Source organism: Kitasatospora sp. NPDC087271 (assembly GCF_044744605.1).
GTDB lineage: Bacteria > Actinomycetota > Actinomycetes > Streptomycetales > Streptomycetaceae > Kitasatospora.
This window is the reverse complement of sequence record NZ_JBIUYQ010000007.1, coordinates 113,270-169,329: the sequence shown is the minus strand read 5'-3', so window position 1 is coordinate 169,329 and position 56,060 is coordinate 113,270. Positions and strand designations below refer to the sequence as shown.

47 protein-coding genes, 7 tRNA genes and 1 pseudogene (2 of these 55 running past the window's edge) are annotated in these 56,060 nt (G+C 73.4%); 17 read left to right on the top strand and 38 right to left on the bottom strand.

Going from position 1 to position 56,060, the window contains the following annotated elements:
* Positions 1 to 965, top strand: the 3' end of a protein-coding gene (locus tag ACIO9K_RS14650) for an elongation factor G-like protein EF-G2 (RefSeq protein WP_400329828.1). Its footprint begins 1,084 nt before the window's first position; 965 of the gene's 2,049 nt are visible here — the last part of the coding sequence; its start codon lies off the left edge, out of view; the stop codon is at positions 963 to 965.
* Here the strand turns inward: ACIO9K_RS14650 and ACIO9K_RS14645 are convergent.
* Positions 953 to 1,378 carry a thiol-disulfide oxidoreductase DCC family protein gene (locus ACIO9K_RS14645; protein ID WP_400329825.1) on the bottom strand — a complete coding sequence of 142 codons (426 nt, stop codon included), beginning with the start codon at positions 1,376 to 1,378 and terminating at the stop codon, positions 953 to 955. The two genes, ACIO9K_RS14650 and ACIO9K_RS14645, sit on opposite strands and share 13 nt — an antisense overlap.
* Before the next feature lie 206 nt (positions 1,379 to 1,584).
* Between ACIO9K_RS14645 and ACIO9K_RS14640 the strand changes: the two genes are divergently transcribed.
* A complete protein-coding gene (locus tag ACIO9K_RS14640; protein ID WP_363583054.1) occupies positions 1,585 to 3,225 on the top strand; it encodes a hypothetical protein in 1,641 nt (546 codons plus the stop codon).
* A 69-nt stretch (positions 3,226 to 3,294) separates the two neighbouring features.
* Here the strand turns inward: ACIO9K_RS14640 and ACIO9K_RS14635 are convergent, their stop codons facing one another.
* From ACIO9K_RS14635 to ACIO9K_RS14620, 4 genes are all read right to left on the bottom strand, one after another.
* Entirely contained in the window at positions 3,295 to 3,855 is a 561-nt protein-coding gene (locus ACIO9K_RS14635; RefSeq protein ID WP_363583052.1) for an HIT domain-containing protein, read from the bottom strand.
* Between the two features lie 78 nt (positions 3,856 to 3,933).
* Complete coding sequence (gene thrS / locus ACIO9K_RS14630) at positions 3,934 to 5,913, bottom strand: threonine--tRNA ligase (RefSeq protein ID WP_400329821.1); 1,980 nt, start codon at positions 5,911 to 5,913, stop codon at positions 3,934 to 3,936.
* An 87-nt stretch (positions 5,914 to 6,000) separates the two neighbouring features.
* The gene (locus ACIO9K_RS14625; RefSeq protein WP_363618230.1) at positions 6,001 to 7,200 is read right to left on the bottom strand and encodes a hypothetical protein; all 1,200 of its coding nucleotides are present in this window, start codon (positions 7,198 to 7,200) and stop codon (positions 6,001 to 6,003) included.
* A 44-nt stretch (positions 7,201 to 7,244) separates the two neighbouring features.
* Positions 7,245 to 7,799: a DUF4365 domain-containing protein gene (locus ACIO9K_RS14620; protein WP_363583046.1), complete on the bottom strand. Its 555-nt coding sequence runs from the start codon at positions 7,797 to 7,799 to the stop codon at positions 7,245 to 7,247.
* A 151-nt stretch (positions 7,800 to 7,950) separates the two neighbouring features.
* Here ACIO9K_RS14620 and ACIO9K_RS14615 point away from each other — a divergent pair, with 151 nt between their 5' ends.
* Complete coding sequence (locus tag ACIO9K_RS14615; protein WP_363618228.1) at positions 7,951 to 8,718, top strand: 3'-5' exonuclease; 768 nt, start codon at positions 7,951 to 7,953, stop codon at positions 8,716 to 8,718.
* Between the two features lie 77 nt (positions 8,719 to 8,795).
* Here ACIO9K_RS14615 and ACIO9K_RS14610 read toward each other — a convergent pair.
* From ACIO9K_RS14610 to ACIO9K_RS14600, 3 genes are all read right to left on the bottom strand, one after another.
* A tRNA-Val gene (locus tag ACIO9K_RS14610) sits at positions 8,796 to 8,867 on the bottom strand.
* Positions 8,868 to 9,077: 210 nt separating this feature from the next.
* Positions 9,078 to 9,149 (bottom strand) — tRNA-Val (locus tag ACIO9K_RS14605).
* 77 nt (positions 9,150 to 9,226) lie between these two features.
* Complete coding sequence (locus ACIO9K_RS14600; protein WP_363618226.1) at positions 9,227 to 9,664, bottom strand: TIGR02611 family protein; 438 nt, start codon at positions 9,662 to 9,664, stop codon at positions 9,227 to 9,229.
* Positions 9,665 to 9,859: 195 nt separating this feature from the next.
* On the opposite strand from ACIO9K_RS14600, the gene ACIO9K_RS14595 reads away from it, so the two are divergent.
* The gene (locus ACIO9K_RS14595) at positions 9,860 to 10,273 is read left to right on the top strand and encodes an SsgA family sporulation/cell division regulator (protein WP_030056266.1); all 414 of its coding nucleotides are present in this window, start codon (positions 9,860 to 9,862) and stop codon (positions 10,271 to 10,273) included.
* A gap of 403 nt (positions 10,274 to 10,676) precedes the next feature.
* A complete protein-coding gene (locus tag ACIO9K_RS14590; protein WP_063346822.1) occupies positions 10,677 to 11,246 on the top strand; it encodes a CGNR zinc finger domain-containing protein in 570 nt (189 codons plus the stop codon).
* A 43-nt stretch (positions 11,247 to 11,289) separates the two neighbouring features.
* Here the strand turns inward: ACIO9K_RS14590 and ACIO9K_RS14585 are convergent, their stop codons facing one another.
* Complete coding sequence (locus ACIO9K_RS14585; protein WP_363618224.1) at positions 11,290 to 11,754, bottom strand: hypothetical protein; 465 nt, start codon at positions 11,752 to 11,754, stop codon at positions 11,290 to 11,292.
* Positions 11,755 to 11,864: 110 nt separating this feature from the next.
* Here ACIO9K_RS14585 and ACIO9K_RS14580 point away from each other — a divergent pair, with 110 nt between their 5' ends.
* Positions 11,865 to 12,365, top strand: a complete 501-nt coding sequence (locus tag ACIO9K_RS14580) for a DsbA family protein (protein WP_363583038.1) — start codon at positions 11,865 to 11,867, stop codon at positions 12,363 to 12,365.
* Between the two features lie 12 nt (positions 12,366 to 12,377).
* Here ACIO9K_RS14580 and ACIO9K_RS14575 read toward each other — a convergent pair whose 3' ends face one another.
* Genes ACIO9K_RS14575 through ACIO9K_RS14565 form a run of 3 tightly spaced genes read right to left on the bottom strand, consistent with a single transcriptional unit; the run spans position 12,378 to position 15,206 of the window.
* Positions 12,378 to 13,220 carry a GNAT family N-acetyltransferase gene (locus tag ACIO9K_RS14575; protein WP_400329813.1) on the bottom strand — a complete coding sequence of 281 codons (843 nt, stop codon included), beginning with the start codon at positions 13,218 to 13,220 and terminating at the stop codon, positions 12,378 to 12,380.
* Between the two features lie 55 nt (positions 13,221 to 13,275).
* Positions 13,276 to 14,106 (bottom strand): aminotransferase class IV, encoded by an 831-nt coding sequence (locus ACIO9K_RS14570; protein ID WP_363618220.1) that lies wholly within the window; start codon positions 14,104 to 14,106, stop codon positions 13,276 to 13,278.
* A 38-nt stretch (positions 14,107 to 14,144) separates the two neighbouring features.
* A complete protein-coding gene (locus ACIO9K_RS14565; RefSeq protein WP_363618218.1) occupies positions 14,145 to 15,206 on the bottom strand; it encodes a chorismate-binding protein in 1,062 nt (353 codons plus the stop codon).
* Positions 15,207 to 15,527: 321 nt separating this feature from the next.
* On the opposite strand from ACIO9K_RS14565, the gene ACIO9K_RS14560 reads away from it, so the two are divergent.
* The 5 genes from ACIO9K_RS14560 to ACIO9K_RS14540 all read left to right on the top strand — a co-directional run bounded on the left by ACIO9K_RS14560 (position 15,528) and on the right by ACIO9K_RS14540 (position 16,047).
* A tRNA-Gly gene (locus ACIO9K_RS14560) sits at positions 15,528 to 15,600 on the top strand.
* Between the two features lie 40 nt (positions 15,601 to 15,640).
* Positions 15,641 to 15,711, top strand: a tRNA-Cys gene (locus ACIO9K_RS14555).
* 38 nt (positions 15,712 to 15,749) lie between these two features.
* Positions 15,750 to 15,821: transfer RNA gene (locus ACIO9K_RS14550), tRNA-Val, on the top strand.
* Between the two features lie 41 nt (positions 15,822 to 15,862).
* Positions 15,863 to 15,934: transfer RNA gene (locus ACIO9K_RS14545), tRNA-Val, on the top strand.
* Positions 15,935 to 15,975: 41 nt separating this feature from the next.
* Positions 15,976 to 16,047, top strand: a tRNA-Val gene (locus ACIO9K_RS14540).
* A 297-nt stretch (positions 16,048 to 16,344) separates the two neighbouring features.
* Here the strand turns inward: ACIO9K_RS14540 and ACIO9K_RS14535 are convergent.
* Positions 16,345 to 16,542 carry a hypothetical protein gene (locus ACIO9K_RS14535; RefSeq protein ID WP_363589710.1) on the bottom strand — a complete coding sequence of 66 codons (198 nt, stop codon included), beginning with the start codon at positions 16,540 to 16,542 and terminating at the stop codon, positions 16,345 to 16,347.
* 408 nt (positions 16,543 to 16,950) lie between these two features.
* Between ACIO9K_RS14535 and ACIO9K_RS14530 the strand changes: the two are divergent.
* Positions 16,951 to 18,252 (top strand): annotated as a pseudogene (locus tag ACIO9K_RS14530) (serine/threonine-protein kinase); the annotation flags it as partial.
* Positions 18,253 to 19,035: 783 nt separating this feature from the next.
* On the opposite strand, the gene ACIO9K_RS14525 reads toward ACIO9K_RS14530, so the two are convergent.
* Complete coding sequence (locus ACIO9K_RS14525; RefSeq protein ID WP_400329808.1) at positions 19,036 to 19,848, bottom strand: TrmH family RNA methyltransferase; 813 nt, start codon at positions 19,846 to 19,848, stop codon at positions 19,036 to 19,038.
* A 100-nt stretch (positions 19,849 to 19,948) separates the two neighbouring features.
* Between ACIO9K_RS14525 and ACIO9K_RS14520 the strand changes: the two genes are divergently transcribed.
* Positions 19,949 to 22,690 carry a SpoIIE family protein phosphatase gene (locus ACIO9K_RS14520; protein WP_400329805.1) on the top strand — a complete coding sequence of 914 codons (2,742 nt, stop codon included), beginning with the start codon at positions 19,949 to 19,951 and terminating at the stop codon, positions 22,688 to 22,690.
* An 84-nt stretch (positions 22,691 to 22,774) separates the two neighbouring features.
* On the opposite strand, the gene cobA is transcribed toward ACIO9K_RS14520, so the two are convergent.
* The 17 genes from cobA to ACIO9K_RS14435 form a co-directional block, all read right to left on the bottom strand.
* Positions 22,775 to 24,052 carry a uroporphyrinogen-III C-methyltransferase gene (gene cobA / locus ACIO9K_RS14515; protein ID WP_400329803.1) on the bottom strand — a complete coding sequence of 426 codons (1,278 nt, stop codon included), beginning with the start codon at positions 24,050 to 24,052 and terminating at the stop codon, positions 22,775 to 22,777.
* Between the two features lie 109 nt (positions 24,053 to 24,161).
* On the bottom strand, positions 24,162 to 27,998 hold the full coding sequence (gene cobT / locus ACIO9K_RS14510; RefSeq protein ID WP_400329800.1) for a nicotinate-nucleotide--dimethylbenzimidazole phosphoribosyltransferase: 3,837 nt from the start codon (positions 27,996 to 27,998) through the stop codon (positions 24,162 to 24,164).
* A gap of 536 nt (positions 27,999 to 28,534) precedes the next feature.
* The gene (gene cbiE / locus ACIO9K_RS14505; protein WP_363618206.1) at positions 28,535 to 29,800 is read right to left on the bottom strand and encodes a precorrin-6y C5,15-methyltransferase (decarboxylating) subunit CbiE; all 1,266 of its coding nucleotides are present in this window, start codon (positions 29,798 to 29,800) and stop codon (positions 28,535 to 28,537) included.
* A 253-nt stretch (positions 29,801 to 30,053) separates the two neighbouring features.
* Complete coding sequence (locus ACIO9K_RS14500; RefSeq protein WP_363583782.1) at positions 30,054 to 30,695, bottom strand: GNAT family N-acetyltransferase; 642 nt, start codon at positions 30,693 to 30,695, stop codon at positions 30,054 to 30,056.
* A 198-nt stretch (positions 30,696 to 30,893) separates the two neighbouring features.
* Complete coding sequence (locus tag ACIO9K_RS14495; protein ID WP_400329796.1) at positions 30,894 to 31,718, bottom strand: MetQ/NlpA family ABC transporter substrate-binding protein; 825 nt, start codon at positions 31,716 to 31,718, stop codon at positions 30,894 to 30,896.
* 58 nt (positions 31,719 to 31,776) lie between these two features.
* Positions 31,777 to 32,514 (bottom strand): methionine ABC transporter permease, encoded by a 738-nt coding sequence (locus tag ACIO9K_RS14490; protein ID WP_363372851.1) that lies wholly within the window; start codon positions 32,512 to 32,514, stop codon positions 31,777 to 31,779.
* Positions 32,511 to 33,536 carry a methionine ABC transporter ATP-binding protein gene (locus ACIO9K_RS14485; protein ID WP_400329793.1) on the bottom strand — a complete coding sequence of 342 codons (1,026 nt, stop codon included), beginning with the start codon at positions 33,534 to 33,536 and terminating at the stop codon, positions 32,511 to 32,513. The genes ACIO9K_RS14490 and ACIO9K_RS14485 overlap by 4 nt, the downstream gene beginning before the upstream one ends.
* A 578-nt stretch (positions 33,537 to 34,114) precedes the next feature.
* Positions 34,115 to 34,618, bottom strand: coding sequence for a GNAT family N-acetyltransferase (locus tag ACIO9K_RS14480; protein ID WP_363618202.1), 504 nt, complete (start codon positions 34,616 to 34,618; stop codon positions 34,115 to 34,117).
* Between the two features lie 488 nt (positions 34,619 to 35,106).
* A complete protein-coding gene (locus ACIO9K_RS14475) occupies positions 35,107 to 35,364 on the bottom strand; it encodes a hypothetical protein (protein ID WP_159398377.1) in 258 nt (85 codons plus the stop codon).
* Positions 35,365 to 35,471: 107 nt separating this feature from the next.
* Positions 35,472 to 36,908 carry an argininosuccinate lyase gene (gene argH, locus ACIO9K_RS14470; protein WP_363618200.1) on the bottom strand — a complete coding sequence of 479 codons (1,437 nt, stop codon included), beginning with the start codon at positions 36,906 to 36,908 and terminating at the stop codon, positions 35,472 to 35,474.
* A 43-nt stretch (positions 36,909 to 36,951) separates the two neighbouring features.
* Positions 36,952 to 38,145: an argininosuccinate synthase gene (locus ACIO9K_RS14465; protein ID WP_363583794.1), complete on the bottom strand. Its 1,194-nt coding sequence runs from the start codon at positions 38,143 to 38,145 to the stop codon at positions 36,952 to 36,954.
* Between the two features lie 181 nt (positions 38,146 to 38,326).
* The gene (locus ACIO9K_RS14460; protein WP_063346843.1) at positions 38,327 to 38,875 is read right to left on the bottom strand and encodes an arginine repressor; all 549 of its coding nucleotides are present in this window, start codon (positions 38,873 to 38,875) and stop codon (positions 38,327 to 38,329) included.
* A 23-nt stretch (positions 38,876 to 38,898) separates the two neighbouring features.
* Complete coding sequence (locus ACIO9K_RS14455) at positions 38,899 to 40,104, bottom strand: acetylornithine transaminase (RefSeq protein ID WP_400329787.1); 1,206 nt, start codon at positions 40,102 to 40,104, stop codon at positions 38,899 to 38,901.
* Entirely contained in the window at positions 40,101 to 40,976 is an 876-nt protein-coding gene (gene argB, locus ACIO9K_RS14450; protein ID WP_350878043.1) for an acetylglutamate kinase, read from the bottom strand. The genes ACIO9K_RS14455 and argB overlap by 4 nt, the downstream gene beginning before the upstream one ends.
* 144 nt (positions 40,977 to 41,120) lie before the next feature.
* The gene (argJ, locus tag ACIO9K_RS14445; protein ID WP_363618494.1) at positions 41,121 to 42,275 is read right to left on the bottom strand and encodes a bifunctional glutamate N-acetyltransferase/amino-acid acetyltransferase ArgJ; all 1,155 of its coding nucleotides are present in this window, start codon (positions 42,273 to 42,275) and stop codon (positions 41,121 to 41,123) included.
* 14 nt (positions 42,276 to 42,289) lie between these two features.
* Positions 42,290 to 43,318, bottom strand: coding sequence for an N-acetyl-gamma-glutamyl-phosphate reductase (gene argC / locus ACIO9K_RS14440; protein WP_400329784.1), 1,029 nt, complete (start codon positions 43,316 to 43,318; stop codon positions 42,290 to 42,292).
* Positions 43,319 to 43,481: 163 nt separating this feature from the next.
* A complete protein-coding gene (locus ACIO9K_RS14435; protein ID WP_363618192.1) occupies positions 43,482 to 44,684 on the bottom strand; it encodes a methyltransferase in 1,203 nt (400 codons plus the stop codon).
* 82 nt (positions 44,685 to 44,766) lie between these two features.
* Between ACIO9K_RS14435 and ACIO9K_RS14430 the strand changes: the two genes are divergently transcribed.
* Positions 44,767 to 45,192 (top strand): VOC family protein, encoded by a 426-nt coding sequence (locus tag ACIO9K_RS14430; RefSeq protein ID WP_063346847.1) that lies wholly within the window; start codon positions 44,767 to 44,769, stop codon positions 45,190 to 45,192.
* Between the two features lie 63 nt (positions 45,193 to 45,255).
* Complete coding sequence (locus ACIO9K_RS14425; protein ID WP_363583802.1) at positions 45,256 to 45,630, top strand: S4 domain-containing protein; 375 nt, start codon at positions 45,256 to 45,258, stop codon at positions 45,628 to 45,630.
* Positions 45,631 to 45,662: 32 nt separating this feature from the next.
* Here ACIO9K_RS14425 and ACIO9K_RS14420 read toward each other — a convergent pair whose 3' ends face one another.
* Both ACIO9K_RS14420 and ACIO9K_RS14415 read right to left on the bottom strand, forming a co-directional pair.
* Complete coding sequence (locus ACIO9K_RS14420) at positions 45,663 to 46,169, bottom strand: FBP domain-containing protein (RefSeq protein ID WP_400329780.1); 507 nt, start codon at positions 46,167 to 46,169, stop codon at positions 45,663 to 45,665.
* A gap of 210 nt (positions 46,170 to 46,379) precedes the next feature.
* Entirely contained in the window at positions 46,380 to 47,264 is an 885-nt protein-coding gene (locus tag ACIO9K_RS14415) for an SAM-dependent methyltransferase (protein WP_400329777.1), read from the bottom strand.
* Positions 47,265 to 47,540: 276 nt separating this feature from the next.
* Between ACIO9K_RS14415 and ACIO9K_RS14410 the strand changes: the two genes are divergently transcribed.
* Complete coding sequence (locus ACIO9K_RS14410; protein WP_363583808.1) at positions 47,541 to 48,500, top strand: polysaccharide deacetylase family protein; 960 nt, start codon at positions 47,541 to 47,543, stop codon at positions 48,498 to 48,500.
* 67 nt (positions 48,501 to 48,567) lie between these two features.
* Here ACIO9K_RS14410 and ACIO9K_RS14405 read toward each other — a convergent pair whose 3' ends face one another.
* Positions 48,568 to 49,386, bottom strand: a complete 819-nt coding sequence (locus ACIO9K_RS14405) for an SDR family oxidoreductase (protein ID WP_350877926.1) — start codon at positions 49,384 to 49,386, stop codon at positions 48,568 to 48,570.
* 283 nt (positions 49,387 to 49,669) lie between these two features.
* On the opposite strand from ACIO9K_RS14405, the gene ACIO9K_RS14400 reads away from it, so the two are divergent.
* Positions 49,670 to 50,539 (top strand): 3-hydroxybutyryl-CoA dehydrogenase, encoded by an 870-nt coding sequence (locus ACIO9K_RS14400; RefSeq protein ID WP_363583810.1) that lies wholly within the window; start codon positions 49,670 to 49,672, stop codon positions 50,537 to 50,539.
* 69 nt (positions 50,540 to 50,608) lie between these two features.
* Here the strand turns inward: ACIO9K_RS14400 and ACIO9K_RS14395 are convergent, their stop codons facing one another.
* The 4 genes from ACIO9K_RS14395 to ACIO9K_RS14380 all read right to left on the bottom strand — a co-directional run.
* Positions 50,609 to 51,451 carry a chitosanase gene (locus ACIO9K_RS14395; RefSeq protein ID WP_363583812.1) on the bottom strand — a complete coding sequence of 281 codons (843 nt, stop codon included), beginning with the start codon at positions 51,449 to 51,451 and terminating at the stop codon, positions 50,609 to 50,611.
* A 207-nt stretch (positions 51,452 to 51,658) separates the two neighbouring features.
* Positions 51,659 to 54,160: a phenylalanine--tRNA ligase subunit beta gene (gene pheT / locus ACIO9K_RS14390; protein WP_363583814.1), complete on the bottom strand. Its 2,502-nt coding sequence runs from the start codon at positions 54,158 to 54,160 to the stop codon at positions 51,659 to 51,661.
* Complete coding sequence (pheS, locus tag ACIO9K_RS14385; RefSeq protein ID WP_363372880.1) at positions 54,160 to 55,281, bottom strand: phenylalanine--tRNA ligase subunit alpha; 1,122 nt, start codon at positions 55,279 to 55,281, stop codon at positions 54,160 to 54,162. Before pheS ends, pheT begins: the two co-directional genes overlap by 1 nt.
* A gap of 335 nt (positions 55,282 to 55,616) precedes the next feature.
* Positions 55,617 to 56,060, bottom strand: partial view of an ATP-binding protein gene (locus tag ACIO9K_RS14380; protein ID WP_363618183.1) — the 3' end only. Its footprint extends 660 nt past the window's final position; only the last 444 of its 1,104 coding nucleotides appear in the window; its start codon lies beyond the right edge, outside the window; the stop codon is at positions 55,617 to 55,619.

The window sequence follows — 56,060 nt, the reverse complement described above, 5'->3', positions numbered from 1 at the left end:
CCGTCGCCGGCGACCTCGTCTGCATCGCCAAGCTCACCACCGCCCGCGCCGGCGACACCGTCCACGACCCCGGCCACCCCGTCGACCTCGACGGCTGGACCCTCCCCGAGCCCCTGCTCCCGATCGCCGTCGAAGCCCACAGCAAGGCCGACGACGACAAGCTCTCCCAGGCCCTCACCCGCCTCACCGCCGAGGACCCGGCCCTACGCCTCGAACAGAACCCCGACACCCACCAGCTCGTCCTCTGGTGCACCGGCGAGGCCCACGCCGAGGTCGTCCTCGACCGCCTGCGCACCCGGCACGGCGTCCACGTCGACACCGTCGAACCCCAGGTCGCCCTCCGCGAGACCTTCGGCACCGCCGCCGCCGGCCACGGCCGGCTCGTCAAGCAGTCCGGCGGCCACGGCCAGTACGCCATCTGCGACCTGGAGGTCGAACCCCTCCCGGCCGGCTCCGGCTTCGAGTTCCAGGAGCACGTCGTCGGCGGCGCCGTCCCCAAGCACTTCATCCCCTCCGTCGAGAAGGGCCTGCGCGCCCAGCTCGCCAAGGGCGTCGCCACCGGCCACCCGCTCGTCGACGTCCGGGTCACCCTCACCGACGGCAAGGCCCACTCCGTGGACTCCTCCGACGCGTCCTTCCAGGCCGCCGCCGCCCTCGCCCTGCGCGACGCCGCCGAGCACGCCGTCATCCGGCTGCTCGAACCCGTCGCCGCCGTCACCGTCCTGCTGCCCGACGACTACCTCGGCGCCGTCCTCGGCGACCTCTCCGCCCGCCGCGGCCGCGTCCTCGGCACCGAGACCGGCGGCCCCGGCCTGACCCTGCTGCGCGCCGAGGTCCCCGAACTCGAACTCGTCCGCTACCCGGTCGACCTGCGCTCACTCACCCACGGCACCGCCGAGTTCTCCCGCGCCTACCTGCGCCACGAACCCATGCCGACCGCCCTGGCCACCCGCTACACCGACTGAGCGCCCTGCCGCCGCGGCAGCGCGCACGCCGCCGTACCCCCCGGCATCCGGTGCCGGTTGCGCGCCACCCAGCGGTACGCCAGGCCCGCCACCGGCCGCACCGGCGCCGACGCCAGCACCGCCCCCAGGTACGCCCACGCGCCGCCCGAACGCATCAGCAGCCGCGCCACCGCCTGCGCACCCCCGTACACCCGGCCCGCCGGCGTCACCCACAGCACCTCGCGCTCCGCCCGCTCCGCGGTCACCTCGCCCAGCCCGCCCGCGCGCGCGTCCAGCGCCGCCAGGTCCTCGAACTGGAACGGCACCGCGTCCCAGCCCCCCGAGGCCAGCGTCTGCCGCAGATAGCGCTCCGCCCACCGCACGCAGGACGAACAGAACGAACAGTCCCCGTCGAACACCAACACCGGATCCATCGCCCGGGCTCCCTTCCTGGCCGTCACGGCCATCCTGCACCACCCCGACGACCGCCGCCGACCGGGTATCGACCAGCCCGAAGCTGGGCATCATGCCTCTCAAGCCCAGGCGCGGCCCGATCGTGACGGCACTTCAGACGATCATGCGCGCGGCGACACCGCGGCACGATAACCTGCCGCTGACAAGGGGAGGAGGGGACGCCACCGTGACCACACTCGACATGACTCCGGGTGCGCAGATACCCCGCACCGACGCCGGGCCGCAAACCGGAGTCACCCCGGCGCTCTCCTCGGTCGCGTACCGCGACGGCAAGATCGAGGACTTCGTCGGCAAGGTCACCGCCGCGACCCACAAGAAGCCCCGCTTCAAGCTCTTCGAGGCGAACCTCGGCGAGGCGTTCAGCGCCGCCGTCATCTCCCGCACCGTCGGTGCCGGGCGCAAGCCGATCGTGCCCTCGTTCGGCACCGACACCCGCCAGATCGTCGAACACTGCCTGGCCGCACAGGAGTTGCGGGCCGCGCGGGACCGCAAGCTCACCGTGGTCACCGTGCTCTTCGGCCTGCTCGCCCTGCCCGGCACCCTGATCTGGATCGGTGCGTTCTACCTGCGCATCTACCTCATGAAGGGCAAGGCCCTCCAGGACGAGCTCTACGGCGCCCTCGCGCTCCTGGCCGCAGCCGTGGTCTCCGTCCTGTTCCTCGTCAAGCCCCCCGCCCACGGCCCGCTCGGCGTCTACCTGCGCGTCGCCATGATCCCGCCCATCATCGGCGGGATCCTCGCCCGGCGCATCGTGCTGCGCTCCACCAAGGAGCTCCGCGAGCGCTGGCTCGCCCTCGCCGAGGGCAGCTCCGTCGCCGCCACCGTCTCCAAGGCCGTCCCCCGCGACGACCTCGACAAGAAGGCCGTCGACCTGCGCGACAAGCTCGCCCGCATGGAGGCCGAGCAGGAGACCAACGTCCAGCACTACGCCGGTCCCAAGGGCATCCTCGGCGTCGGCAAGCGCTGGGGCGAATGGCGCCTGGTCGACGTGATGCGCCCCGCCGCGGGCCACTCCGACTTCCGCGCCTTCCACCCCTGGGACCTCGTCCGGAAGATCTCCTCGCACCTCAAGGGGCTCGCCGTCAGCGAGGTCGCCAACAGCGGGATGACCAACATCACCGTCAAGCAGTGGGCGGTCCTCGAAATCGGCGAGAACGCCGACGAGATCTCCCGCCCCGGCAACGCCGACATGGACGGCGACCGGATGCGCGACTTCGCCCTCCAGACCATCGCCGACAAGCAGACCTTCGCCGGCGGCGGCCCCCGGCACTACCTCGCCACCCAGTTCATCACCTTCGACGGCAAGCTGATCATCACCTTCACCGTCACCGTCACCCTGCTCGCCAACACCCTCACCGTCACCGTCGCCGGCTACGCGCTCGGCCCGGTCAACGGCGTCTTCTCCGACAAGCCCTCGGCCAAGGAGAAGACCGTCCAGAAGACCGGCAAGTTCTGGGAGGAGCGCACCGTCAAGCTCCCCCTGATCGACAACGACGAGGTGGTCCGCCAGGCCCTGCGCGCGCCGCTCACCCGCGCCCCCGGGCTGCTCTCCTGGCTCGGCGGCGGCCTGGGCCTGCCCGAGCCGTTCGGCTTCCGGCACGCCTGGGCGAGCCCGCCGTGGGGCAGCCGGTTCATGACCGACAACGCGCTCAACGCCTCCGTCCCGGTCCTCGGCGCCGTGCACGCCGCCACCCTGGAGTTCCTGGAGGAGCACGACCTGGACACCGACCGCTTCAAGAACCGCGCCTCGATCATCAAGTCCGAGGCCCAGGGCACCCGCCCGTACAAGGTCGACCAGTTCGAGTGACCACGGCCCGCGCACGCCGGAGGGGCCCGCCACCGACTCAGCGGTGACGGGCCCCTCCGGCGTTCCCGATCAGTCCTGCGGCCAGGCCTCGGCCAGCATCTTCCGGGTGTCCGCCAGCAGTTGCGGCAGCACCTTGGTGTGGCCGACCACCGGCATGAAGTTGGTGTCCCCGCCCCAGCGCGGCACCACGTGCTGGTGCAGGTGCGCCGCGATCCCGGCACCGGCCGCCGCGCCCTGGTTCATCCCGATGTTGAACCCGTGCGCCCCCGAGGCCGCCCGCAGCGCGGTCATCGCCCGCTTGGTGAAGTCGGCCAGCTCGGCCGTCTCCGCCTCGTCCAGGTCGGTGTAGTCCGCGACGTGCCGGTACGGGACCACCATCAAGTGGCCGCCGTTGTACGGGTACAGGTTCAGCACCGCGAACACGGCGCCGCCCCGGGCGATGACCAGCCCGTCCTCGTCGCTCAGCGCGGGGATCGAGCAGAACGGACAACCGTCGTCCGGAGCCGGACCGGTGGGCTTGTTCTCACCCTGGATGTAGGCCATCCGATGGGGGGTCCACAGGCGGCGGAAGCCGTCCGGCTCCCCGACGCCCCGCTGCAGTTCCGGCTCAGTCGTCATGCTGATCAGCATATTCGCCCAACGCTGCTTGCAAAGCCGCGCGGGGCGGACTCATCGAGAGCCCGCCCCGCGCGTGGTGGTCCGAAGGCGTCACACCTGGACGCGGTTCCTCACCGCGTCCACGATCTCGGCGACGGCGTCCGCCACCGGCACGCCGTTCTTCTGCTCGCCGTTGCGGTACCGGAAGGACACCGCGCCCGCCTCGACGTCGTCGTTGCCGGCGATCAGCATGTACGGAACCTTGCTCTTCTGAGCGTTCCTGATCTTCTTCTGCATGCGGTCGTCCGAGGTGTCCACCTCGACCCGGATCCCGTGCTTCTTCAGCCCGGCCGCGACCTCCAGCAGGTACGGCACGTGCTCGTCGGTGATCGGGATGCCCGTCACGGTGACCGGGGCCAACCACGGCGGCATGGCGCCGGCGTAGTGCTCCAGCAGCACCGCGAAGAACCGCTCGATGCTGCCGAACAGCGCGCGGTGGATCATGACCGGCCGCTGGCGCGAGCCGTCCGCCGCCGTGTACTCGAGATCGAAACGCTCGGGGAGGTTGAAGTCGAGCTGGATCGTCGACATCTGCCAGGTCCGGCCGATCGCGTCGCGCGCCTGGACCGAGATCTTCGGGCCGTAGAAGGCCGCGCCGCCCGGGTCCGGCACCAGCGGCAGCCCCTGCTTCTCGGCCACGCTGGCGAGGACGGCGGTGGCCTCCTCCCAGGTCTCGTCCGAGCCGACGTACTTGACCGGGTCCTTGGTCGACAGCTCCAGGTAGAAGTCGGTCAGACCGTAGTCGCGGAGCAGGTTGAGCACGAAGGTCAGCGTCGAGTCGAGCTCCTCCGCCATCTGCTCGCGGGTGCAGTAGATGTGCGCGTCGTCCTGCGTGAAGCCGCGGGCGCGGGTCAGGCCGTGCACCACACCGGACTTCTCGTACCGGTACACCGTCCCGAACTCGAAGAGGCGCAGCGGCAGTTCACGGTACGAGCGGCCGCGCGCGTCGAAGATCAGGTTGTGCATCGGGCAGTTCATCGGCTTGAGGTAGTAGTCCACGCCCTCGTCGAGCTGCATGGGCGGGTACATACCGTCCGCGTACCAGTCGAGGTGGCCGCTCTTCTCGAAGAGCTTCCCCTTGGTGGCGTGCGGGGTGTAGACGAACTCGTAGCCCTCCTCCTCGTGCCGCTTGCGCGAGTAGTCCTCCATCGCCCGGCGGATGATGCCGCCCCTGGGGTGGAAGACGGCGAGGCCGGAGCCGATCTCCTCGGGGATGGAGAAGAGGTCGAGCTCGTTGCCGAGCTTGCGGTGGTCGCGCTTCTCGGCCTCGACCAGGAAGTCGAGGTGGGCCTTGAGCTCGTCCTTGGTGGGCCAGGCGGTCCCGTAGATGCGCTGCAGCATCGGGTTCTTCTCGCTGCCGCGCCAGTAGGCGGCCGCGTTGCGCATCAGCTTGAACGCCGGGATGTACCGGGTGCTGGGCAGGTGCGGGCCGCGGCAGAGGTCGCCCCAGCACTGCTCGCCGGTCTTGGCGTCCAGGTTGTCGTAGATGGTGAGCTCGCCGGCGCCGACCTCGACGTCGGCGCCCTCGCCGGCGGTGGCGGCGGAGCCCTTGAGGCCGATCAGCTCCAGCTTGTACGGCTCGGCGGCCAGCTCCTCGCGGGCGGACTCGTCGGTGACCACGCGGCGGGAGAACTTCTGCCCGCGCTTGATGATCTCCTGCATCCGCTTCTCGATGGCCTTGAGGTCATCGGGGTGGAAGGGCTTCTCGACGTCGAAGTCGTAGTAGAAGCCGTCCTTGACCGGCGGGCCGATGCCGAGCTTGGCCTCGGGGTAGAGCTGCTGCACGGCCTGCGCCATGACGTGCGCGGTGGAGTGGCGCAGGATGTCCAGGCCGTCCTTGCTGCCGATCGCGACCGGCTCGACCTCGTCGCCGTCCTGGACGGCGTACGCGAGGTCCTTGAGCTGGCCGCCGACGCGGGCGGCGATGATCGAGCGGTCGTCGGCGAAGAGCTCGGCGGCCGTAGTGCCCGTGGTCACCACGCGCTCTTCCCGATCGGGTTCGCGGTTGATGATTACCCGGACGTCCGTCACCGGTCTCTCCTGACGTGCTGGATTCAGAGGACGCAACACTGCGCTGCGCGTGACGATGGTACCGAGCGCGTCGACCCGGCCGCGCACCTACGCCCCCTCTCCCCCTTCCCCGAGGCCTCCGTCGAGCTCTTCGCCGAGTTCCTCGCCGAGTCCCTCCCCGAGGGACTTCAGCAGCCGCTCGCGGTCGGCGTCCTCCCAGCCGCACAGTTCCAGCCCCTGCGGCCGGGTGAGCCGGCGGAAGCCGCCGCGGCTCTCCAGCCGGCCGGCGACCCGGACCGGCAGGCCCGCGAGGTGGGCCTCGGCGGCGAGCCGGTAGTCGGGGTCGGGCAGGCGGAGCTTGAGTTCGCGGACTTCGGCGCCGCCGAGGACGCGCAGCCGCACCGCGCCCGGTCCGGCCGGGTCGGCGCGCTTGAGCCGGACGACCACGCCGACGACGGTGACGGCGACGGCGGGCTCGATCCGTTCGAGCAGTTCGGCGGCCTCGGTCAGGGCGGGCAGGTCGCCGGGCGAGAAGTCGAGGACGACCCGGCGGTCCCCGAAGCCGCCCGGGGTCCCCGCGGCGGCGGACCAGGCGACGGTCAACCGGGCCGCCGTCGCGCCGCGGACCAGGTCCTCCACTGACTGGACGAGTTCCCGGCTGACTCCGGCCTGGACGGCGTTCTCGAAGGCCTCGGGCCCCCCGCTGACCCGGCGGTAGTCGACGGCGTCGCGCAGTGCCTCCAGGGCGCGGACCAGGGTGGTGACGGCGGCCCGGCCCTCGGGCGCGGGGGTGTAGGCGGTGAGGGCGGCGCCCTGCTCGACGACCAGGACGCGGTCCAGGAAGTCCCCGGCATGCGCGTCCAGCCGGGCACCGAAGTAGGCGGCCGTGGCCCGGCCGGCCTTGGCCCCGGCGGCGAGCATCGCGCGGGCCGCCCGCTGGAGCCGCTCGGCGTCGTCCCAGGTGGCGGCCTCGGCGGGGCCGGCCGGCTCCCGGTGCCAACGCAGTTCGTCGCCGGGGACGGCCAGTGCGAGCAGGATGGCTCGGGCGGACGGGGTGGAGGAGCGGGACAGCGCGGTGACGGCGTCGGCGAGGAGGTCGACGGCGTCGTCGAAGCCGCCACCGGCGGGGACGAGGACGCTGGTGCCGGACTCGTCGTCGGGCGGCGTCCAGCGGCCGTAGCGGGCGGCGGGGCCGCCTCGCCGGACCCAGCCGTGCCGGGCGAGCAGGGTGGCGAGCACCGCCGGGTCGACGGCGGCGGGGTCGGGCAGGGCCTGGACCGGCTCGCCGGGTGCGTGCGGCGGTGTCATGGGTGCTGCTCCTCGCTGCCGGGGGCCGGGACCGGGGCGGGCGGTCACGGGCTGCCACCCGCGCCGACCCGGGCCATGATGTCGCAGAGCGCGCGGTCGTCGAAGACCTTGCCGGTGGGGACCCGCACGTTGGTGCGCCGCTGTCCGGTGACCGGGTGGCCGGCCAGGTTGACCCAGTAACAGCAGTGCCGCAGTTCCAGCGCGTCCGGGCGGGCGTGCAGCCAGCGGTCGACCCGCCGCGGCAGCAGCATCACGACCAGGATGCGCGGCACGGCGACCCTCGCCCGGGCGAGCTTGCGCAGGTGGTCGTTGTCGAGGGTGAAGCTGAAGAACGGCCCGGTCGGATCGGCCGCGATCTGCTGGGTGGCCTTCAGCTGGATCTTGATGGTGACCTCGTCGTCCACCTCGTGCGCCCGGGAGCCGTGGCTGACCTGCCAGTCGATCCCGTTGTCCGGGAACGGCTGGGAGAGCGAGCAGCCGGCCGCGGCGGCGACCGCGTGCAGGTAGCCGACCTGCAGCGTCTCCATGCAGGCGGTGACCGCCAGGTTCCCCCGTAGAACGGCCGCCGCCTCCTCGGGCTGCGGCTGCGTCAGTGCCATCGCCCCGTGGCCTCCCCCTGCTCCGGGCCCGTCCGGATCGGAACGGCGGGCCCACGGGCAGGATCCCCGGTCGGGCTTGCGCCAAACGGTTGAACGGGTGTCAGAACCGGGTATCAACCGGGCGCGCGGAACGCTCGCCTGAGGGGCAGTCATGCAGCAGCACTGGTACACCGGCCCACTCGCCTCCTTCGACACCGAGACCACCGGCGTGGACGTCGAGACCGATCGGATCGTCTCGGCCGCCCTGGTCGTCCAACTCGCCCCGGGTCGGCCGGTGCAGACCACCACCTGGCTCGCCGATCCGGGCGTCCCGATCCCGGACGGCGCCCGGGCGGTGCACGGCATCACCGACGAGCACGCCCGGACGCACGGCCGCCCGGTCGGCGCGGTGGTGGCGGAGGTCACCCGCGCGCTGGCGGACCAGGCGCGGGCCGGGCGCCCGGTGGTGGTGATGAACGCGCCGTACGACCTGACGCTGCTGGACCGGGAACTGCGCCGCCATCACGGGCTGACGCTGACCGGCGGGGTGGGTACGGCCGGGCTGGTGGTGCTGGATCCGCGGGTGCTGGACAAGCACGTGGACCGCTACCGCAAGGGCCGTCGGACGCTGACCGACCTGTGCGCACACTACGGCGTGGAGCTGGCCGGGGCGCACGACGCGGCGGCGGACGCGACGGCGGCGCTGGCGCTGACCCGGCGGATAGGCGCCCGCTACCCGGCGGCGCTGGGCGAACTGACGGCGGCGGAGCTGCACCTGCGGCAGGCGGTCTGGCACGCGGCGCAGGCGCGGGGGCTGCAGAACTGGTTCGACCGGTCGGGGACGCCGGAGCGGGTGGACCCCTCCTGGCCGCTGCGGCCGGCCCGGTGCGGCTGCGGCCGCCGGCTGGAGCCCGAACACGGCTGCGAGGCGGCGGCGTAGCGCGGCCGGCGGGCGCCGGCCCCGAACGCGCCGCAGGCCCTGACCGGTTTCCTGGTCAGGGCCTGCGTGCTGTCCGGTGGGCGATACTGGGATCGAACCAGTGACCCCTTCGGTGTGAACGAAGTGCTCTCCCGCTGAGCTAATCGCCCGGGCAACGAGAAGAACTGTAGCACCATTTGGCGGTCGTCGTACAACTCGTCCCTTCCGGGTACTGCTGGCGCATCCGCAGAACTCGCGCTCCACGCGGAAGATGACTGAGCCTCAGCCGCATTCCGGATGGTTCTTCGGATGGATTCCGGAAATACACGTGAGGCCCAGCCGATAATCGGCTGGGCCTCACGTATCACAATGCATTCCGGTGGGCGATACTGGGATCGAACCAGTGACCCCTTCGGTGTGAACGAAGTGCTCTCCCGCTGAGCTAATCGCCCGGGTGCAGGGAAAACATTACCGCATCCCGGAGGGTGGTCCGAACACCCTGGTCACGGCAGCCCCGGCCCCGGGCCGCTCAGCTCTCGCCCGCCGTCCAGGGGACGTCCAGGCCGTAGCGGGCGAAGTACCAGCCGCCGATCCCGACGACCGCGGCGAGGCCGATGGCGGTGACGGTGAGGTTGCGGCGGCGCACCCGCGGGTCCAGGGCGCGGTGGGCGGCCTCGGCGACCTTGCGGCGGCTCCACCGCAGCACCAGCCGGGCCCAGTCGAACTCGGTGGCCCAGACCCCCATGCCCAGGAAGATCACCACCCAGCCGGGGCCGGGCAGCGGCAGCATGATCACGCCGAGGACGACCACGGCGAGGCCGGCCAGGAAGATCGCCACCTGCCAGGTGAGGTGCAGCGGCCGCGAGCGGCGGACGAACGCCGGGGCGCGGGAGCCGGCCGCGTCATCCGCCGTGACCGGTTCACCCGATCCCGTGTTCTTGGCCGTCTTGTCGTTTCGCACAGTCATGCCAGGAAACTAACCAAGAAGCGGCCCGGTAATGCCCGACCGGGCCACTCCGGGATGATTCCGCAATGCGCCGTAAGGGGTACGACTCGCGCCCGAATCGGGACAGAGGGGTTTACATCGGGCTTGGGGGTGGGATGGTCCGTTCGCCGACGTGCGATTCCCCGAGCGCACACTGAGCGAAAGGCCATGGCGCTTATGAACACCACGGTCAGCTGCGAGCTGCACCTGCGCCTCATCGTGTCCAGCGAGTCCTCACTGCCCGTCCCCGCGGGCCTGCGCTACGACACCGCCGACCCCTACGCCGTGCACGCCACGTTCCACACGGGCGCCGACGAGACCGTGGAGTGGGTGTTCGCCCGAGATCTCCTCGCGGAGGGGCTGCACCGACCGACCGGTACCGGCGACGTCCGGGTCTGGCCGTCCCGCAGCCACGGGCAAGGGGTGGTCTGCATCGCGCTGAGCTCTCCGGAAGGAGAAGCCCTGCTCGAAGCCCCGGCCCGGGCGCTTGAGTCATTTCTCAAGCGGACGGACGCCGCGGTGCCCCCCGGCACCGAACACCGCCACTTCGACCTCGACCGGGAGCTGTCCCACATCCTCGCCGAAAGCTGATCCCGCCCGGAGGCGGTCACGCCCCGCCATCGGCGGGGTGGTACCTCCTGCCGTCACCGCTGCCGTCCTACTCGGGGGCACGGCAGCAACTCAGCCGCGCGCGACGCGGCCTCGGGGCCGGTGGACGGCCCGATCCCACCGGATCGGGTCCGCGACACCGCAGGCGCCCGGCAGCGAGGCCGGCCATCCATACGGGTGGCCGGCCTCGCTGCCGGGCGCCGTCGGCATTTCGGGGGGTCCTTCGCGGGACCGGCCGCCCGGACGCCGTCCGCTTCACGGCACTCTGACGGAATCCGTACACGCCTTCGAAAGAACCCGCCGCCCTTCCGCCGCACGGCCCGGTATGGTCTGGGGTAACCGTGGACGCGGGGTTCCGGAGTCCCCTGCGCGAGGAGTCCCCAACGTGCTGATCACCCATGACACCGAGTGCGCGCTGAGCATCCTCGTCGAGCTGCTCAACACCGCGCCCGAGGTGTGCGGCACCGAGCGGCTGCCGGACGTGGCCGCACTGGACGCCTTCGTGGTCGGCCAGGAGATCAGCGAGATCGACTCGCTCACCGAGAACGACCTGCGCAAGGTGCACGAGCTGCGCACCCGGCTGCGGGAGGTGTTCGGGACGGAGTCCACCGCCGAGGCCGCCGAACTGGTCAACCGGATCGTCGCGGCCGCCGGTACGACGCCGCGGCTGACCAACCACGACCACCACGACTGGCACATCCACTACTTCGCGCCGCACGCCGCGCTCGGCGACCACCTCGCCGCCGAGCTGGGCATGGCGCTGGCCTTCATCCTGATGGCGGGCGAGCGGGAGCGGTTGCGCCGGTGCGAGGCGCCGGACTGTGCCCGGGTCTTCGTGGACCTCTCCCGCAACCGCTCCCGGCGCTACTGCGACAGCCGCACCTGCGGCAACCGGCTGCACGTCGCCGCCTACCGGGCACGGCAGCGCTCGGCGGAGGCCGTGCCCTCCGCCTGACGCCGACCCCCGCGGGGGTTCGGATGCCGCGTTCGGATGCCGCTCAGATGCCGCGCTTGCGGAGGATCTCCTCGATGTCGGAGAAGTCGCCGAGGCCGTCGTCCCGCTTGCCCGCCGCGGGCTTGCCCGTCGCCGGCTTCTTCGGCGGGGTGGCCGCCACCGCCGGGCGCTCGGGCGCGGCACCGGCGGCCGCCGGGCGGTCCGGGGCGGCGTCCACGGCGCCCCGGCGGCCCACCCAGCGGGTCGTCACCAGCAGGAGCGCGGAGAGGCCGAGCAGCACGATGCCGGTCCAGACCCGGGGGTCGAACACCAGCCTCGTCGCCCAGTCGGCGAACTCGCTGCCGATCGTCCGGGCCACCGGGAACAGGCCGGTCAGGTAGAGCCCGGCGGGCACCAGGGCCACCGCGAACCAGCGGGTCGCGGACAGGAACCGCCGCCGGTAGGCCCGCAGGCCGGCCACGGCCACCCCGCCCGCCGTGAGCGCGAAGCTGATCGCCGCCGTCAGCACGGCAGTACTCCTTCGCTTCCGGTCGTCCTGGTCATCACTGCCTCCCTGTCGGCCTTCGCAGGGGCGCACCGTCGGCCGGAGCGGGCGCCCACTAGTGAAACACTGGGGGAATGATCGATGGTTCCCTCCCCCGGCTCGAGTTCTGGTGCGACCTCCAGTGTCCGGACTGCCGCACCGCGCTGGACGACGTACGGGCGCTGCGCGCGCGGTACGGCGACGCGCTGCCCGTCGAGGTCCGCCACTTCCCGCTGGAGAAGCACAAGCACGCCTACGCGGCCGCGGAGGCCGCCGAGGAGGCGTTCGCGCAGGGGCTGGGCTGGCCGTTCGTGGAGGCGCTGCTGGCCCGGGTCGAGGAGTTGGACGCCCGCGGGCAGCAGGTGCTGCTGGAGGTGGCCCGGGCGGTCGGGGTGGACGTCGAGGAGGTCGACACCGCGCTGATCGACGGCCGGCACATGCTCACCGTGGACGCCGACCAGGCCGAGGGCCGGGCGATCGGGGTCACCGGCACGCCGACGTACGTGATCGGCGGGCAGCGGCTGGACGGCGGGCAGAGCCAGGACGGCCTGCGGGACCGCATCGTGGCCGCCATCGAGGCGGCGGCGGCTTCCTGACGCCATGTCGGGTCACAGCGGCTTTCCGTAGATGCGGTTGGTGACCCGGTAGCCGAGCGAGGCGTAGAGGCGGATCGCGACCTCGTTCCCGGCGAACACGTTGAGGCCGAGGTCGCGCACGCCGGCGGCCAGGCACTCGCGCTCGGCGAGCAGCATCAGCGTGCGGCCGTGTCCCCGGCCCCGGTGGGCCGGGGACACCTCGACGGTCATCACCCAGGCGAGCGGCCCGCCGTTCGGCAGGTCACGCCGGTGGAAGTCCACCCAGAGCGAGCCGAGCGGCTCGGCTTCACCGTCCGCGCGCAGGCGGCGCAGGGCGACGCCGGGGCTGTCGGCGCCCTGCGGGAGCAGGCGCCGGTGGTCCAGGTGGGACCTGGCGCGGGCCTGCTCCTCGCTGAGTCCGGACTCCACGAGCGAGCGGAGGTAACCCCGCGCGGCCCGGTCGAGCCAGTCCTGGAACTCCGGGGGCTCGATCCGGTCGGCGGTGATGCCGGCGGGCAGGGCGGGGGCGGTGGTCAGCCGCTTGGCCAGGTTCCGCATCCGCTCGGTGTAGCCGAGGGTGGTGGCGAGCCCCCGGGCGATCCGCGCCGTCTCGGGGATGTTGGCGTCCACCCTGGTGCAGTCCCAGTTGCGCAGCACCTCCTCCGCGGCCAGCGCGCCGAACGTGCCGCGGCCCCGACCGCGGCCTTCTCTGACCTCCAACTCCGATATCTCGCCCCAGAGTTGACTGCCGTGCGGGATGGCGGTGGTGCGCAGCGCGCCGACCTGGCGGCCGTTGGCGCAGATCTGCCAGCGCCTGGTGCGGCCGCCGGCGTCGGTGGGTGTCTCCGGGCCCTCGGGGCGCAGCGTCGTGGTCATGTGGTGGTCCCTTCCCCGCGCCCGGGCCCCTATGCCCTGGTTGCCGCTTCGGGGATCACGGGTCGAGGTCGTCGCCGCTGCGTTCGGCGAAGACGGCCATGGCCTTGGCGGTGACGGCGCCGATGCCGGGCAGCTCGCGGTCGTCCACCCGGGTCACGGCCTGGACGTCACGGGTGGTGGAGGTCAGGAAGACCTCGTCGGCGTCCCGGAGGGCGCTGAGCGGCAGGTCGGCCTCCTCGGCGCCGCACCAGTCGATGACCAGCTGACGGGTGATGCCGGCCAGGCAGCCGGAGCCGAGGGTGGGGGTGAGCAGGCGGCCGCCGAGGACGACGAAGACGTTGGAGCCGGTGCCCTCGCAGAGCAGGCCGGCGGTGTTGGCGAGCAGGGCCTCCGAGGCGCCGGCGCGGTGGGCGGCGGCCAGGGCGACGACGTTCTCGGCGTACGAGGTGGTCTTGAGGCCCGCGACGGCGCTGTGCTCGTTGCGGCGCCACGGGACGACGGCGGCGGCGGTCTCGTCGGGGCGGCGGTTGATCGCGCCGAGGGCGACGACGAGGGTGGGGCCTGCGGTGCCGCGCTCGGAGCCGAGCGGTGAGGTGCCGCCGGTGTAGGTCACCCGCAGGCGGCCGAGCGGGGCCGGGTTGGCGGCGAGGACCTGGGCGCAGGCCTCGCGGACCAGGTCGTGGTCCGGGTCGGGCAGGCCGAGGCCGCGGGCGGAGCGGGTGAGCCGGTCGAGGTGCCGGGTGACCGCGAAGGCCCGGCCGTCGGTGGCCTTCATGGTCTCGAACACCCCGTCGCCGGTGGTGAGTCCGTGGTCGAGGACCGAGACGGCGGCGTCGGCGGAGTCGACGAGCGCCCCGTTGACCCAGCTCGTGGTCGGGTTCTGCATCGAGGGCTGCTCCTAGGACGAGGTGGGGGCGGGGCGGTTCATGCGCCCGTCGGGTCGGTGTCGCTGCCCGACGCTATCGCGACCAGGCGGGCGGCCTTCAGTTCGGTTTCCGCCCACTCGCGGTCGGGGTCGGAGCCCCAGGTGATGCCGGCGCCGGTGCCGAAGCGCAGCACGGGCGCCTCGGGGTCGGTCCGGTCAAGCCAGAAGGTGCGGATGCCGACGGCGAGTTCGCCCTCGCCGCGGTCGGCGTCGACCCAGCCGACGGCGCCGCAGTACGGGCCGCGCGGGGCCGTCTCCAGGGCGTCGATGATCCGCAGGGCGCTGGACTTGGGGGCGCCGGTGACGGAGCCGGGCGGGAAGGTGGCGGCGAGCAGCTCGGGCCAGCCGGCGCCCTCGCGCAGGGTGCCCTCGACGGTGGACACCAGGTGGACCAGGCCGGGGTGCTTCTCGACGGCGCACAGGTCGGGGACGGTGACGCTGCCGGTCGCGCAGACCTGCCCGAGGTCGTTGCGGACCAGGTCCACGATCATCACGTTCTCGGCGTGGTCCTTGTCGAGGAGGTCGTCCTCGGTGCGGCCGGTGCCCTTGATCGGGCCGGAGGAGACGGTGCGGCCGGCGCGGCGCAGGTACAGCTCGGGCGAGGCGGTGGCGATCTCGACGCCGTGCCCGGGCAGGCGGATGGTGCCGGCGTAGGGGGCGGGGTTGCCGTGGGCGAGGAGGCCGGTGAGGGCGTCGACGTCGCTGCGGGCCGGGTCGGGCAGCGGTGCGGACAGCACGCGGCAGAGGTTCGCCTGGTAGACCTCGCCGGCGGCTATGTGTTCACGGATGCGTCGTACGCCCGCGGTGTAGGCGGAGCGGTCCAGGGAGCTGTGCCAGTCGCCGGCCCCCGGTCCGCGCCAGCCGGCGCCCGAGGGCGGCGCGGGGGCGGGGCGGACGTCGTCGAAGCGGGCGCAGGTCAGCCGGCCCTCGAAGTCGTAGGCGACGGCCCAGTAGCCGGTGGAGTCCAGGGCGGCCGGGTCCGAGGTGACGTCGCGCAGCCCGGTGGCCAGGCGGCCGCCGAAGCGGGCGAGCGGGGTGCTGGGTTCGGTGGGGCCGGACACGGTTCTCCTGCGCGGTGGTGCTGGGCGGCGGTGCCTGAAGTGTAGGTCGGGGGTGCGGGCCCGGCGCGGGGGTGTGACGCGGGGGCGTGAGCACTGCTCGGCATCGCGCGGGTGTGCGCCGGGTGGCCTGCGGATGATCGTCCGGAAGCGCCGCAGGTGGCGGCCGGTGGCCGGGCCGAGGGGTCGGCGGGGAGGCGCTCGGCGGGCATCCCATCGGCACGCTGCGGGAACGGATTTTTAGCTGGCCCGGGAATCCGCTAGAGTTCAACACGTCGCCAGGGAGCGCAGCCGAAGAAAAGCGGTGAAGGTCCCGGGAGACAGGCGGACGTGGCTCAGTTGGTAGAGCATCACCTTGCCAAGGTGAGGGTCGCGAGTTCGAATCTCGTCGTCCGCTCGATGGAGAACAGTGTAAGATCGTTCTTCGTGTGTTGCCTGGTGGAGTGGCCGAGAGGCGAGGCAACGGCCTGCAAAGCCGTGTACACGGGTTCAAATCCCGTCTCCACCTCCGAGAGGTTCGACCGGTTCCGACCGGAAGACCTCCCCGCGCGATTAGCTCAGCGGGAGAGCACTACCTTGACACGGTAGGGGTCACTGGTTCAATCCCAGTATCGCGCACGTCGGATCCTTCGGGGTCTGCTGCAGGACCGCCACATCAGGCGCGATTAGCTCAGCGGGAGAGCACTACCTTGACACGGTAGGGGTCACTGGTTCAATCCCAGTATCGCGCACGTCGGGCCCTTCGGGGTCTGCTGCAGGACCGCCACATCAGGCGCGATTAGCTCAGCGGGAGAGCACTACCTTGACACGGTAGGGGTCACTGGTTCAATCCCAGTATCGCGCACAGTAACGGCCGGGGCCGCGATCCGCCAGGATCGCGGCCCCGGCCGTTTGGCGTTGACGACGGCTTCGGGACGGACGACGGCCGCGGGAAAGACGGCTGCGGGAAAAGAGAAGAGCCGCGTACGGTCGCCCTCACCGACGTCCGTACGCGGCGTCTCCGCCTGCCGGGGCGCTCTGCGCGCCACTCACGCCCGTCCGCGTGTCATCGCGGCCGCGCGGCCTCCCCGGCGGCACTGCTCCCCGTCCCCAGGGGATCAGTGCCCGTTCTGTGGCCGACCCCGTCGGGGCCGGCGTGATCTCAGCGGCCGATCAGATCGGCGACGGCCTGGGCCTGGTTCGCCATCTGATCCCAACCGCCGAAGAGCAGCACCAGCAGCACCGCGCACGGCAGGGCCATGGCCAGCGCCACGGCCGGGTGCCTGGTGGGCTGCTCGGCCGACCGGGACTGGACGACGGCCGACCGACGGCGGGGGTCTCCCGTGAGCTGCGGTGCCATGCCCTTACTCCTGTGGTCCGGTCGAGTTGGCGCGGTGAACGGCTTACCTCGGGGGACGAGCTCCCCGTCCACCGCTGAACACAACGCTATTGCTCAGGGGGCCGTCCGGGCGTCATGCCGTCGTACTGTTCCTCGGGCATCCCGGAGGATGACGCTCAGACTTCAGGCGTACTACCGCAGGGGGAGGGAGCCTCGGCCGCACCCCCGGGGGAACCCTGAGGGGCAACCCCGAGAAACGCTTCGGCACCCCTATGACCTGCGGGTCAGCGCACGATCCGACAATCACACGGCTGCTTGAGGTGTTGCGTATCAGCACACCGCAGGGGGCAGTCCGTAAGCTGTGCCAGACAGGAACTGACGATGCCCCAACCGACGGGGCCTCACCCACAGGCTGACGGGGAACGAAACATGGCGATGATGCGGCTGAGGCGTGAGGACCCCCGCATCGTCGGGCCGTACCGCCTGCACCGGCGACTGGGCGCCGGCGGCATGGGCGTGGTCTACCTCGGCTCCGACCGCCGCGGACAGCGCGTCGCCCTCAAGCTGATCCGCGCCGAACTCGCCGAGGACCAGGAGTTCCGCACCCGCTTCGCCCGCGAGATCGCCGCCGCCTCCCGCATCCGGGGCGGCTGCACCGCCCGCGTCGTCGGCTCCGACATCGAGGCCGACCGCCCCTGGCTCGCCACCGCGTACGTGCCCGGGCCCTCCCTCTACAAGCAGGTCGGCGACGAAGGGCCGCTGAGCTGGCCCGAGGCCGCCCGGATCGGCGCCGCACTCGCCGACGGGCTGGTCAAGGTGCACGAGGCCGGGGTCGTCCACCGCGACCTCAAGCCCTCCAACATCCTGCTCTCGCCGCGGGGCCCGCGCATCATCGACTTCGGCATCGCCTGGTCGCGCGGCGCCAGCACCCTCACCCACGTCGGCACCGCCGTCGGCTCCCCCGGCTTCCTCGCACCCGAACAGGTCCGCGGCGCCGCCGTCACCCCAGCCACCGACGTGTTCGCGTTCGGGGCCACCCTCGCCTACGCGCTCACCGGTGACACCCCGTTCGGATCCGGGGCGTCCTCCGAAGTCATGCTCTACCGGGTCGTCCACGAGGAACCCGACCTGTCCGCCGTACCCACGCCGCTGGCACCGCTCATCCGCGCCTGTCTCGCCAAGGAACCCGCCGAACGGCCCGGCGCGGCCGCGCTGCACGAGCGCCTCAGCGAACTCGCGGCGCGCGGGGCGGCAGCCGGAACCGCCACCCGGGCCGCGCGGCCCGGCCACGGGCGGGCGGCGGCACCCGCCCCGGCGGGCCCGGCGGCCCAGCCCGCCCCCGACGGCGCCCGGCACGGTGTGCCCGCGCCCGGACGCTCCCCCGAACCCGCCGCCCCGGCCCGGTCCCGGGCCGCCGCGGCGGCCGCGGCCCGGCGCTCGCAGGCGGCCACCGCCCCGCTCCCCCGGCCCGAGGCCACACCGGTGACCCGCCCGCTGCGGGAGCGACCGCACACCCCGCCCCCCGGCCGGCCCGGCACCCGCGACCGCGGGCACCCCCGGGACCGCCAGCACACCCCCGCCCCCGGCGGGCGGCCCGGCAACGCGCGGCAGCGGCTGCTGCGGCAGCGGCTCGTGGTCTTCGTCACCGTGACGCTCGGCGTCGCGCTGGCCATCGCGGCCGCCCAGGGGTGCGAGAACCGCGGCAAGCAGGGCCTGCGGCCCTCCGGCGGGTACACCGCCAGTGCGCCCGCCCCGGGCGGCGCGCAGGCCGTGACGGGGACCTCGGCGGACGGCGCCGCCGCGGCCCAGCCCCCCGCCGCCCAGCCTCCGGCCACCCCGTCCGCCGCGGCTGCGGCCGCACACGGCGGCTCGGGCGACAGCCCGTTGGCGCCCCCGTACGGACCGGGGCCGGTGGTGGACTGGCCCAACCGCAGCTACCCCGACGGGGCCGGCGGGCCCGGCATCGCGCTCCGGGACGGCCGGTCGGTCGGGGCCGGCCCGCAGGTCGTGCTCAGCTCCGTGCTGCCCGCCCGGTACAAGGGCGCCCCGGCAGCGGTCGTCGTCCTGCGGCGGGCCGAGGGCTCGGTGCCGGTCGACCTCGTCCAGCTCTTCTCCTTCACCGGGGACACCCCGGTCGCCGCCACCTCCCGCACCTCGGCGGCCGACCCGCAGGCGACGGCCACCTGGCGGCTCGACGGCGGGACGGTCGTCCGCGAGGAGCGGGTCGCCGCGACCGGCGCGACCACCTCGACCCGCTACACCGTCCGTGCCGACGGCACCCTGGACGAGTCCTGGCCCGGCGCCTCCGGCCCCGCCACCCAGCCCCCGGCCGCCGCTCCGGCTCCGCCCACCGCCGCGGCGGGCTGAGCACGGGAAGGCCGCGGCGCGGAAAGTCGGCCAGGCCGACTTCCCGCTTCCCGCTTCCTGTGTGATGAAGGCTCCCGCCCCCGGGGAGGCGGGGGCGGGTGGGCTCCTCCGGCGCGAGAGGGGAGGTCGGGCGGGCCGACGTCCCCGTCAGGCGGTGGGGGCGGTGACGGCGTAGAAGGAGACGGCGGCGGCGGCGCCGACGTTGAGGGAGTCGATGCCGTGGGCCATCGGGATGCGGACGGCGTGGTCGGCGGCGGCGAGGGCGGGGCCGGTGAGGCCGTCGCCTTCGGCCCCGAGCATGAGGGCCGCCTTGGGGAGGCGGTGCGGGGCGAGGCCGGCGAGGTCGACGGCGGCGTCGGCGGGGGTGAGGGCCAGGAGGGTGAATCCGGCGGTGCGAACGGTCTCCAGGGCGGCCGGCCAGGGGTCGAGCCGGGCGTAGGGCACCGCGAAGACGGCGCCCATGGAGACCTTCACGGCGCGCCGGTAGAGCGGGTCCGCGCAGTCGGGCGAGAGCAGGACGGCGTCCATGCCGAGGGCCGCGGCGCTGCGGAAGATCGCGCCGAGGTTGGTGTGGTCGACCAGGCCTTCCAGGACGGCGACCCGGCGGGCCCCGGCGAGCAGGTCCACGGCCTGCGGCAGCGGCTTGCGTTCCATCGAGGCGAGCGCGCCGCGGTGGACGTGGTAGCCGGTGACGGCTTCGGCGAGCCCCGGCTCGACGACGTGGACGGGGGCGTCCGCCTCGGCGATGACGTCGGCCATCACCTCCAGCCACTTGGAGGTCAGCAGCATCGACCGCATCCGGTAGCCGGCGGCGAGGGCGCGGCGGATGACCTTCTCCCCCTCGGCGATGAACAGGCCTTCGGCGGGTTCGCGCCGGCGGCGCAGTTCGACGTCGGTGAGGCCGGTGTAGTCGCCGAGGCGGGGGTCGGCGGGGTCGGTGATGGCGCTGGGTTCGGACACCCTGCGATCTTGCCAAGGCGGGGCGGGGAAGGCCAAACGGCCCAAGCCGCGGGGCGGGCTGGCCTTGGCCCTGTGCCAGCCATGGTGCAAACATGGCCGTATGGCCCGTTTTCCGGGCCGATCCTGGGCTCCGTCGGCCTCTGGTGCTACTGGTTCCGCCGGCTCCTCCGGTGGGCGCCCAAACGGTCGGCTACAGCTGCCACGCGCCAAGCGGCCGTGGCCCGTGCGAAACCGGTCGGTGGCCGGGCAGGTGTTCGCGCTGCAGGTCCTCGTCGTCCTGCTGCTGGTGGCGGCGGCCGCGGTGGCGCTGGTGGTGCAGTCGCGCACCGACGCCGACCACGAGGCCCGCAACCGGTCGGTGGCGGTCGCGCAGACCTTCGCCAACTCGCCGGGCATCGTCGACGCGCTGCGCTCCTCCGACCCGTCCGCGGTCCTGCAGCCCAAGGCGGAGGCGGCGCGGATGTCGTCGGGCGTCGGCTTCATCGTCGTGCTGAGCGACGACGGCATCCGCTACACCCACCCCGACCCGGCCCTGATCGGCCAGAAGTTCGTCGGCACCTACCTGCCCGCGGTGCACGGGCAGGTGGTGACCGAGCGCGTCACCGACTCGCTCGGCCCACTGGTCCAGGCGGTGGTCCCGGTGTACGCGCCGGACGGCTCGGTGGCCGGGCTGGTCTCGGCGGGCGTCACGGTGCGGAGCGTCAGCAGCGCGAGCGAGCGGCAGCTGCCGGTGGTGCTGGGCGCCGCCGCGGGCGCGGTCGGGCTGGCCACCCTCGGCACGGCGCTGATCAGCCGGCGGCTGCGGCGCCAGACCCACGGGCTGGGCCCGGCCGAGATGACCCGGATGTACGAGCACCACGCGGCCGTGCTGCACGCCGTGCGCGAGGGCGTCATGATCGTCGGCGCGGACGGCCGGCTGCTGCTCTGCAACGACGAGGCGCGGCGGCTGCTGGACCTGCCGCCGGACGCCGAGGGCCGGCCGGTGACCGAGCTGGGCCTGGAGCCCGCGCCCGAGGAACTGCTGACCGCCAACACTCCGGTGACCGACGAGGTGGTGCTGGCCGGGGAACGGCTGCTGGCGGTGAACGTCCGGCTGACCGACCAGGTGGGCGGCCCGCCGGGCTGCGTCGCCACGCTGCGTGACTCCACCGAACTGCTGGCGCTGTCCGGCCGGGCCGAGGGCGCGCAGCGGCGGCTGCGGCTGCTGTACGACGCAGGGGTGACGGTGGGCAGCTCGCTGGACGTGACGCGGACGGCGGAGGAGCTGGCGCAGGTCGCGGTGCCCCGGTTCGCGGACTTCGTCACGGTGGACCTGGCGGACCAGGTACTGACGGGCGAGGAGCCGCCGCCGGGCACCTCGCTGGGGCGGATGCGCCGCGTCGCGCTCGCCGGGATCCGGGACGACGCTCCGTTCTACCCGGTGGACACGGTGCTGGACGTGGTGCCGGCCACCCCGCTGGCCGGGGCGCTGCACAGCGGGGAGTCGGGGCTGGAGCCCCGGCTGGCCCAGGCCCCGGGGTGGCGGGAGCAGGATCCGGAGCGGTCGGCCCGGGTGCTGGCGTACGGGGTGCACTCGATGGTGCGGGTGCCGCTGCGGGCGCGCGGAGTGCTGCTGGGAGTGGCCCGGTTCTGGCGGGCGGACCGCTCGGAGCCGTTCGAGGCGGACGACCTGACGCTGGCCGAGGAACTGGTGGCGCACGCGGCGGTGTGCATCGACAACGCGCGCCGCTACACCCGGGAGCACGCGATGGCGGTGACGCTCCAGCACAGCCTGCTGCCGCGCAACCTGCCGCCGCAGAGCGCGCTGGACGTCGCGCACCGCTACCTGCCGGCCCAGGCCGGGGTGGGCGGCGACTGGTTCGACGTGATCCCGCTGCCGGGCGCGCGGGTGGCCCTGGTCGTCGGGGACGTGGTGGGGCACGGCCTGCACGCGGCGGCGACGATGGGCCGGCTGCGGACGGCGATCCACAACTTCTCGACGCTGGACCTGCCGCCGGACGAGCTGCTGGGGCACCTGGACGACCTGGTGAACCGGATCGACCAGGACGAGGCCGGGAGCGGCGAGGGCGCGGCCCTGACCGGGGCGACCTGCCTGTACGCGATCTACGACCCGGTGGCGCGGCGGTGCACGCTGGCCAGCGCCGGGCATCCGCCGCCCGCCGTGGTGGGCCCGGACGGGCGGGTGGTGTTCCCGGAGCTGGCGACCGGGCCGCCGCTGGGGCTGGCGGTGCTGCCGTTCGAGAACGTCGAGCTGGACCTCGCGGAGGGCAGCCGTCTGGTGCTGTACACCGACGGGCTGGTGGAGGACCGCGAGCGCGACATCGGTGAGGGGCTGGAACTGCTGCGGGCGGCGCTGACCGGGCCGCCGCGCACGCCGGAGCAGACCTGTGCGGACGTGCTCGGGGCGATGCTGCCGGAGCGTCCGCTGGACGACATCGCGCTGCTGGTGGCGCGGACCAGGGTGCTGGCGCCGGACCAGGTCGCGGAGTGGGAGGTGCCGCCCGAACCGGCGGCGGTGGGCGCCGTCCGGGCCGAGGTGGCGGAGCGGCTGGCGGCCTGGGGGCTGGACGAGGCGGCGTTCGTCACCGAGCTGATCCTGAGCGAGCTGGTGACCAACGCCATCCGTTACGGCACCGGGCCGATCCGGGTGCGGCTGCTGCGGGACCGGGCGCTGATCTGCGAGGTGTCGGACGGCAGCAGCACCTCGCCGCACCTGCGGTACGCGGCGACCACCGACGAGGGCGGGCGCGGGCTGTTCCTGGTCGCGCAGTTCGCGGACCGCTGGGGGACGCGCTACACGGCGACGGGGAAGGTGATCTGGACGGAGCAGCCGCTGGAGTAGCCGCCCGGAGCGGCCGGCCGACGGGGGAAGTCGGATGGGAATCGGAGTGGGAAGTCGACGGGCCCGACTTCCCACTCCGGGCGCTCAGCGCGGGAAGGCGGCCGCCAGGACGTTGACGACGTCGCCGACCACGATCACGGCCGGCGGCTTGATCCGCTCGGCCTCGACGGTCGCGGCGACGGTGGCCAGGGTGGCGTCCACCCGGCGCTGGGCGGCGGTGGTGCCCTCCTGGACGATCGCGACCGGGGTGTCGCCCGGGCGGCCGTGCTCGACGAGCTTCGCGGCGATCGCGCCGATCTTGTCCACGGCCATCAGCAGCACCAGGGTGCCGCGCATCTTCGCGGCGGCCTCCCAGTTGGTGAGCGAGCGCTCGTCGTCCGGGCCGACGTGACCGGAGATCACGGTGAACTCGTGCGTCATGCCCCGGTGGGTGACCGGGACGCCGACCGCCGCCGGGACGCTGATCGAGCTGGAGATGCCCGGGACGACGGTGACCGGCAGTCCGGCCTCGGCGCAGGCGAGCAGCTCCTCGCCGCCGCGCCCGAAGACGTACGGGTCGCCGCCCTTGAGCCGGACCACGAACTTGCCGGCCCTGGCGTGCTCGATCAGCGTCCGGTTGATCGCCTCCTGGGCCATGAACCGGCCGTAGGGGATCTTGGACGCGTCGATCACCTCGACGTGCTCGGGCAGTTCGGCGAGCAGCTCGCGCGGGGCGAGACGGTCCGCGACCACCACGTCGGCGTCGGCCAGCAGGCGGCGGCCGCGCACGGTGATCAGGTCCGGGTCGCCCGGGCCGCCGCCGACCAGGGCGACGCTCCCCCGGCCCGGCTGCCCCGAGGCGCCGCCGACGCCGTGCGCGCGGAACTGGCGGACGGCCAGCGAGCCGTCCCGCAGGCCGTCCACGATGGCGTCGCGCAGAGCGGCGGAGTGGCGCGGGTCACCGGTGAGGACCGCGACGGTGGCACCCGCGTCGCGGCCGCTGGCCGGGGTCCAGGCGGTGGCGGCGGAGGCGTCGTCGCTGCGGGCGCAGAACACCCGCTCGCGCTCGGCCTCGGCGCTGACGGCACCGTTGACCGCCGGGTCGTCGGTGGCGACCAGGGCGTACCAGGCGCCGGCCAGGTCGCCGTCCCGGTACGGGCGGGCGTGCCAGGTGAGCTCGCCCGCGTCGGCCATCGCCTGCACGGCCGGGGTGGTGGCCGGCGATATCAGGTGCAGCTCCGCACCGGTGGCGATCAGCGCGGGGAGCCGGCGCTGCGCGACCTGGCCGCCGCCGACCACGACCACGCGACGGCCTGCGAGCAGCAGGCCGACCGGGTACGGGGTACGGCCTTCGGTGCTGGGGTGCGGGGTGGGCGCGGTCATCGGCGGTGCTCCTGATCGGGGGTGAGGGTCCGGGGTGCGGGTGCGGCGTGACGCCGCTCCGCGGACCGGCGCGCCCTCGGGCCGGTCCGCGGAGTGGTGACGGAGAACGTCAGCCCTTCTCGGTGACCCCGGCGGAGTCGAAGGTGGCTACATCGTGCATCGCCCGGGCCGCGCTCTGCACCAGCGGCAGGGCCAGCAGGGCACCGGTGCCCTCGCCGAGCCGCAGGTCCAGGTCGATCAGCGGACGCAGGCCCAGCTTCGCCAGCGCGGCCTGGTGGCCGGGCTCGGCGGAGCGGTGGCCGGCGATGCAGGCCGCCAGCACCTCGGGGGCGATCGCCTTGGCCGCCAGCGCGGCCGAACCCGCGATGACGCCGTCCAGGACCACCGGGGTGCGCAACGAGGCCGCGCCCAGCAGGAAGCCGGCCAGGGCCGCGTGCTCCAGGCCGCCGACGGCGGCGAGGACGCCGATCGGGTCGGCCGGGTCGGGCCGGTGCAGGGCCAGCGCGGCCCGGATGACCTCGATCTTGCGGGCGTGCGTCTCGTCGTCGATGCCGGTGCCGCGACCGGTGACCTCGGCCGGGTCGAGGCCGGTGAACACCGAGATCAGGGCGGCCGAGGCGGTGGTGTTGGCGATCCCCATGTCGCCGGTGACCAGTGCCTTGTTGCCGGCCGCGACGAGGTCGCGGGCGGTCTCGATGCCGACCTCGATGGCCTTGAGGGCCTCCTCGCGGGTCATCGCCGGACCCTGGGTCATGTCGGCGGTGCCGGGCTTGACCTTGCGCGGCAGCAGGCCGGTGGTGCGGCCCTGCTGGATGGCCTCCGGCAGTTCGGCGGCGACGCCGACGTCGACCACGCAGACCTCGGTGCCGATCTGCTTGGCGAAGGAGTTGATCACCGCTCCCCCGGCCAGGAAGTTGCCGACCATCTGGGCGGTCACCTCCTGCGGCCACGGGCTGACGCCCTGCGCGTGCACGCCGTGGTCACCCGCGAAGATCGCCACGCAGGCGGGCTCCGGGATCGGCGGCGGGCACTTGCGGGACAGGCCGCACAGCTGGGCGGAGATGATCTCCAGCATGCCGAGCGAGCCGGCCGGCTTCGTCATCCGCTTCTGCCGGTCCCAGGCCTCGCCGAGCGCCTTGGCGTCCAGCGGGCGGATGCCGCGCAGGGTCTCGGCGAGCAGGCTCTGCGGCTCCTCGCCGGGCAGCGCGCGGTTGCCGTACTGCTCCTCGTGGACCACCCAGGACAGCGGGCGCTTCTTGGCCCAGCCCTGCTGCTCCAGCTCGGGCTCGTCCGGGAAGGAGTCGACGAAGCCGACGCACAGGTAGGCGACGACCTCCAGGTGCTCGGGCAGGCCGAGCTCGCGGACCAGCTCCTCGTCGTCGAAGAAGCTCACCCAGCCGACGCCCAGGCCCTCGGCGCGGGCGGCCAGCCAGAGGTTCTCGACCGCCAGGGCGGCCGAGTACGGGGCCATCTGGGGCTGGGTGTGGCGGCCCAGCGTGTGCCGGCCGCCACGGGTGCGGTCGGCGGTCACCACGATGTTGACCGGCGTTTCGAGGATGGCCTCGGTCTTGATTTCCTTGAACTGCTTGGCCCGGCCCTTGGGCAGCGAGTCCGCGTACACCTCGCGCTGGCGCTCGGCCAGGGCGTGCATCCGCCGGCGGGTCTTGGCCGAGCGGATCACCACGAAGTCCCAGGGCTGGGAGTAGCCGACGCTGGGGGCGGTGTGGGCGGCCTCCAGGACGCGGATCAGCACCTCGTGCGGGATCGGGTCCGGGCGGAAGCCGTTGCGGATGTCGCGGCGCTCGCGGATCACCTGGTGGACGGCCTCGCGTTCGGCCTGGTCGAAGCCGGGCGCGGCCGGGCCTCGGGGCTCGGCCGGCTCTTCGGCCTGCGGCTCCTCGGCCTGCGCTTCCTCGGCGGGCTGCTCCGCCAGGTCCTCCGTCGGCGCCTCCGTCGATGCCTCCGGCTGAGGCTCGGCGGCCTGCTCGGCCGGCTGCTGCTCGGCGGCGGGGGCCTCGGCTGCCACGGACGCGTCAGCGGCCTGGTCGGCAGGGGCCTCCGGTGCGGCGGCCTCCTCGGCGACGGCCTCGGCAGCCACGGGCTCGACGGCGGCCGACTCGGCGGCGGGGGCCTGCTCGGCGGACTCTACGGCCGGCTCGGTGACGGGCTGGGCCTGGTCCTCCGGGGTGGCCGGGGCAGCTTCTGCGACCGGCTCGGCGGCGGTCTCGGCGACCGGCTCGGCGGGTGCGGCAACGGGCTCGGCAGCCTCGGTGACCGGGGTGGCGTCCGCGACCTGCTGCGGCACGGTCTCCGCTGCGGCGGCCTCGGTCTCAGGCTCGACGACGGGCTCGACCGGGGCCTCGACGGCCTGGTCCACGACCGGCGCGGCCTCCTCGGTGGGCTCGACAACGGGCTCGGCAGCGACCTCGGCGGCAGCCTCGACGGGCTCGACGACGGCCTGGCCGGAGGGCATCTCGCCCGTGCCGGCGGCGGTCTCGGCGACCGCCTCGACGACCGTTTCGACGACGGGCTCGACGACCGCCTCCGGCGCGGGCGCCACGGCCTCGGCGGGCTCACCGGTCTCAACCGCGACCGCGACCACGGCCTCGACGGGCGGGGCGGCCTGGGCCGGCTCCTCGGCCGCTATGGGAGCGGGCTGCTGCGGGGCGGCCTCCTCGGCCACCGGGGCCTGCGCGGCCGCCGCGACCGGAGGCAGACCGTGCGGGGTGGGGGCGGCGAGGAACGCGGAGATGCGCCGCGGCGGGCCGGCCGGGGCGGGGGCCTCGGCCTGCTCCGCGGGCGCGGCCTGCACGGCGGCCTCGACGGCAACCTCGGCGACGGGCTCGACCGGCGCCTCAGCGGCGGCCTCGACCGGTGCCTCGGCGGGCGCCGTCACCACGGCCCCGGCGACCGGCGTGCCGACCGGGTCGACGGCCGGCGTGCCGGACTCCGCCGGGACCGCCTCGGCCACGGCGGCCTGCGCCGCGTCCGCCGCGGCCTCGGCGACGACGGCCTCCGGCAGCTCGACGACCTCGATCACCTCGATCGCCCCGACCGTCTCGACGGCCAGCTGGGCCTCGACCGGGTGCGAGGCCAGCGGCACCTGCTGGAACTCCTGGGCCTCCGTCACGGGAACCGCCGGCGCCGCCGAGGGCGCGGGCGCTGCCGGAACGGCCTGCGGCGCGGCGGCCGGCGCCGGGGCGACGGCCTCGGCCATCGGAGGCCTGCCGACCACCGGGATGCCGTGCGCGGGAGTGCCGCCCTGCGACGGGCCGCGGTCGGCGAGCGAGCGCACCGGGACCTGGCCGGTCATCAGCGACGGGTCCGGGATCGGCGGACCGGCGTGCAGCGGGCGGCGCGGCGGCTGAGAAGCCGTCATCGCCTCCGTGGCCTGCGGGTGCGCCGGGGCGGCGTGGAACGCCTGCTGCGCCTGCTCGGCGCCGAGCACCGGCGGCTCCAGCGGCGGCCACGAAGGCTCGACCGGCGTGCCGTCCTGCTGCGGGGCGAGCGGCGTCTGCTCGGTCGGGAGGGGCGCCAGCGGCTCGCCCCAGGAGCCCTGCGGACCGGGCATCAGCAGGACGTCGTCCTCGTCGTCCTGGTCGAGGAAGTGGAAGGCCGGACGCGGGGCGCCCGGGTCGACGCCCCAGCCCTCACCGGGCGCGCCGGGAGCCGGTGCACCGGGAGCCGACAGGCCGGGGGCCGGTACGGCGAAGCCGGACGCGCCGAGCGGCTGGCCCTGCGGCGGGATGACTCCCGCGCCGTGGGGCACCGCACCACCGGCCAGGCCGTGGCCCGGCGCCGTCGGGTTCGGGATCATGCCGCCGTCCGTCGCGACGCCCTGCAGGGGTGCAACGCCCGCGACGCCCTCCGGTCCGCCGAGCTGGTCCGGCCCGGCGTTCAGGTGCTCCGGCATTCCCTCGCCCGGGACGTGGCCGCCATCGGTCATTGTCAAACGCTCCTTCCAGGCCGCTGCCGCGCCCTTGGCGACACGATCACCGACCGCAGCGCCCATCCGCACGGGCCGGGCCTGCACCGGCCCGTCCCTCAACCACACGCGGCCGCCGCGCCGAGGCGCTGCGGCCCAAGTCCTTCCGGCGCACTGCGGCACCCCGGCCTGCGCGCCGCCCACACCGGGCGGCGCACCATCTGAAACAACGACAACCCGGAGCAACCGGCACGACCGCACCGGACCCTACGGCATTCTCCAGGTCCGGCACGCGGCCCGTCGAATTGCCCACACTCCGAGCAAAACCGGGTTGCACCACGTCAAAAAGGCGACAAACCGACTGAATCGGGTGGGTCGCCGACCGCCGCAGCCTCCCAGGACGCCACACTACCGGCCCAGCACGGTCACCTCTCGAATCGGTGTCCGGATGCGACCTGGATCACCGCCCGGCCCCACCACGACCCCTCAGCAGCACAGCGCGGGAGCGGAACGCGCCCGGCGGATCGGACCGAATCCACAGGACGCACCCCAGTCCTTCACGCGATCTGCTCACCCCAGAGCAGCAGCACGCCGGTACCGCCCGCCCCCAGAGCCAGCCCGCCACCGGCGCCACCGGCGACCGACAGCGGAGTGGACTGCAGCAGCGCACCGTCCGCCCGGTAGCCGGCCTCGGCGATCGCCCGGTGGATCTGCTCCCCCTCGGCGAGGGTCCGGGGCACCGCGACGAACCGCTCCGGACGGCGGGCCAGCACCGCGCGCACCACGTCGAGGCCGACGGACTCCACCACCGCCACGTCCGGCTCGGGCAGGCCGCCCAGCACCTCGGGGCCCTGCCCGTGCACGGTCTCCACCTCGACGCCGTACCGGCGCGCGTTCACCGCCAGCCGGGCGCAGGCCGAGCGGGACGCCTCGACCGCGACCACGGCGGCGCCGAAGCGGGCCGCCTCCACCGCGAGGGCGCCGCTGCCCGCACCGACCGACCAGACCAGGTCCCCCGGACGAGCACCCAGACGGGCCAGCACCAGGGCGCGCACGTGCGCGGGGAGTACCTCCGATGCGCCGGGCTCGTCCCCCGCGCGCCCGGCGCCCGCGTAGGCGTCACCGGGGAGCGCCCAGCCGCGGTCCGCGCCGGGGAAGCCGACCGGGCGCCCGGCCAGCCAGCCGGCCGCCGTGTCGACCCCGCCGGCCTGGGGACCGCCGTGGCCGCCGATCACCAGCACCACGTTGGGGTCGCGCCACACGTGGTCGGCGATCCGGTCGGAGGTGAGGACGGTGACGTCCTCGTCCGGGGTGCCGAGGGCCTCGCAGACCACGAAGGTCCGGTGCACCCCGCGCAGCATGAGGGCCAGTTCGCTCGGACCGGCGCCGGGCGCGGTCAGCACCGCGACCTTGGGGTGGGCCCGGCAGATGTTGGCCGCGCGGCGCAGCCGTCCGCCGTGGGCGCTGACCACCTGGGCGTCCTCCCAGGGCATGCCGGCCCGGGCGAAAGCGGCGGCGACCGAGGAGACCGCGGGCAGGACCTCCAGTTCGAGGCCGTACTCGGGGCGGCGCAGCGCGCGCACGACGCCGAAGAAGCCCGGGTCGCCCTCGGCGACCACGACGGCGGCGCCGCGGTGCTCGGCGATCCGCCGGGCGGCCTGCCGGACGTTGCCGAGGGTGATCCGCTCGGCGGCGTCCGGCACCGGGAGGGCGTTCAGTTGGTAGGGGGCGCCGGCCACCAGGGTCGCTGCGGCGAGGGCCGCGCCGGCGGCCTCGGTCAGCGGCGTGCCGTCCCACCCGATGACCGTGATCCGGTCAGCCATCTGCGGCCGTTCTCCCTCGACTCGGTGCGCGGACCGGCCTGCGACCCGGGGTGTCCCTGTGGTGTCACCCGGTGTGCGACTCGGTGCGCCGACAAACCGCGCCGGTGTGCGGCGCCGGAGCAGAGGCTACCGGGTGTGATCCCCTCGGCGCCGACATCTCGTACACATGTCCGTGACGAGCCGGTGGCGGATCAGCGGCACGAACGGCTCAGGCAGCTCAGGCGGCACGGGCGGCACGCGCGAGCGGGGCGGCTCAGTCGCGCAGCACGTAGCGGTGGTCGCCGTGCCAGCCGGTCCGCTGCGGCTCGGGCTCGGGCGCGTCCAGGTCCTCCGGGAGCAGGCTCCACAGGATGAGGTCGCTGCGGCTCTCCACGACGGCCTCACTGGACTCACCCCGGACTATCCAGGCGCTGCGCAGCACGCCCTCGCTGATGCCGCCGATCTTCTGGGCGACCTGCTGGGCGGCGGTGTTCCCGGCGGCGGTGCGCAGCTCCAGGCGCAGGAAGTCGCGGTCCTCGAACAGCCACTGGCTGACGCCGAGGACGGCCTCGGGCGCGTAGCCCTCGCCGCGGGCCCAGGAGGCGGTGACGTAGGAGATCTCGGTGCTGCGCAGGCGCCAGTCGGTGTTGCGCAGTTCGACCAGGCCGACCAGGCGCTGGGTGAGGTGCTCGGTGACGGCGAAGACGATGCCGCGGCCGGCGGCCCGGTGGGCGGGGGCGAGGGTGCGGGCGAGTTCGGTCGCGTACGCCTCGGTGAAGGGGTGCGGCAGATCGGTCCAGGCCAGGACGAGTTCGTCCGCCATCATCGTGGCCAGGCCGGGCGCGTCGTCCTCCGCAAGGGGCCGCAGCAGAAGCCGTTCGGTGCTGATGGCGGTCTCGGGGAAGCTCGCTGCCATGCCGTCTCTCCTCGCCGGGTCGTGAACACAACACCGTACGCCCCCGCCGTGCCCCGGGTGTCACGCGGTGCGCCGCCCGCACGACGGTACGTCAGAACGCCGCCGACCAGGGCGCCCCGGGTGCATCCTGCCCGACCGGGCCCCCGCCGAGGTGCGGCGGGGGCCCGGTCGGGGTCAGGGCGTGGATCGGACCGCGGCTCAGAAGGCCGGGATGACCGATCCCTGGAAGGTGTCGTCGATGTACTTCTTGACCTCGTCGGAGTGCAGCAGCTCGGCCAGCTTCTTCACGCGCGGGTCGCTCTCCTTGCCCTTCTTCACGGCGAGGATGTTGGCGTACGGGTTGCCCTCGGCCTTCTCCAGCACCAACGCGTCGGTGGCGGGCTTCAGGCCGGAGTCGAGCGCGTAGTTGCCGTTGATGACGCCGGCGTCGAGGTCGGCGATGGAGCGGGGCAGCTGGGCGGCCTCCAGCTCCTTCCACTTGAGGTTCTTCGGGTTGCCCGTCACGTCGGCCGGGGTGGCGGCGGTGGTGACGCCGTCCTTCAGCGTGATGAGCTTGTTGTCGGCGAGCAGCTTGAGCGCGCGGCCCTCGTTGGTGGCGTCGTTGGGCAGGCCGACGGTGGCGCCGTCCGGCAGGTCGGCGATCGACTTGACCTTCTTGGAGTAGACGCCGAGCGGCTCCAGGTGCACGGGCTCGACCGAGACGATGTCGGTGCCGTGCTTCTTGTTGAAGTCCTCCAGGTACGGGACGTGCTGGAAGTAGTTGGCGTCGGCCGAACCGTCCTGCACCGCCGTGTTGGGGGTCACGTAGTCGGTGACCTCCTTGATGTCGAGCTTGAGGCCCGCCTTGGCCGCGAGGTTGTCCTTGACGAACTTGAGGATCTGCCCGTGCGGGGTGGGGCTGGCGATGACCTTGAGCGGCGCGTTCGGGTCCGAGGAGGAGGACCCGGAGCTGCCGCACGCGGCCAGCGAGAGGGCGATGCCGGCGGTGGCGAGGATGCTGGTGAACTTCAGGGCGTTGCGCACGAAAAGTGCCTTTCTGCGTGATACGGGGAGCCGTGGTCCGGTGTCGGACCCGGGAGGTCTAGGGGGCGACGAGGTCCTCGTCGGGGGCGGCCGGCCCGGCCGGGGTGCGGCCCAGCAGGCGGGTCCGGCCGCCGGTGCCGCCGCGGTTGGCGAGGCGCCGGACGGCGAAGTCGCCGATCAGCTGGACGGCGGTGACGAGGATCACCAGCTCGGCCACGATGACCCACATGAAGGCCGTCTCGAAGCGCTGGTAGCCGTAGTTGACGGCGAGCGTGCCGAGGCCGCCGCCGCCGACCGTGCCGGCCATCGCGGAGTAGCTGATCAGCGTGATGATCGTGGTGGTCACCGAGGCGGCGATGCCGGGCAGCGCCTCCGGGAGCAGCGTCTTGCGGACGATCGTCCAGGTGCTGCCGCCCATCGCCTGGACGGCCTCGACCAGGCCGCGGTCGACCTCGCGGACGGAGGTCTCGACCAGACGGGCGAAGAACGGGATGGCGCCGATGGTCAGCGGCACGGTCGCCGCCTGCCAGCCGATGGAGGTGCCGACCAGCCAGCGGGTGAAGGAGATCAGCGCGATCATCAGGATGATGAACGGCACCGAGCGGGCGATGTTCACCACGAAGGCGATCGACTTGTTGACGGCCCGGTTGGCCAGCAGCCCGCCCTTGTCGGTCAGCACCAGCAGGATGCCCAGCGGCAGGCCGAGCAGCACGGTGACGGCCGTGGAGACGCCGACCATCTGGAAGGTCTCCTGCGTGGCGGGCCCCATCAGGGCCCACATCTGGTCCCAGGTCATGCCACCGCTCCGTCCGCCGCGCCCAGTACGTCCACCTGTAGGCCCTGCTCGCGCAGGTAGCCGATCGGCACCACGTTGTCCTGGTGGCCGCCGGAGAGCTCGACCCGCATCCGGCCGACCATCCGGCCGGCGATGGTCTCCACCGCGGCGCCGAGGATGTTGATGTCGATCTGGTAGGTGCGGGCCAGCTGGGAGACGAAGGGCTGGGCCGAGGAGTCGCCCTGGAAGGTGATCTCCAGCACGGTCGAGCCGGGGTGGCCGGTGCCGAACTCGCTGAGCGGGAACAGCTCGCGGGCCAGCTCGGAGCCGGGCTCGGCCAGCAGGTCGGTCAGCCTGCCGGACTCGACCACCCGGCCGCCGCGCATCAGGGCCGCGGAGTCGCAGACGGACTTGATGACGTCCATCTCGTGGGTGATCAGCAGGACGGTGAGGCCGAGCTGCTGGTTGAGGTCGCGCAGCAGCTTGAGGATCGAACGGGTGGTCTCCGGGTCGAGCGCCGAGGTGGCCTCGTCGGAGAGCAGCACCTTGGGGTCGCCGGCCAGGGCCCGGGCGATGCCGACGCGCTGCTTCTGGCCGCCGGAGAGCTGGTTGGGGTAGCTGCGGGCCTTGTCACCGAGGCCGACCAGGTCGAGCAGTTCGGTGGCCTTGCGGCGGCGCTGGGTGCGGTCCAGCCCGATGATCTCCAGCGGGAGCTCGACGTTCTGCTGGACGGTCCGCGAGGAGAGCAGGTTGAAGTGCTGGAAGACCATGCCGATCCGGCGCCGCGCCTCCCGCAGCTCCCGGCCGGCCCGGTTCTCGCCTCCGGACAGCGCGGTCAGCTCGACCCCGTCCACCGTGACGGTGCCGGAGGTCGGACGCTCCAGCATGTTCACGCAGCGGATGAGCGTGGACTTGCCGGCGCCGCTGGTACCGACGACTCCGTAGACCTCGCCAGGGCGGACGTGCAGGTCGACGCCGGCGAGGGCGCTCACCTCGCGGCCTCGGGAGCGGTAGACCTTCGTGAGGTCCGTGGTGGTGATCACAGCTGCTTCCGTGGGTCGGGGGCGGGCGGCGGGCGGCCGCCCGACCGGGGTGCGGTCGGCGACGTGCACGGCGCTTCGCCAGGGGGATCCGGACCTGCCACCTCTTGATCGTGGCCGCTGAGCGGCCGGGCCGCGCGACGGCGTGGCCCTTACGAGTCATCGGGCACGAGTCACGGGCACGAGTCGTCGTGGACGACCACCCGCCCATGGGTGGGCAGGCGGGAGAAGGGGTGTGGCAGGCTGGGCGCGCTCGCACGGACGGGAACGACGCCGGGTCTCGCTTCGGGGCGCGAGGTGGGGGCACCCTCAACCGGGTGCCGGGGGCGGTGGCCCTCAGCGGTGACACATTCGACGGCACATGGCGCGCTCACCTGCCGGCAGGGTGCCGGTGGGGGTCCATTTCGTCGTCGCAGTCATGTGAGCCAGTAAATCAGATGGGTCGATTTGGACCCAATTACTTGGATGTGATGTCCGCAATGCGGACACCCGACGCCGCCACCAGCGACGATGTAGCTCGGCGCCGCCACCGGAGTGTCCGGATGGTGGCGGCGCCGTGCGGGCCGGAACGGGCGGAGGGCTCAGGCGGTCGCGGCGAGCGACACCACGACGGGCTTCTCCAGGTGTACCAGGCTGAGCCGGTCGGTGACCTGCTCGACCGCGGACTGCCGGTAGCCCAGGCGGGTGTACAGCCGCAGGTTGCCGAGGCTGCGGTGGCCGGTGAACAGGCGGTAGGAGGTCACCGGACGGCCGTCCTCGGCGAGGCGGCGCTCCAGCGCGTCCAGCAGCCGGCCGCCCAGGCCGTGCCGCTGCATCCTCGGGTGGACGACCAGGCGCCCTATCCGGCCGACGCCCTCGGCGTCGACGTGACCTCGGATGGTGCCGACCACCTCGTCGCCCAACCGGGCTACCAGGACGTACTGCCCGGACAGTTCGGCGCGCAGGCTCTCCAGGCTCTGCGTCAGGGGCTCGATCGCCCAGTCGCCGTACAGCTCCGCCTCGGGCTGGTAGCCGAGGTACTGGAGCTTGAGGATCTGCTCCGCGTCCTCGGCGTCCGCCGCCGAGATGATCACGCTCATGCCCATGTGCTGGGGCCTCCCCATCGTCGTGCCCGGCGCGCAAACGTGAGGGTGACGCACCGGATGCCCTGCCGGAGATGTCCCGGCCGGGGATCTGCCCTGACCGGGGGTGGCGCACGAACGTACCAGCCGCGCGGCCCGGAAGTGACCGGGTCGACGGCGACGCGCTCACGCTCAGTATCCGAGTGATCGCGGCACCGTCAAGAGCTACGTTCGCCAGCGCTCTACCCGTGTGTCAGCTGCTCTCAACCTTCGGGGCGTTCGACGTGGCGAGGGTCACGCGGGGGCGGGGCGGGCGGTGGGGCCGGTGGCGGGCGCCGCGCGCGGGGCGTGGCCGGGGGCGGCGACGGCTCGACGTGGCGAGGGTCACGCGGGGGGCGGCGGCCGACGGCCGCGGCCGAGGGCGGCGGGCGGGCGGGCGGAACGTCACTCGGGCGGAGCCGCCTCCGGGGTGATCTGCGTGCGGAGCGTCACCGGCCGCTCGCGGGTACCCCTCACGGGTACCGCTCGGCGTGGAGGAGGATCCGCAGGCAGGCGAGGCAGCGGGAGCGGGTGGGCCCGATCGAGCCGCGCGGCATGCCGAGACGTTCGGAGAGCTCCCGGTAGGTCGGCGGCGGATCCTCGGCGAGGGCGGCGACCAGCTCGGGGCAGCGGCCCGGCAGGCCGGCCACGGTCTCGCGGACCACGCGGCGGCGGCGTTCGGCGAGGAAGACGTCCTCGGCGGAGGGGACGGGCGGAAGGGTTGTGCACACACCGTGCATGACGGGCCGAGGCGGGCCGGGTTACGCCCGACCGGGGGTGCGGACGCCGGAGGGGCGCGACGGTCGGACCGTCACGCCCCTCCCCCGCAGACCGGTGGTCAGCCCTGGATCCACTCCTGCTGCCGCGCCAGGTCCGCCTTCACCTCGGCGAGCTGGACCGCCACCGCCGACGGCGCGGTGCCGCCGCGCCCGTTGCGGGAGGCGATGGCGCCGTGCACGCTGAGCACCGACCGCACCTCGGGCGTCAGGTGCACCGAGATCGCCGCGAACTGCTCGTCCGTCAGGTCGGACAGCTCGATGCCCTCGGCCTCGCAGACCTTGACGCAGGCGCCGGCCACCTCGTGCGCGACCCGGAACGGCACGCCCTGCTTGACCAGCCACTCGGCGATGTCGGTGGCGAGCGAGAAGCCGGCCGGGGCCAGCTCCTCCAGCCGCTCCCGGTGCACGGTGAGGGTGGCCATCATCCCGGTGAACGCGGGCAGCAGCACCTCCAGCGTGTCGCAGGAGTCGAACACCGGCTCCTTGTCCTCCTGGAGGTCCCGGTTGTAGGCAAGCGGCAGGGCCTTGAGGGTGGCCAGCAGGCCGGTCAGGTTGCCGATCAGCCGGCCGGACTTGCCCCGGGCGAGCTCGGCGATGTCCGGGTTCTTCTTCTGCGGCATGATCGAGGAACCGGTGGAGAAGGCGTCGTGCAGCGTGATGAAGCCGAACTCCTTGGTGTTCCAGATGATCACCTCCTCCGCGATCCGGGAGAGGTTGATGCCGATCATCGCGGTCACGAACGCGAACTCGGCGACGAAGTCGCGCGAGGCCGTGCCGTCGATGGAGTTGCCGACCGAGCCGCCCTCGAAGCCGAGGTCGGCGGCGACGGCCTGCGGGTCGAGGCCGAGCGAGGAGCCGGCCAGCGCCCCGGAGCCGTACGGGGAGACGGCGGTGCGGGCGTCCCACTGGCGCAGCCGCTCGGCGTCCCGGCCGAGGGCCTGCACGTGCGCGAGGACGTGGTGGGCGAAGAGGACGGGCTGGGCGTGCTGGAGGTGGGTGCGGCCCGGCATCGCGGTGTCCGGGTGCGCCTCGGCGAGGCCGACCAGGGCGTGCTGGAGGTCGAGCACCAGGGCGCCGATGGTCCTGGCGTGGTCCCGCAGGTACATCCGGAACAGGGTGGCGATCTGGTCGTTGCGCGAGCGCCCGGCCCGCAGCTTCCCGCCGAGGTCGGCGCCGAGGCGTTCCAGCAGGCCGCGCTCCAGGGCGGTGTGCACGTCCTCGTCGGCGACGGTCCCGGTGAAGGTGCCCGCCTGGACGTCGGCGAGCAGCTGGTCGAGGCCGGCCAGCATCGCGGCGAGCTCGTCGTCGGAGAGCAGGCCGGCCTTGTGCAGGACCCGGGCGTGGGCCTTGGAGCCGGCGATGTCGTACGGCGCGAGGCGCCAGTCGAAGTGGACCGAGGCGGAGAGCCTGGCCAGCGCCTCGGACGGGCCGTCGGCGAAGCGCGCGCCCCAGAGGCGGACGTCGGCGGTCTGGTCTGCGTGCTGGTCGGCGGACATCGCGTGGGCTCCTGACGGGGAAGGGGGTGGGGACGGGAGGGGATCAGGCGAGGTCGCGGCGGGCGGCGAGCTTCGAGGACATCCCGAAGATCTCGATGAAGCCCTTGGACATCGACTGGTCGAAGGTGTCGCCGGTGTCGTAGGTGGCGAGGTTGAAGTCGTACAGCGACTGGTCGGACCTACGGCCGTTGACCACCGCCCGGCCGCCGTGCAGGACCATCCGGATCTCGCCGGAGACGTGCTGGTTGGCCTCGTTCACGAAGCCGTCCAGCGCGCGCTTGAGCGGGGAGAACCAGAGGCCGTCGTAGACGAGTTCGGCCCAGCGCTGCTCCACCTGCCGCTTGTAGCGGGCGAGTTCGCGCTCGACGGTGACGTTCTCCAGGGCCTGGTGCGCGGTGATCAGGGCGATCGCGCCGGGGGCCTCGTAGATCTCCCGGGACTTGATGCCGACCAGCCGGTCCTCGACCATGTCCAGCCGGCCGACGCCCTGGGCGCCGGCCCGCTTGTTGAGCTCCTCGATGGCCTGGAGGACGGTGACCTTGCGGCCGTCGACGGCCACCGGGACGCCGGCGTCGAAGGTGATGACCACCTCGTCGGCCTCGCGCGGGGCGGCCGGGTCCTGGGTGTAGTCGTAGACGTCCTCGATCGGGGCGTTCCAGATGTCCTCCAGGAAGCCGGTCTCGACGGCCCGGCCGAAGACGTTCTGGTCGATCGAGTACGGGGACTTCTTGGTGGTGGCGATCGGCAGGCCCTTGGCCTCGGCGAAGGCGATCGCCTTGTCCCGGGTCATCGCGTAGTCGCGCACCGGGGCGATGCACTTCAGGCCGGGGGCCAGGGAGTTGATGCCGACCTCGAACCGGACCTGGTCGTTGCCCTTGCCGGTGCAGCCGTGCGCGACGGTGGTGGCGCCGTGCTTGCGGGCTGCGGCGGCCAGGTGCTTGACGATGACCGGCCGGGACAGCGCGGAGACCAGCGGGTACTGGCCCTGGTAGAGCGCGTTGGCCTTGATCGCCGGGAGGCAGTACTCGTCGGCGAACTCGTCGCGGGCGTCCGCGACCTCGGCCTCGACGGCGCCGCAGTCCAGCGCGCGCTGGCGGATCGCCTCCAGGTCCTCGCCGCCCTGGCCGACGTCGACGGCGACGGCGATGACCTCGGCGCCCGTCTCCTCGGCGATCCAGCCGATGCAGACGGAGGTGTCCAGTCCGCCCGAGTAGGCGAGTACGACGCGCTCGGCCACGGCTTTCTCCTTACAGCTCTACGTACAGGGTTTCCGTACAGGTTTACGGCGACAGGCATAAGTATGCACTAGTCCGTATGAAACACAAAACCCCGGCCGGGGAAGTCTCCACCGGTCGGGGTTTCGTGTCGTGGCGCGTCGTTGCGCGTCGTGGCGCCTCGGGGTCCCGCGTCGTCGCGCGCTACTGGGCCTTCGCCTGGGCGAGTTGCATGAGGTGGTCGGCGAGCGCCTGGCCGCCCGCCGGGTCCCGGCTGATCAGCAGGACGGTGTCGTCGCCGGCGATGGTGCCGATGATCTCGAACACCTCCGCCTGGTCGATCGCCGAGGCGAGGAACTGCGCGGCCCCCGGAGGGGTGCGCAGCACCACCAGGTTGCCGGAGGCCGTCGCGGAGACCATCAGCTCGCCGGCCAGCCGGGCCATCCGGCCCTCGCTGGCCGACTCCCCCATCGGCGCGCGCGGCGTGCGGTCGCCGCCCTCCGCCGGGACGGCGTAGATCAGCGCGCCGTCCCGGTTGCGGATCTTGACCGCGCCCAGCTCGTCCAGGTCCCGGGAGAGCGTCGCCTGGGTGACCACGAGTCCGTCGTCGGCGAGCAGCTTGGCGAGCTGGCTCTGCGAGCGCACGGGCTGGCGGGTGAGCAGGTCCACGATCCGCCGGTGCCGCGCGGTGCGGGTCTGCGGCACCTGCGGCGACGGGCCTGCGGCGGACGGGCCGGAGTGGGAAACGGTCATGTGGTTATTCTCCCGGACAACGGTCAGCTCGCATCGGCCGGGGCGCTCTCGCGCACCGCCCGCAGGACGCCCGGCAGAGCGGCGAGGAAGGCGTCCGCCTCCTGCTCGGTCAGTACCAGCGGCGGGGCCAGCCGGACGGCGCCCGGGACGGCCGCGTTGACCAGGAAGCCCGCCTCCTGCGCGGCGGCCTGCACCCGTGCCGACACCGGCTCGGTGAGCACGATGCCGAGCAGCAGTCCGGCGCCGCGCACGTGCGAGACCAGCGGGTCGCCGATCGCCTCGACGCCCTGGCGCAGCCGCTCGCCCAGCTTGCGGGCGTGCTCCAGCAGGCCCTCGGACTCGATGGTGTCCAGCACCGCGAGCCCGGCCGCCGCGGCCACCGGGTTGCCGCCGAAGGTGGTGCCGTGCTGGCCCGGGGTGAGCAGTTCGGCGGCCTCGCCGAAGGCCAGCACCGCGCCCATCGGCAGCCCGCCGCCGAGCGCCTTGGCGAGGGTGACGACGTCCGGCTCGACGCCCTCGACGGCCTGGTGGGCGTACCAGTACCCGGTGCGGCCGACGCCGGTCTGGATCTCGTCCAGGACCAGCAGGGTGCCCGTGGCCCGGGTGATCTCGCGGGCCGCCCTCAGGTAGCCCTCGGGCAGCGGGATGGCGCCGTTCTCGCCCTGGATCGGCTCCAGGAAGACCGCCGCGGTCTCGGTGGTGACGGCCGCGCGCAGCGCCTCGACGTCGCCGAACGGGACGTGCGTGACGTCGCCGGGCAGCGGGCGGAACGGCTCCTGCTTGGCCGGCTGGCCGGTGAGCGCGAGGGCGCCCATCGTCCGGCCGTGGAAGGCGCCCTGGAGGGCGACCAGGTGGGTGCGGCCGGTCCGGCGGCTGATCTTGAACGCGGCCTCGTTGGCCTCGGCGCCGGAGTTGCAGAAGAACACCCGGCCGCCCTCCCGGCCGTCCAGCCGCAGCAGCCGCTCGGCGAGGGCGATGGTCGGCTCGGCCATGAAGAGGTTGGAGACGTGGCCCAGGGTGGCGATCTGCCGGCTGACCGCCTCGACGACCGCCGGGTGGGCGGTGCCGAGCGCGTTGACGGCGATGCCGCCGAGCAGGTCGGTGTACTCCTTGCCGTCGGCGTCCCAGAGCTTGGCGCCCGCACCGCGCACCAGCGCGATCCGCGGGGTGCCGTAGTTGTCGGTGAAGGTGTGCTGCCACCGGCCGGTCAGTTGCTCGTTCGCGGTCATGCCAGTCCCCCGGTCACGGTCTGTTCGTCGTCCGGCACGACCATCGTGCCGATGCCCTCGTCGGTGAAGATCTCCAGCAGCAGGCTGTGCTGCACCCGGCCGTCCAGGACGCGGGCGGTGCCCACCCCGGAGCGGACGGCGCGCAGGCAGCCCTCCATCTTGGGGAGCATGCCGCTGGCCAGGCTCGGCAGCAGCTCCTCCAGCTCGCTCGCGGCGAGTTGGCTGATCACGTCGTCGGAGTTCGGCCAGTCCGCGTAGAGGCCCTCGACGTCGGTCAGGACCACCAGCATCTCGGCGCCCAGCGAGACCGCGAGGGCGGCCGCGGCGGTGTCGGCGTTGATGTTGTAGACGTGGCCGTCGGCGCCGCGCGCGATCGAGGAGATGACCGGGATCCGGCCGTCGGCGATCAGCGCCTTCACCGCGCCGGCCTCGATGTTGACGATGTCGCCGACCAGGCCGATGTCGACCTGCTCGCCGTCCACCACCGCGTACCGCTTGACCGCCGTCATGGTGTGCGCGTCCTCGCCGGTCATGCCGACCGCGAACGGGCCGTGCTCGTTGAGCAGGCCGACGAGTTCGCGCTGCACCTGGCCGGCCAGCACCATCCGGACCACGTCCATGGTCTCGGGGGTGGTGACCCGCAGGCCGTTGGTGAAGCTGGACTCCAGGCCGAGGCGGTCCAGCTGGGCGCTGATCTGCGGGCCGCCGCCGTGCACCACGACGGGGTGCAGGCCGGCGTAGCGGAGGAAGACGACGTCCTGGGCGAAGGCCGACTTGAGGCTCTCGTCCACCATGGCGTTGCCGCCGAACTTGATCACGACGGTCTTGCCGTGGAAGCGCTCCAGCCACGGCAGCGCCTCGATCAGCGTCATCGCCTTGGGCAACGCGGTGTTGTTGCGGGCCTGTTCGCCCTTGGGTGCGATCTTCACGGGTGTCCCTCGTCCGAACGGGTGTCGCGCATCGGGTGTCGCGGATCAGGTGGCGCGCATCGGGTGGCGCGCGTCACCTGTCGGGCATCAGGTCGAGTAGGCGCTGTTCTCGTGGACGTAGTCGGCGGTGAGGTCGTTGGTCCACAACGAGGCGCTCTCCGTACCGGCGTTGAGGTTCGCGGTGATGACGACCTCGCGGCCGGCCATGTCCACCAGGGTGCGGTCCTCGCCGACGCTGCCGTCCTTGCAGACCCAGACGCCGTTGATGGCCACGTCCAGCCGGTCCGGGTCGAAGGTGGCGTCGGTGGTGCCGATCGCGGCCAGCACCCGGCCCCAGTTGGGGTCCTCGCCGTGGATGGCGCACTTGAGCAGGTTGTTGCGGCTGATCGTCCGGGCGACGTCGACGGCCTCCTGCTCGGTGGCGGCGCCGGTGACGTCGATCCGGATGTCCTTGCTGGCGCCCTCGGCGTCGGCGATCAGCCGGCGGGCCAGCTCGGCGCTGACGGTGCGGACCGCCTCGGCGAACTCGGCCTCGTCCGGGACGACGCCGGAGGCGGCCGAGGCCAGCAGCAGCACGGTGTCGTTGGTGGACATGCAGCCGTCGGAGTCGATCCGGTCGAAGGTGGTGCGGGTGGCGCCGCGCAGCGCGGTGTCCAGGGCGGCGGCGTCCAGGTCGGCGTCGGTGGTGATCACGACCAGCATGGTGGCCAGGCTCGGGGCGAGCATGCCCGCGCCCTTGGCCATGCCGCCGACCGTCCAGCCCGCCGGGCTGGTGACCTGGGCGGTCTTGTGCACGGTGTCGGTGGTCTTGATGGCGATCGCGGCGGCCTCGCCGCCGGTCGCGCTCAGCTCCCGGGCGGCCAGCGCGACGCCGGGCAGCAGGACGTCCATCGGGAGGCGCTCGCCGATCAGGCCGGTGGAGGCGACGGCGACCTCGCCGGCGTTGAGCTCCAGCTCCTCGGCGACCTTCTCCGCGGTGGCGTGGGTGTCCTGGAAGCCGAGCGGGCCGGTGCAGGCGTTGGCACCGCCGGAGTTGAGGACCACGGCGGACACCTGGCCGCCCTTGAGGACCTGCTCGGACCAGACGACCGGCGCGGCCTTGACGCGGTTGGCGGTGAAGACGCCGGCGGCGGCGAGCGCGGGGCCGTCGTTGACCACCAGGGCGAGGTCGGGGGTGCCGGAGGCCTTGATGCCGGCGGTCACGCCGGCGGCCCGGAAGCCCTTGGCGGCCGTCACGCCCACGTTCGTACTGTTGCTCACGGTGCGACTCCGTTCACGGGAAGGCCCAGCTCCTCGGGCAGGCCCAGGGCGATGTTCATGCTCTGCACCGCGCCGCCCGCGGTGCCCTTCACGAGGTTGTCGATCGCGCTGATCGCGATGATCCGCCCGGCGGTGGCGTCCAGCGCGACCTGGACGAGGGCGGTGTTGGCGCCGTAGACGCTGCTGGTCTGCGGCCACTGCCCCTCGGGCAGCAGGTGGACGAACGGCTCGTCCGCGAACGCCCCGGCGTAGGCGGCGCGCAGGCTCTCGGCGGTCACGCCGGGCCGCGCCTTGGCGGAGCAGGTGGCGAGGATGCCGCGCGGCATCGGGACGAGGGTCGGCGTGAAGGAGACGGTGACGGGCTCGCCCGCGACCGGGGTGAGGTTCTGCACCATCTCCGGGGTGTGCCGGTGCACGCCGCCGACGCCGTACGGGCTGACGTTGCCCATGACCTCGCTGCCCAGCAGGTGGGTCTTGGCGGCCTTGCCCGCACCGGAGGTGCCGGAGGCGGCGACCACGACGGCCTCCGGCTCGGCGAGTCCGGCCGCGTACGCCGGGAACAGCGCCAGGGACACGGCCGTCGGGTAGCAGCCGGGCACGGCGATCCGGTTGCTGCTCTTCAACGCGGCCCGGTGGCCGGGGAGTTCGGGCAGGCCGTAGGGCCAGGTGCCGGCGTGCGCGGAGCCGTAGAACTGCTCCCAGTCGGTGGCGGCGCGGAGCCGGAAGTCGGCGCCGCAGTCGACCACCAGGACGTCGTCGCCGAGCGCCTCGGCGACGGTGGCGGACTGGCCGTGCGGCAGCGCCAGGAAGACCACGTCATGGCCGGCCAGCACCTCGGGGGTGGTGGGTTCGAGGACGCGGTCGGCGAGCGGGATCAGGTGCGGCTGGAGCGCGCCCAGCCGGGTGCCCGCGTTCGAGCCGCCGGTCAGCGCCCCGATCTCCACCTCCGGGTGGCCGAGCAGCAGACGCAGCACCTCGCCGCCCGCGTATCCGCTCGCGCCGGCGACGGCGACTCGCAATGCCATGGCGTTCCTCCTTTGTTGTGGCATGAATATACGCAGCACGGAACATCCATGCAAGAAGCTGCGGTCAGGACCCCGAAGAACGCCCGAAAACCGCCCTGCGTCCACCCGGCCGGGCCGCCACCGGCCCGCGGGCCGAACAGCCACCGACCGAGCCGACGCCGGACTACCGCTTGACCGCGCGCAGCACCACGAACTTGGGGTTGCCCGCCACCAGCTGGCAGTTCCCGAAGAGACGCCGCAGCTTGACGTGGTAGCCGAGATGGCGGTTGCCGACCACCCACAGCTCCCCGCCCGGGCGCAGCGCCCGCCGGGAACCGGTGAACATCCGCCAGGCGGTGGCGTCCGTGGTGGCCTGGTGCGAGTGGAACGGCGGATTGTTCAGGACGAGGTCCACCGAGCCCGGGGGCGCCACCTCCGGCGCCAGCGCGTCGGCGGTCAGGAACTCCGCCCGGGCGTCCGGGCCCAGATTGGCGCGGAAGGTCTCCTCCGCCGAGGCCACCGCCTGATGGGACTCGTCGACGAACACCAGCTCCGCACCCGGCCCGGCCAGCGCGGCGGCCGTGCCGACCACGCCGTTGCCGCAGCCCAGGTCGACCACCCGGGCCCCGGGCGCCGGGGTCGGCAGGTGGCCGAGGAAGAAGCGGGTGCCGATGTCGAGGCGCTCGGCGCAGAACGTGCCGGCGTGGTTGACCACCGTGCGCCCGGAGACCGCCCCGACGTCCGGCGGCAGCGCGTAGCGGTGCGGCCACGGGCTGGGGCCGGGGTCCAGCGCCGGATCCGGGGTGCAGAAGACCAGCCGGGCCTTGCGGGCGGCGAGCGAGGTGCGGGTCGGGCCGAGGATCCGCTCGAAGAGCTGGAGCGTGGAGGTGTGGATCTCGGCGACCATGCCGGCGCCGACCACCACCGTGCCCGGGTGGACGGCGGGGGCCAGCCGGTGCAGTTGGTCCTCCAGCAGGGCCAGGCTCTTGGGGACGCGCACCAGCAGGACGTCGATCCGCTCCGGCGGGGCGTCCCGGGTGGTCAGCAGCCGGGCCGGGTCGACGGTGGCGCCGGCCCGCGCCAGGTTGGCCAGGGTGGCCTGCCGGCCGAGGTGGGAGTCGACGATCTGCACCGGCTCGTGGGCGGCCAGCGCGGTGGTCAACGCGCCCCAGCGGTCGCCCAGGACGACGATCCGGCGGCCGGCCAGGTCGGTCGCGGTGCCGGCGGCGCTGTCCGCCTCGCCCGCGAGGTGGCGCAGCAGGTACTCGTCGGCCGCGTCCCAGGCCCGCAGCCGCTCACGCGGGTCCTCCGGGAAGCGGGTGAGGTCGAAGGCGCCCCACGGCGTACTGAACTGGGTCGCCGCGGCGGGCGTGATCTCGGGATTCATCGTGTTCTCAGGCTATCCGACGGCCCGACGGGGAACCGTTTCGACGGATACTGGAAGAGCCCGGCCGAGAGGGGTGAGGGCGATGGACTGGAAGCTCGAAGTCGTGGTGGTCCCGGTGTCGGACGTGGACCGCGCGAAGCTGTTCTACGAGGAGCTGGTCGGCTTCACGGTCGACCACGACACCCGGTTGCGCGACGGGGTCCGGGTCGTCCAGCTGACTCCCCCGGGCTCCACGTGCTCCATCGTGGTGGGCACCGGGGTCATCGGGGCGCCGCCCGGATCCGTGAAGGGACTGCAGTTGGTCGTACCGAACATCGACAAGGCGCACGCCGAACTCGCGGCCCGGGGCGTCGAGGTCAGCCCGGTCCAGCACTTCGAGGCGGGCAGCCGGGTGGACGGGCACGGCGAGGCCTGGAACTCCTTCGTGTTCTTCAACGACCCGGACGGCAACGGCTGGGCGGTCCAGGAGGCCCCGCAGGCGGCCCGGATGGTGCCGGAGGCGGCGTAGCGGTCGCCGCCGGCTCGGGTTCCGGGCTCGGGCCGGTTCGGGCGGCTTGGGTAGGCTCCAGGGATGGCTGAACACGAGGGAAGCGTGCGGGTGGACAGCTGGATCTGGTCGGTCCGGCTCACCAAGACGCGGGCGCTGGCGGCCGCCGCCTGCCGGGCCGGGCACGTGCGGGTGAACGGCGAACGGGTCAAGCCGGCCCAGGCACTGCGCCCCGGGGACGAGGTGCGGGTCCGCGAGGAGGGCTACGAGCGGGTCGTCGTGGTGCAGAAGCTCATCCGCAAGCGGGTCGGCGCGACGGTGGCGGCGGACTGCCTGGTCGACAACAGCCCGCCGCGGCCGCCGCGCGAACTCGTCGCGACGGCCGGCGAGCGGGACCGGGGCGCCGGGCGCCCGACCAAGCGGGAGCGGCGCGACCTCGACCAGCTGCGCGGGCACTGACCCCGCCGGAACGCGGTGTCCGCGCGTCCCGCTCAGTGCGCGGTGTCGGCGAGCACCTTGGCGAGGAAGGCGTCCAGGTTCCCCACCGTCCGGTCGATCTGCCGCTCCAGCGGCAGCGACTCGTCGGGCCTGGTCACCAGGGCGGACTTCTTCAGCCCGCGCACGTACAGCGAGCAGGCGAGGTCGGCGCAGATGTACGTGCCGACGGTGTTGCCCTCCCGCCCGGCCGCCCCGGCCCGGCGGGCGGCGAGCAGCGCGACGCCGGAGCCCGCGTGCGCGGTGATGCACAGCGAGCAGACGTTGGTCTTGGTGAGGCTGCGGCGGACCGTCGGCACCCGCAGCGTCACGCCGACCGGCTCGCCGCCGTACGAGGCCACCAGGTAGGCCCGGTCGGGCGCGCCCTGGTCCCGCCAGCCGAGGAAGTCCAGGTTCTCCCAGGGCAGTTCCGCCAGGCCCCGAGGGAGGTTGAGCCGACGGGCCTCGCCCTTGGAGCAGTTGACGAAGGACGCGCGGATCTCGTTCTCGCTCAGGGGTTCCATGTCGCGGAAGCTAGCACCGGCCCGCCCGCGCTGTCGTGCCAATTTCTCCCGGTACGCACCGGAGCGGTCCGCTGACGGTCCGTCGCCCACCAGGGTGCGCACCGGAGCGGGTGACGGGCTGTCAGTGGCTGAGCCTAGTGTTCGTGGTGTGCGAGGCCGGTCCCGGCGCAGGAGGGAGGCGCCGGGGCCGGACCGCCTCGTGATCCGGGGCTACCGCTTGAACGCGACGCCCGCGTAAGCCGAGACGTCCTGCCAGCCTTCGGGGAGTTCGGTGGTGGGGACGTGGCCGGGGGTGGGGCGCCAGAGCGGGAGTTGGACCAGGCCGGGGCCGGCGAACTCGAAGTCGCCGAAGAAGGGTTCGACGCCGGCGCGCGGGCGCAGCACCAGGGGGGCGCTGGCGCTGCGGTAGATGCGGGTGCCTTCGGCGGCGCTCTCCCGGGAGGCGAAGTCGGGGCTGCCGTGGGAGAGGATCAGCGCGCTGCCGGGGGCGAGCGCGTCGCGCAGGGTGCGGACGATCTGCTGGGCGCCGTCCTCGTCGCGGATGAAGTGCAGCACGGCGACGAGCATCAGCGCGACCGGCCGGGACAGGTCGACGGCGGCGAGCAGGCCCGGGTGGCCGAGGATGGTGGCCGGGTCGCGCAGGTCGGCCTCGATGACCGAGGTGTGTCCGGCGGGGTGGCCGGCCAGCAGGGCGCGGGCGTGGGTGGCGACGATCGGGTCGTTGTCGACGTACACCACCCGGGCGTCCGGGGCGACCCGCTGGGCGACCTCGCTGGTGGAGCCGACGGCCGGGATGCCGGTGCCGATGTCGACGAACTGGCGGATGCCCCGGCCGGCGGCGAACTCCACCGCGTCGCCGAGGAACTGCCGGTTGGTGCGGGCCAGCAGCGGCAGCGCGGGGTAGGCCGCTATGGCGGCCTGGGCGGCCTTGCGGTCGGCCTCGAAGTTGTCCTTGCCGCCCAGGTAGTAGTCGTACATCCGGGCGGTGTGCGGGACGCCGGTGTCGAGCTCGCTCGGCGGCTGCCAGTCGTCCGTTCTGGCCCAGTCCCAGTCGGTGCCGGTGGCCTCGCCGACGGCCGCGCTGTCCTCGTGCATCCTGTTCCGCCCCCCTCTGCCGTGCTCACTGCCGGACATGGCACCGCCTCGGCGGCCGGCGGGGCCGCCCGGTACCACGGGGGTGACCCCGCGTCCGGCCCGGCCACCCTCCCGTGGCGTGCGGTGCGCCGTGATCGTATCCGACGACACGCCGGTGAAACACCGGCAGTTCAGGTTTACGCAACGCCCGGACGGTGGTGTGTGTGCACGTCAATGGCGGTACCGGGACGCTCCTCGGATCGCCGTGGGTGGCCACCGTCTCTATGCTGACTGCCGATGACTGCCGACCGCCGCACCGTACTGCGCACCGCCGTCCAGCTGGCCGCCCTGACCGCCGCCAGCGGGTTCCTCAGCGCGTGTGCCTCCGGCACCCCGCGCCGGGCCGACGCCGGGGTGCTCGCCGTACACCCGGGCACCCTCGACCCGCAGCACACCACCGACCCGGCCTGGAACGGCGGCGAGGGCCCGGCCTCCCCCGTGCCGTCCGCCCCGCCGGAGCCGCAGCCCATCGGGGCCGACCCGACCGCCGGTACCGACCCGGCCACCGGCGCGGAGCCGGCCGCCGGGGCCGCGACGCCGCCGACACCCCCACCGACGCCTCCGACGCCGCCGGTGCTGCCGCCGCTCGCCGCCGGCACCCCGGTCGAGGTGGTGAACGGGCCGCGCACCAGCAAGTTCGTGGCGCTGACCTGCCACGGCAGCGGCGATCCGAAGCAGGCCACCGCGCTGCTGGAGGCCGCCGAGCAGCGCGGCATCAAGCTGACCGTGATGGCGGTCGGCAGCTGGCTCGACCAGCAGCCGCAGATGGCCCGCCGGATCCTGGACGCCGGCCACGAGCTGGGCAACCACACCCAGAACCACCTCGACCTCTCGACGATGACGGCCGCCCAGGTACACGACGAGATCGCCCAGTGCGCCGAACGGCTGCAGCGGCTCACCGGCTCGATCGGCCGCTGGTTCCGCCCGTCCGCCGCGCAGTACGCCACCCGGACGGTGCGCGAGCAGGCGAAGGCGGTCGGCTACGAGCACGTGCTGTCCTTCGACGTCGACCCGCGCGACTACAACGACCCGTCGGCCGCCGAGTTGCAGCGCCGGGTGCTGAAGTCGGTGCGCGGCGGTTCGGTGGTCGCCCTGCACATGGGCCACCAGTGCACGGTGGACGCGCTGCCGGGCATCCTGGACGGTCTCGCCAAGGCGGGCCTGAAGCCGGTGACCGCCAGTCAGCTGTGCGCCTGACCGCTCTTCGCGGCAGGCCGTCCGATGGGCACGCCGACCGAGGGGGCACGCCGGCCGGGGGGCCCGTTCAACCCATCGGGTCGTCCGCCTTGTACGGGCGCATCCGCAGCGTCCGGGCGTCCGCCGCGCGGATCTCCGCGGCCCGGTTGACCAGCTCCTCCAGGTCGTCCCGCCCGGCGTGGATGAACCGGCCGTGCAGGCCGTCGAAGCGGCCCCGGGCGGCGTCCACGGTGACCGCGACCATGTACGGGATGGAGCCCCAGGTCGTCGTGTCCTTGAACATCGGCATCGCGGCGGTCATGTCGGTTTCGACCGCGCCGGGGCTGATGTCGAGGATGACGATGCCGTGGCGGGCCAGCGAGTCCGCCATGTTGTCGGAGAGCTGGAGCAGCGCCCCCTTGGAGGTGGCGTACGCGGTGTAGTCGCCGTCCGGGCGCAGGGCGAAGCCGGAGTTGAGGTTGACCACCCGGCCGCGCTCCCGGGACACCATGCCGGGCAGGACGCAGCGCAGCAGGTTGTAGGGGCCGCGCAGGTTGGTCTCGATCACCTGCCACCACTGGTTCGCGTCGGTCTCCCAGAGCGGCACCTCGGCGCGGTCGACCAGGCCGGCGTTGTTGATCAGCAGGTCGATCGGGCCGAGGTCGCGTTCGACGACCCGGACGGCCTCGCGGACGGCGCCGGCACGGGTGACGTCGGCGGTGACGGCGACGCCGCGGGAGCCGTGCCGGGCGCACTCCTTGAGGGTGTCGGTCAGCGTCCCGTGGGTGCGGCCGACCAGGCCGACGGCCATGCCCTCGGCGGCCAGGCCGATGGCGATCTCCCGGCCGATTCCCCGGCCCGCGCCGGTGATCAGGCCGACCTGTCCTGCGAGCGATCCCGTCGGCACCGTGTGCTCCCTTCCCGTCCCCGGCCCCCGTCTGCGGCATTCTTCCGGCCGCCGGGCGGGGGTGGCCCCGGGCGCACGGGCGGCGGGCCCGGCCTCACCCGTTCGGACGACGTCTCGCACTGGCACCCGGCCGGGGAGGGGGTGACCTACTGGCCGGTACGGAGTAGTAACGTCGTCGGGACGGTGACCGGTGCACCCATTCCGGCACACCGGCCCGTTGACCAGCAGCTCGCTGGGCCACCAGTTCGCTGGGCGACCCCCAGCACCACCGAAGGGCAACTGAGTGAGTGACATCGCGCGCGTCGGAGTGATCGGCTGCGGCCTGATGGGGTCGGGCATCGCGGAGGTCTTCGCCCGGGCCGGGCTGGACGTCCTGGTGGCGGAGGCCAGCGGCGAGGCGCTGGAGTTCGGCCGCACCCGGCTGACCAACTCCCTGGACACGGCGGTCAAGCGCGGCAAGCTGAGCCCGGAGCTGCGGGACGAGGCGCTGGCCCGGCTGACCTTCACCGTGGACCTGTCCGACTTCGCCGACCGCGACCTGGTGGTCGAGGCGGTCGCCGAGCGCGAGGACATCAAGGTAAAGATCTTCCAGACCCTGGACCAGGTGGTCGAGCGCCGGGACGCGATCCTCGCCTCCAACACCTCGTCGATCCCGATCGTGAAGCTGGCCGCCGCCACCTCCCGCCCCGAGCAGGTGATCGGCCTGCACTTCTTCAACCCGGCGCCGGTGCAGAAGCTGGTCGAGGTCATCCCGACGCTGACCACCTCGGCGGTGACCACGGAGCGGGTCGAGGCCTTCGCCTCCCAGGAGCTCGGCAAGGAGCCGATCCGCGCCCGCGACCGGGCCGGCTTCGTGGTCAACGCGCTGCTGGTGCCCTACCTGCTGTCCGCGGTGCGGATGTTCGAGTCGGGTGTGGCCACCGCCTCCGACATCGACAAGGGCATGGAGGCCGGCTGCGCCCACCCGATGGGCCCTCTGCGGCTGTGCGACCTGATCGGCCTGGACACCATCGTCTCGATCGCCGAGTCGATGTACGACGAGTACAAGGAGCCGCTGTACGCGGCTCCCCCGCTGCTCTCCCGGATGGTCGACGCGGGCCTGCTGGGCCGCAAGTCCGGCCGCGGCTTCTACGACTACACCGCGAGCGCCTGAGCACCGGCCGGTGGACGGCGGCGGGGCCCGGGAGCGATGTGCCGCTCCCGGGCCCCGCTTGGCGTTCCGTCAGCTGTTGATGGCGTAACTGTCGCCGTAGACCTTCCACTTGAGCGGCGGGTTGAGGTCGAAGTTCTTCGCGTTGAGGAAGACCGACTGCTCGGTGTCGACCCGGCTGGTGTCGGAGTGGGCCTGCTCCTTCTTCATGACCACCTTGCGGGCGTCCAGGAAGGCCTTGAGGTAGGTGGCCTCGTCACCACCCTGGGCGGGGGTCTTGGCCTTCTTCAGGGCGGCGGCGCGGATGCCGCCGAAGCTGTCCGAGCTGTTGCCGGGGCCGTGCATGACGATGGCGTCGTAGTAGGCGAACTGTCCGAGCGCGCGCAGGCCGTCGGACTTGGCCTGGTTGACGGCGGGGTTGAAGTACACCCGGTCGCGCTCGTCGTTCTGGGCCTGCTGGAAGACCGTGTCCTTGGCGGCGGCGGCCCAGTCGTTGACGAAGGGGGTGCCGAGGCCGGCGTGCGAGGCGCTGCCGTTGACCTTCTTCAGGGCCGGCAGGTACTTGGCGAGGACGTTGCCCGGCTTGAGGTCGGTGTAGTGCTGGACGAGGTCCAGCATGTCGCCGGTGCCGGAGCAGAAGCCGATGATGCCGCCGGTGTAGCCGCGCCCGTCGCCGATGTCCTCGATGTACTTGTACTGGGCCTTCCAGTCCAGCGAGGAGTTCTCCGCGCTGGACACCAGCTGCATCGCGATGTCCTTCTTGTGCGGGTCGTCCAGCCCGACTCCCTTGAGCTGGACGGACGTCGCGGACGGCGGCGCGGCGGTGGCGGCGCCGGCGGCCGCGACCGTGAGGGGGGCGGCCACCAGGGCGGCGGCGAGGGCGATGCGGAGGGCATGGTGGTGCTGGGGACGCATACGATGCTCCGTTTCCTCGGGGGGTTAGGAAACTTTCCTAACGAGAATTAAGGCCCTCCTTCCCTGTCCCCGCAAGGGTTTTGACAAAGTCTCTTCAAGGCTCTTCAAAGACGCAGGTCAGACCACAGGCCCAGGGGGCGGGCCCCGGGCAACGCGAAGGGCCCCGTCCGGACCGAGGTCCGGACGGGGCCCTGGGGCCTGACGGGATCAGGCGCCGCGCAGCACCGCGCCGGTGCGGGCGACGGCCTCGGCGACGGCCGCCTCGCGGGCGGCGGTCGCCTCGTCGGCGGTCAGCGTGCGGTCCGCGGCGCGGAAGCGCAGCGCGTACGCCAGCGACTTGCGGCCCTCGCCGACCTGCTCGCCGGTGAAGACGTCGAACAGCCGGATGGCCTCCAGCAGTTCGCCCGCGCCGGAGCGCAGCGCGGCCTCCACGTCGGCGGCCGGAACGGCGGCGTCGACGATCAGCGCGACGTCCTGGGTGGCCACCGGGAAGCCGGAGACCGCAGGGCCGTTGACCTTCTCGGCGCCGTCCGCGGTGAGCAGGTCGACGTCGATCTCCATCGCGCTGGTGCGGGCCGGCAGGCCGAGCGCCTTGACGACGCGCGGGTGCAGCTCACCGGCGTGGCCGACCACCCGGTCGGTGCCGGTGACGACCAGCTCGGCGCAGCGGCCCGGGTGCCACGGCGCCCGCTGCCCCTGCCGGACGGTCAGCTCGACGCCGGCCGCGCGGGCCACCGTACGGGCCGCCTCGACGGCGTCCGCCCAGGACGCCACGGCGCCCTGGCCCCACCAGCCGGACGGCAGCCGCTCACCCGCGAGGGCGACGGCGACCCGGCGCGGCTGGTCCGGCAGCGCGGCGTCCAGCGCGGCCAGCTCCTCGGCGCTCGGCCGGCGGTCGACGGCCGGACGCGGGGCCACGGACAGCTCGTCCTTGGGCAGGAAGACGGTGCCGGTCTCGTAGATCGCCAGGTCGGTGTTGCCGCGGCCGACGTTGCGGCGCAGCGAGCCGAGCAGGCCCGGCAGCAGCGTGGTGCGCAGCGCCGGCTCCTCGTCGTTGAGCGGGTTGACCAGCTTGACGGTGCGCCGGCGCCGGTCGTCCGGCTCCAGGCCGAGCGCCTCGAAGGCGCTCTCGCCGAGGAACGGGTAGTTGTTGACCTCGACGTAACCGGCCCCGGCCAGCGCGACGCCGATCCGGCGGTGGACGCGCTGGGCCTCGGTCAGGCCCTTGCCCGGGGGCACGTTGGGCATCCGGGCGGGGACGTTGTCGTAGCCCTCCAGCCGGATGACCTCCTCCGCGAGGTCGTACGGGTCGGTGAGGTCGGGGCGCCAGGTCGGCGGGGTGACCTCCAGGACGTCGGCGCCGGCGACCGAGCAGCCGATCTCCTGCAGGCGCCGGGTCACGGTCTCGCGGCCGTACGCGGTGCCGGCGACCCGGTCGGGCAGGTCGGCGGAGATGGTGATGGTGCGCACCGGGTGCGGGGCGGCGATGTCGGTGACCCCGGCCTCGGCGGTGCCGCCGGCGATCAGGACCAGCAGGTCGACGGCGCGCTGGGCGGCGGCGCGGGCGGCCTCCGGGTCGACGCCGCGCTCGAAGCGCTTGGACGCCTCGGAGGGCAGCTTGTGCCGCTTGGCGGCGCGGGCGACGGCGACCGGCTCGAAGTGCGCCGCCTCGATGATCACCTCGGTGGTGCCCGGGCCGGCGGCCGGGTCGAGGATCTCGGTGGAGGCACCGCCCATGACGCCGGCCAGGCCGATCGGGCCGCTGTTGTCGCAGATCAGCAGGTCCTCGGCGGAGAGCTTGCGCTGCACGCCGTCGAGGGTGGTGAGGCTCTCGCCCTGCTCCGCCCGGCGGACCGTGATCGGGCCGCTCACGCGCTGCTTGTCGTAGGCGTGCAGCGGCTGGCCGACCTCCAGCATCACGTAGTTGGTGATGTCGACGGTCAGCGAGATCGGGCGGATGCCGGCCTTCTGGAGGCGGCGCTGCAGCCAGATCGGGGACTTGGCGGTCGGGTCGATGCCGACGACCGTGCGGGCCACGAAACGGTCGCACCCGGCCGGGTCGTTGACCTTGACCAGGTAGCCGAAGGAGTTGGCCGGCGGCACGTCGAGCAGCGCCGGGTCGGCCAGCGGCAGCCCGTACGCGGCGGCGGCCTCGCGGGCGACGCCGCGCAGCGACAGGCAGTAGCCGCGGTCCGGGGTGACGGCGATGTCCAGCACCTCGTCGACCAGCTGGAGCAGCTCGATCGCGTCGGTGCCGGGCTCGAACTCCGGCGGGAGCACGATGATGCCGTCGTGGTCGTCGCCCATGCCGAGCTCGCGGGCCGAGCAGATCATGCCGGCCGAGGTGCGGCCGTAGGTCTGGCGGGCCGCGATCGGGAAGGGGCCGGGCAGCACGGCGCCCGGGAGCACCACGACGACCTTGTCGCCGACGGCGAAGTTGGTGGCGCCGCAGACGATCTCCTGCGGCTCGCCGGTGCCGTTGGCGTCGCCGACGTTGACGAGGCAGTGCCGGATCGGCTTCTTGAAGCCGGTCAGCTGCTCGATGGAGAGCACCTCGCCGACGACCAGCGGGCCCTTGAGGTCGCCGCCGAGCTGCTCGACGGTCTCGACCTCCAGGCCGGCCCGGACCAGGCGCTCCGCCACGTCACGGCCGGTCTCGCCGGCCGGCAGGTCGACGTACTCACGCAGCCAGGAAAGCGGGACGCGCATCAGATCTCCATCCCGAACGGGAGGGTGAAGCGCACGTCACCCTCGACCATGTCGCGCATGTCGGCGACGTTGTGACGATTCATCAGGATCCGCTCCAGGCCCAGGCCGAAGGCGAACCCGCTGTAGCGGTTGGGGTCGACGCCGCAGGCGACCAGCACGCGCGGGTTGACCACGCCGCAGCCGCCGAGCTCGATCCAGCCCTCGGAGGAGCAGGTCCGGCAGGGGCGGTCCGGGTTGCCGACGCTCTCGCCGCGGCACACGAAGCACTGCAGGTCGATCTCGGCGCTCGGCTCGGTGAACGGGAAGTACGAGGGGCGCCAGCGCAGCTCCAGGCCGCCGCCGATCAGCTTCTCGACCAGCACCTCGATGGTGCCCTTGAGGTCGGCGAAGGTGATGCCCTCGTCCACCGCGAGGCCCTCGACCTGGCGGAACACCGGGGTGTGCGTGGCGTCCAGCTCGTCGGTGCGGTAGACGCGGCCGGGGCAGACCACGTAGACCGGGGGCTCGCGGTCGAGCAGGGTGCGGGCCTGGACCGGGGAGGTCTGGGTGCGCATCACCACGCCGGAGTCGGCGGAGCCGTCCGGGGCCTGTACGAAGAAGGTGTCCTGCATCGAGCGGGCCGGGTGGTCCGGGCCCAGGTTGAGGGCGTCGAAGTTCAGCCACTCGGCCTCGGCCTCGGGGCCCTCGGCGACCTGGTAGCCCATCGCGACGAAGGTGTCCTCGATGCGCTCGGCCAGGGTGGTCAGCGGGTGCCGGGCGCCGCGCGGGGCACGGTCGTACGGCAGCGTGACGTCCACCGCCTCCTCGACCAGCACGCGGGCGTCGCGCTCCGCCTCCAGCTCGGCCTGCCGCTTGGCGAGGGCCTTGTTGACGGCGCCGCGAGCCTGGCCGATCAGCTTGCCGGCGGCGGCCTTGGCGTGCGGGGGCAGGGCGCCGATCTCGCGGTTGGCGAGGGAGAGCGCGGAACGGTCGCCGGTGTGGGCGACCTTGGCCTCCTTCAGCTCGTCGAGCGTGCTGGCGGCGGCGAAGGCGGCGACGGCCTCGTCCCGCGCCTGCTCCACCACCTCGGGCTTGAGGGCCTCGACCTCGACCGGGTCGTACGACTTGTTGGGTGCCGACATCTCTATCTTCCCGTGCTCCTGCTCGTCCGTGCTCAGGTAAGGGTGGCTCTCCCCTGCGGTACGCCCGGCGTGGCCGGGGCACGGGCAGCCGTTCTCCGTACGACGGGGAAGAGGGGTGTCCGCGGCTCAGCCGCACAGGGCGTCCCACAACGCCAAAGGTCGAGTGTAGTCGCAGCGCGTAGCGCGGCTGCCTGGAAGCCCGTCCAGCGGGACCGCGGAGCATGCGTTCATGCTCCTTCAGAGCATGCCCCGCTCGTCGTCATGCTCCTTCAGAGCATGCTCTGCTTGTCGTTCATGCTCCTTCAGAGCATGCTCTGCTTGTCGTTCATGCTCCTTCAGAGCATGAAGTCCGGAACGCTGGCGGGCAGGATAAATCGGAACCGGGCGCCGCCGCAGGGCGCCCGGTCGACCCGGATCGAGCCGCCGTGGGCCTCCACGATGCCCTTGACGATGTACAGGCCCAGGCCGGTGCCGCCGCGCTTGGAACCGCGCCAGAAGCGGGTGAAGACGCGCGGCATCGACTCCTCGGGGATGCCGCTTCCTTCGTCGCTCACGGTGACCGCGGTTCCTTCCACGATGCGGGGAGGGGTGCCCGAGCGCTCCCAGAGGGGCGCCTCGACGACCTCCTTGGCCGGTGCCACCTCGATCGTGACAGTTCCCTCGCCGTGGCGCACCGCGTTTTCCAGCAGGTTGGCCAGCACCTGGTCGACCTTGTCCGGGTCGGCCCACAGGACGGTCAGCGGCTCGCTGATCCGGACGTCGAAGCGCTCCTCGGGGAT

Bases quoted from the DNA above. Each gene is read 5' to 3' on its own strand.
- ACIO9K_RS14645 (WP_400329825.1), bottom strand. From the start codon at position 1,378: ATGGATCCGGTGTTGGTGTTCGACGGGGACTGTTCGTTCTGTTCGTCC.
- ACIO9K_RS14635 (WP_363583052.1), bottom strand. From the start codon at position 3,855: ATGCTGATCAGCATGACGACTGAGCCGGAACTGCAGCGGGGCGTCGGG.
- ACIO9K_RS14625 (WP_363618230.1), bottom strand. From the start codon at position 7,200: ATGACACCGCCGCACGCACCCGGCGAGCCGGTCCAGGCCCTGCCCGAC.
- ACIO9K_RS14620 (WP_363583046.1), bottom strand. From the start codon at position 7,799: ATGGCACTGACGCAGCCGCAGCCCGAGGAGGCGGCGGCCGTTCTACGG.
- ACIO9K_RS14615 (WP_363618228.1), top strand. From the start codon at position 7,951: ATGCAGCAGCACTGGTACACCGGCCCACTCGCCTCCTTCGACACCGAG.
- ACIO9K_RS14600 (WP_363618226.1), bottom strand. From the start codon at position 9,664: ATGACTGTGCGAAACGACAAGACGGCCAAGAACACGGGATCGGGTGAA.
- ACIO9K_RS14595 (WP_030056266.1), top strand. From the start codon at position 9,860: ATGAACACCACGGTCAGCTGCGAGCTGCACCTGCGCCTCATCGTGTCC.
- ACIO9K_RS14580 (WP_363583038.1), top strand. From the start codon at position 11,865: ATGATCGATGGTTCCCTCCCCCGGCTCGAGTTCTGGTGCGACCTCCAG.
- ACIO9K_RS14575 (WP_400329813.1), bottom strand. From the start codon at position 13,220: ATGACCACGACGCTGCGCCCCGAGGGCCCGGAGACACCCACCGACGCC.
- ACIO9K_RS14570 (WP_363618220.1), bottom strand. From the start codon at position 14,106: ATGCAGAACCCGACCACGAGCTGGGTCAACGGGGCGCTCGTCGACTCC.
- ACIO9K_RS14535 (WP_363589710.1), bottom strand. From the start codon at position 16,542: ATGGCACCGCAGCTCACGGGAGACCCCCGCCGTCGGTCGGCCGTCGTC.
- ACIO9K_RS14520 (WP_400329805.1), top strand. From the start codon at position 19,949: ATGGCCCGTTTTCCGGGCCGATCCTGGGCTCCGTCGGCCTCTGGTGCT.
- cobA (WP_400329803.1), bottom strand. From the start codon at position 24,052: ATGACCGCGCCCACCCCGCACCCCAGCACCGAAGGCCGTACCCCGTAC.
- cobT (WP_400329800.1), bottom strand. From the start codon at position 27,998: ATGACCGATGGCGGCCACGTCCCGGGCGAGGGAATGCCGGAGCACCTG.
- cbiE (WP_363618206.1), bottom strand. From the start codon at position 29,800: ATGGCTGACCGGATCACGGTCATCGGGTGGGACGGCACGCCGCTGACC.
- ACIO9K_RS14500 (WP_363583782.1), bottom strand. From the start codon at position 30,695: ATGGCAGCGAGCTTCCCCGAGACCGCCATCAGCACCGAACGGCTTCTG.
- ACIO9K_RS14490 (WP_363372851.1), bottom strand. From the start codon at position 32,514: ATGACCTGGGACCAGATGTGGGCCCTGATGGGGCCCGCCACGCAGGAG.
- ACIO9K_RS14480 (WP_363618202.1), bottom strand. From the start codon at position 34,618: ATGGGCATGAGCGTGATCATCTCGGCGGCGGACGCCGAGGACGCGGAG.
- argH (WP_363618200.1), bottom strand. From the start codon at position 36,908: ATGTCCGCCGACCAGCACGCAGACCAGACCGCCGACGTCCGCCTCTGG.
- ACIO9K_RS14460 (WP_063346843.1), bottom strand. From the start codon at position 38,875: ATGACCGTTTCCCACTCCGGCCCGTCCGCCGCAGGCCCGTCGCCGCAG.
- ACIO9K_RS14455 (WP_400329787.1), bottom strand. From the start codon at position 40,104: ATGACCGCGAACGAGCAACTGACCGGCCGGTGGCAGCACACCTTCACC.
- argB (WP_350878043.1), bottom strand. From the start codon at position 40,976: ATGACGCTGATCGAGGCGCTGCCGTGGCTGGAGCGCTTCCACGGCAAG.
- argC (WP_400329784.1), bottom strand. From the start codon at position 43,318: ATGGCATTGCGAGTCGCCGTCGCCGGCGCGAGCGGATACGCGGGCGGC.
- ACIO9K_RS14435 (WP_363618192.1), bottom strand. From the start codon at position 44,684: ATGAATCCCGAGATCACGCCCGCCGCGGCGACCCAGTTCAGTACGCCG.
- ACIO9K_RS14430 (WP_063346847.1), top strand. From the start codon at position 44,767: ATGGACTGGAAGCTCGAAGTCGTGGTGGTCCCGGTGTCGGACGTGGAC.
- ACIO9K_RS14425 (WP_363583802.1), top strand. From the start codon at position 45,256: ATGGCTGAACACGAGGGAAGCGTGCGGGTGGACAGCTGGATCTGGTCG.
- ACIO9K_RS14420 (WP_400329780.1), bottom strand. From the start codon at position 46,169: ATGGAACCCCTGAGCGAGAACGAGATCCGCGCGTCCTTCGTCAACTGC.
- ACIO9K_RS14415 (WP_400329777.1), bottom strand. From the start codon at position 47,264: ATGCACGAGGACAGCGCGGCCGTCGGCGAGGCCACCGGCACCGACTGG.
- ACIO9K_RS14410 (WP_363583808.1), top strand. From the start codon at position 47,541: ATGACTGCCGACCGCCGCACCGTACTGCGCACCGCCGTCCAGCTGGCC.
- ACIO9K_RS14395 (WP_363583812.1), bottom strand. From the start codon at position 51,451: ATGCGTCCCCAGCACCACCATGCCCTCCGCATCGCCCTCGCCGCCGCC.
- pheT (WP_363583814.1), bottom strand. From the start codon at position 54,160: ATGCGCGTCCCGCTTTCCTGGCTGCGTGAGTACGTCGACCTGCCGGCC.
- pheS (WP_363372880.1), bottom strand. From the start codon at position 55,281: ATGTCGGCACCCAACAAGTCGTACGACCCGGTCGAGGTCGAGGCCCTC.